The sequence below is a fragment of the Sphingomonas sp. ID0503 genome, from assembly GCF_048565625.1.
GTDB lineage: Bacteria > Pseudomonadota > Alphaproteobacteria > Sphingomonadales > Sphingomonadaceae > JBLZUR01.
Genome location: NZ_JBLZUR010000002.1, coordinates 3,038,882 through 3,093,953 on the forward strand (window position 1 = coordinate 3,038,882; position 55,072 = coordinate 3,093,953).

Sequence of the window (55,072 nt, forward strand, 5' to 3'; positions counted from 1 at the left end):
CTGGATCAGCGTGCCGGGTTCCGGACCCTCATAGAGGATCTTGGCTTTGCCTTCGTAGATCTGGCGGCGGCGGGCCATGCGGCGAGGCTCCGATTCGTCAAAAGAAGAGCGCCCCGGCCTGCATGAAGCCGGCCGAGGCGAATGGCGGGGCCATAATCGAATTCGCTGGCTCGCGCAAATGCGCGGCGCGGGATCAGTGCTGCTGGCCGCCGCTCCCTTGGGTCGTCGCCGCGCCAGATCCGCCGGCACTGGGCGACTGGGCGTCAACCATCGCCGGGCTGGGACCGGAGGTGGCGGTGTCGCCGGTCAGGCTGCCGCCGGACGAGGTCACCGTGTCGTTGCCGCCGGTGTTCCCCATGGACTCGGTGCCCATGCTGCCCATACCATTGTCCATGTCAGTGGCGCCGTTCGGCGTCTCGACGATGTCGGCGGAGGTGTTGTTGGTCATCATCGGATCGTCGCCCTTCTGACCGCAGGCGGTAACGAGCAGCAGGACCGATGTGGCGGCGGCGGTTGCAAGAAGTCTCATCGCGTCTCTCCTTCGTCACGCAGGCTGCGCTGAACAGAAAGGGAGACGCGATGTTCCTTCACCTGCACGTCCGACGGCTCTCCCACGGGCGATCAAACTGGATCCGCTCGAGGACAAGGAACGCGTCGAGCACTTGCCGGCCGAGGGTGCTGAGCGCGGCGGTGATGTGATGGTGTCCGTCCGCCCAGCCGCGGACCTCCTGATGGTCGAGGGTCATGATCTGTCTCCCGTTGGTTGGCATCGCTGCCGAGGGGTGAAATGCCCGGCGGGGCGGAGCGCCACCAACGAAACAGCTAGTGCCCCTGATAAGGACGCCTTATGCTTTGCAGATGCGCCGCCTGCCGCCTCTCTCCGCCGTCCGGGTCTTCGAGGCGGCGGCGCGTCACGAGAACTTCACGGCAGCGGCGAGCGAACTCGGCATGACACAGGCGGCTGTCAGCTATCAGGTTCGCTTGTTGGAGGAGCGGCTGTCTATAGCCCTGTTCCGGCGGGAGAAAGGACGTGTTTTGCTGACCGAGGCAGGGCGACGTGCGATGGCTCCGGTGTCCCAGGCGTTCGATGCGATTGACGGCGCCTTCGCCCAGTTGCGGAGCGAGGATGAGGCGTCACTGTCGCTTTCCACATCGCTGACCTTCGCCAACACGTGGCTCGCCTGGCGGCTGGGCGGGTTCCAGATGGCGCATCCCGAAATGGCGGTGCGCCTGATGGTCAACGATGCGCTGATCGACTTCGCCAGGGACGATGTGGACGTGGCGATCCGCACCGGGCTCGGCTCATGGCCCGGCCTCGATGCCGACCTGCTGCTAAAGATCGACTATACGCCGATGTGCAGCCCGGACTTCCTGGCCCGACAGGGCGGCCGGATCGAGGTGCGCGACCTGCTCCATCTGCCGCTGATCAGCCCGCATGATCCCTGGTGGTCCTGGTGGCTGCGCGAGGCGGGGGTCGATGCCGATGACGAGAAGGTGCGGCCCGGCATCCGCATGGACAGCCAGGCGAATGAGGGCACCGCCGCCGTCGCCGGACAAGGCGTGGCGATGCTCACCCCCTTCTTCTGGCGCAACGATCTCGCCGCCGGTCGTCTTGTCCGCCTTTCGGACCAGGTCTCGACGCGCGGTTACGCCTACTGGTTCGTGGCGCCCGAGCATCGTCGCAACGTGCCCAAGATCAAGCGCTTCCGCGAGTGGCTGATCGCCGAGGTGCGGCGCGACCTCGACGGTTGAAAGCTTTCGCTAGCCATAAGCCGCTATCAGGACGGCATGCGTCACTTCATCATCCTCGCGGGTTGCGCGGCAGCGCTCGCCGTCGCCCCGTCGGCCCGGGCGGGACTGCTCGACGGCCTGACCTGCACCCTCAGCCTCGGATCGACGGGCACGCTGGCCATGTCGCCGACGGGTACGTTCATCGGTTCGGAAGCGCCGGGTGGAGGCGCCGCGACCATTCTGGTGGTCGCATCCCTCGCTTTGCCGCACATGCTGTTCTCCGCCCCGACCGTGACCGGCCCGAGCGGATGGGGCGATACCCCGACGACTTACCTCTCATTGAAGGCGGCTAGCGGAGCGGGCGTGCCCTACACCAGCGGCGCCTCCGCGATACGGCCCGGATTGCTCCTCGACACGATCACGGTGAACGCCCGGGTCGAGAACAGCGCCGGGTTCAAGGAAAGCAGCTACACGGTCACCTCGACCGTAATGTGCCAGCAGTGAGAGTGCCGTCGCGGGCACGCAGGTGGCTGCGCAACGATTGGCAGTGCCCACCGCCCCCGCGATGCTGCTATTGCCATGCGCCTCGGCTGTGCGCTGCGGGAGGATATGAGTGGAGGATGTGAGGCGAGCACCGGTCGGGACGACGATCCTTGCCGGGCTGTTCGTCCTGCTGTTCCTTGGGACCGGGTTCCACTTCGCCGGTGTCCAGCAGATATGGATCGACGAATCCACCCAGCTGTCCGGCAGCCGGGCCCCGATCGGCTTCATCTTCAAATGGCTCGCCGGGGGAGCGCCCGGTGCCTTCGGGGTGCCTGACGATCGGATGCCGCCGATCAGCTACCTAATCGATGCGGCATGCTGGCGCACGGTCTGCGCGACCCCTTATGGTCTGCGCATCCTGCACCTGCTGATCGTGGCGGCGGGGCTCGCGGCGCTTCTGCTTGGCGCTGCCCGGCGGCATGGCGTGATCGCGGTGCTGGCGGCCGGGGTGGTGCTGGCCGGGTCCTCGGCCCTGACCGAGGCCTCGGTCGAGATCCGGGCGTATCCAATCTTCTTCGCGCTGACCTGCCTTCAGATCGTGGCTCTGTTCCGGGCGTTCGACCGGGACCGGCTGGATGCCGGTGCGCTGGTGCCGCTCGTCGTACTGGGGCTGATCGCCGCCTACACCCATTTCTTCGGCCTGGTGTCGTCGATGGCGTTCTTCGCGGGGCTGTTCATCGCCAAAGTGAGGAGCGGCCGGGAGGCGATGGCGGTCATCGCGGCGGCAGCGGCGGTGGTGATCCCGTCGGCGGGGCTGGTGCCGTTCATCACCGGGGCGCAGTCGATCAGCGGGGTCGAAGCTGCCGGGCTGAACATGGCGACGGTCACCGCCTTCGCGCTCCGCCTTGTCGGGCATGCGGTGGCCGGCGTCGTTCCCTGGACGGGCGGGCTGCTGCTCGTCGCGTTCTGCGTTCTGGCTGCGGTCGGCGTTGGCTGTGCTGCGTTGCGGGGCCTCTCCGGGACCCGGCAGTCGCCGCTGGTCGCACTGGTGGTCGCCTTGGCGGCGGGGCTCTTCGTCACCTTTGCCGCTGCCTTTGTGGTCAAGGGGTTCAACCCGCTGAAGCCGAGCTACAATCTGTGGATGCTGCCTGTGCTCGCCATGATCGCGGCGGTCGGGGCGGCTGAGCTGTTCGGGCGGCGAGGTGCGGGTCGCATCGTGGCGATCGGACTGGTGGCGATGCTGACGGTCGGCGCGACGCTGACGCAGGGGTTCTTCCTGGCCCATGCCCGTTGGTTCACGCACGGTCCGTCGAGCCTGATCGCCGCGGCGATCGGCCCGGATCCACGTGGGACGGCGGTCGTGTACCGTGGCGAGTGGGGCTGGGGGTACTATCCGCTCCGCTATCTTTACGCCGGCCATGCGGATCAATGGCTCGTCACCGACGCCGGCACGCTGCAGCGGATCACGGCGGAAGCGGTCGGCCGGGACATGCCGGCGAACGCCCTCGACGGATATAAGCGGGTGCTGCTGGTCGATATCCGCAAGGCCTCTTATCCCAAGTTGCGCGACCCTTCCTCACAGGGCGGTTCGACCGACGCCCCGATGCCTCCCCCGGAGGCTCTGGCGAACTTCAGCACCGTCGGCACCGAGGTAGCGCCCGGATTTTACTGGACCAACATCACCCGGTTCGAGCGGCCCAGGCACTAGTCGATCTCCATGCGTCCGTTGGGCGGGGTCGTGCGTTGGGCGGGCGCAACACCCAAGGAGACGAAAATGGCCGACATCAGCCAGATCAAGGAACATGCGGAAGTCATCGGCGCGGACGGCGTCCATGTCGGCACGGTCGACAAGGTCGAGGGCGACCGCATCAAGCTGACCAAGAAGGACAGCGGCGAGGGCAGCCATGAGGGCCACCACCACTACATCTCGACCGGGCTGGTCGCGACAGTGGAGGACGGCACGGTGCGCCTGTCCGCCAATGCCGATGTCGCCGTGACCTTCGAGGAAGAGGCCTAAGCTATTCCGCCGCCTTCAAGGCGGCGGGGCGGTAGAAGTCCTGGACGATCGTCCAGGCTTCTTCCGCGGTCTCGACGAAGTGGAAGAGGTTGAGGTCGTTGGGCGAGATCACGCCCTCCTCCGCCAAGGCGGGGAAGTCGACCACCCGCTCCCAAAAGTCGCGGCCGAACAGAACGATCGGCAAAGGCGCCATCTTGCCGGTCTGGATCAGGGTCAGCAGCTCGAACAGTTCATCGAACGTGCCGAAGCCGCCGGGGAACACCGCCACCGCCCGCGCACGGATCAGGAAGTGCATCTTCCGAAGCGCGAAATAGTGGAAGTTGAGGCTGAGGCGCGGCGTCACATAGGCGTTGGGTAGCGGCTCATGCTCCAGCACGATGTTGAGGCCGACCGACTCGGCCCCCGCCTCCGCCGCGCCCCGGTTCGCCGCCTCCATGATCGAAGGACCGCCGCCCGAGCAGACCACGAAGTCGCGTGTGCCGTCGCTGTTCACCGGCTCGCCGCTGGCGAGGGCGGCGAGGCGGCGCGCCTCGTCATAGTATTTCGACTTGGCGCGCAGCCGCTCGGCGATGTCGCGCTGCGTCTCGGTCTTCGCGGCCTCTACGATACGGTCGGCATCCTCCGGCGCGGGGATGCGGGCCGAGCCGTAGAAGACGAAGGTCGAATGGACCCGCGCCTCGTCCAGCACGGTCTGCGCCTTGAGCAACTCAAGCTGGAAGCGGACCGGGCGGAGATCCTCCCGCAGGAGGAAGTCGGGATCCTGGAAGGCCAGCCGGTAGGCCGGATGGGTCGTCTGGGGCAGCGGCGCTGTCTGCGCGGCGCTGGCGGCGTCCTTCTCCGCCGGGCGGAATACGCGGCCCGGCACTTTCTTCTTAGACATGGGACCTACATAGGTTTTGGGCGTGAAGGATCAACGACAGTAGCGTGACCCGCTCATGTCGAAGTGCAGATGGTCGCGGTGAAGCGCATTCGCATCGGGACCGAGCACCACGTCGAAGCGGCGGCAGGCCGACTTGTGGACCGCGCGCAGGAAGTTGCGCGCGCCCTCATCCGGGCCGTTCCAGTCGTTGTAAACCGTGATGCGGCGGCCGTTGGAGAGTACGAAGCCCGACACATCGACCGCGTTCGAACGGCCATGTTCCGACAGCTTGTTGCCCGCCTTGTTGTTGATCGGCCGGCAGTTGTAAGTGCCATAGCTTTCGACCTTCACCACCTGCGCATCCAGCCAGGCGCGGGCGGCGGGCTGCAAAGCCTCCCGCGCCCAGACGGTCAGCTTCTGCGCGACCGGGCAGGTCATCGCGCCGAGATTGGTGGTCGGCATACTGATGTCGAGCAGCTGCACCGTGCCGATCGCCGAACAACCGCCGGAGAAGGTGCGGTCGGGCAGCGACCGGAACTTGACCCCCAGCCGGACGAGATCGGCCTTGCACTCCCGGATCACGCGATCGTCAGGGCGCGGGGCTTGCGGCGCGGGCCGGGCGGTGCGGGGCGGCTCCTTCTTCGGAGACCCGACGCAGGCGGCGAGCGCCAGGGGCAGGAGAAGAAACGCGAGGCACCGCACGGGCGGGATGCTGGCGACCGAGGGGGCGATCGTCAATCGAACGCGTCCGCGAAAGGTAACGACTTTCCCGACACGTCATCGCAAGAATGCGACGAACCGAAGATCGAACCGCCGCCGCGCGCCATCACACGCAAGGCAGCGAGGAGGAGGCGGTCGTTGGGCGTGGTCCGCGTGCCGACCTGCAGCCCGCGATAGAAGACCGGCGTCGCCGGCGGTTGGAGGCTGTGCTGCATGACCTCCGTCAGCGCACGGCGCTGCCCTTCATGCAGCGCCTTGTCCCAGGCGGCGGCGAAGCTTTCCGCACCGGGACGGCAGCGCAGGAGATAGGCCGACTTGGGCGACATACCGCAGGCACGGGCGGCGGCCGCGACGACGCCCCAGCGGGCGAGCAGATCGATGAAGGTCCGCTGGCGATCGGCGGACCACCGTCATGGCGTGCCCGTGCCGGTGCGGGGGTGAAGGCGAGCAGGTCGCTGCCGATGTCTTCGGGAATGGGCGAATCGGTCATCCGCCAGTCTGTGACGGAACGGCCGGGGTGTAGGACAGAGAAAAATGGGCCGTATGCGGCGGGCAGAGGGGGTGGCGCCCGCCTGCATACGGCCCCGAGGCGCCGCGCGTTACGCGGCTGCGGCCAGATCGTCGGGCTGCGGCAGGCGGATGAGGTAGTCGAAAGCGGACAGTGCAGCCTTCGACCCCTCGCCCATCGCGATGACGATCTGCTTGTAGGGTACGGTGGTGCAGTCGCCGGCGGCGAAGATGCCGGGCTGCGACGTCTCGCCACGGGCATCGATCTCGATCTCGCCGCGGGGCGAGAGCGCGATCGTGTCCTTCAGCCATTCGGTATTGGGCACGAGGCCGATCTGGACGAAGATACCCTCCAGCGCGATGTCGTGCTCGGTCCCGTGATTGCGATCCTTGTAGCTGAGGCTGGTCACCTTGCTGCCGTCGCCCTCCACCTTGGTGGTGAGCGCCGAGGTGATGATCTTCACGTTCGGCAGGCTGGCGAGCTTCCGCTGCAGCACCGCATCGGCGCGAAGCTGGCTGTCGAACTCGATCAGGGTGACATGGGCGACGATACCGGCGAGGTCGATCGCCGCCTCGACCCCCGAATTGCCGCCGCCGATCACCGCGACACGCTTGCCCTTGAAGAGCGGGCCGTCGCAATGCGGGCAATAGGCCACACCCTTGTTGCGGTACTCGTCCTCACCGGGGACGCCCATCTGCCGCCAGCGTGCGCCGGTGGAGAGGATCAGCGTCTTCGACTTCAGGCTCGCGCCGTTCGCCAGCTTCACCTCATGCAGGCCGCCGACGTTCTTCGCAGGGATCAGCTTTTCCGCCTGCTGCAGGTTCATGATGTCGACGTCGTATTCCTTGACGTGACCCTCCAGGTGGGCGGCGAGCTTCGGCCCTTCGGTGTGATTGACCGAGATGAAGTTCTCGATCGCGAGCGTATCCAGCACCTGACCGCCGAACCGCTCGGCGGCGATGCCGGTGCGGATGCCCTTGCGCGCGGCGTAGATCGCCGCCGCCGAGCCGGCCGGACCACCGCCGACGACGAGCACGTCGAACGCATCCTTGGCGGCGATCTTCTCCGCCGCACGGGCGGTGGCACCGGTGTCGAGCTTGGCCATGATCTGGGCGAGGTCCATGCGGCCCTGGCCGAAGACCTCCCCATTCAGGAAGACCATCGGGACCGCCATGACCTTCCGCGCCTCGACCTCGTCCTGGAACAACGCGCCATCGATCGCGACATGGCTGACGTTCGGGTTGAGCGCGGCCATGATGTTCAGCGCCTGCACGACATCCGGGCAGTTCTGGCAGGAGAGCGAGAAGAAGGTCTCGAAGCGGAACTCGCCCTCCAGCGCGCGGACGCTGTCGAGCAGCTCGGCCTCTTCCTTCGGCGGGTGGCCGCCGACATGGAGCAAAGCGAGGATCAGCGAGGTGAATTCGTGCCCCATCGGCAGGCCGGCGAAGGTGACCTCGGCACGGGGATCGTCGACGGCGCGGATGGCGAAGGAGGGCTTGCGCGCGTCATCGCCATTGGTGCGGGCCGTCACCTTGTCGGAGAGGACGGCGATCTCCTCGACCAGGTTCTGGATCTCGGCCGATTTCGGGCCGTCGCCGAGGCTGGCGACCAGTTCGATGGGCCGGCGGAGGTTGCCGAGATAGGTGCGCAGCGTGTTGGTGGTGGTGGCGTCGAGAACGGGCATGGAGGGTCCTTTCTGGACATGAGCCGTCATCCGCCGAACTTGCGGCGGGCGGCTTTGGTTTCGATGGTCCTGAGCTTGCCGGGAGGCTGAGGAGCCAGCGTCCGGGGAAGCTCAGGAACGGGGTGCGTGAGAGGTCGGCATCGGAGAAGGTGGCCGGGCGACTGTCGCCGCCCGGCCGAGCCCGATCAGATCTTGCCGACGAGGTCGATCGACGGCGCGAGGGTCTCGCCGCCCTCTTCCCACTTGGCCGGGCAGACCTGGCCGGGATGCTCCTGCCAGTACTTGGCGGCCTTGATCTTGCGGACCAGTTCCGCCGCGTTGCGGCCCACGCCTTCGGGCGTGATCTCGACGAGCTGGATCCTGCCCTCCGGATCGGTCACGAAGGTCGCGCGATCGGCGAGGCCGACGCCCTCACGCAGAACGTCGAAGTTCTTGGCCAACGTGTGGTTCTGGTCGCCGAGCATGAAGTAGTTGATCTTGCCGATCGCCGGCGAGGTGTCGTGCCAGGCCTTGTGGCTGAAATGCGTGTCGGTGGAGACCGAATACACCTCGACGCCGAGCTGCTGCAGCTCGGGATAGGCGTCGGCGAGGTCTTCCAGCTCGGTCGGGCAGACGAAGGTGAAATCGGCCGGGTAGAAGAAGAAGACGGCCCACTTGCCCTTCACGGTCTCTTCCGTGATGCCCTCGACGAACTTGCCCTGATGGTAGGCGGTGGCGTTGAACGGCTTTAGCTGGCTGCCGACGATACCCATGCGTTATTCTCCTCAGTGAAGGTGAAGCGTAGATAGGCCGGGATCGTGACGATCGGAAATTGTTAATACCGATGCTTCTGATCGATCCAGTCGATCGATCCGAAGTTTGTCTGCGGGTTTTCGATGATCAGCGAAGCCGTTCGGCGAAGCGGGCGATGGCCAGCAGCTCGGCATCGGCGGCGATGGTGCCGGGGCCGCGCGAGGACATCACGGCGCGTTCGGCGGAGAGGACGCGGTCGAGGGCGCGGGCGATCTCCGGCCCGCGCCAGCGCGCGAGCTGGCGGGTGACGCGATCCTGTTCCTTCCAGAAGATCGCCTTGCCCTGCGCCTTGACCACTACGGCCGGGGCGTTGCCCTGGTCCACCTCCCCGCGCAGGCGGGCGAGGAGGAGGAGCTTGCGTTCCAGCGCGCGGAGGATGGGGATGCCTTCGGTCCCGTTCGCGCCCAATCGCGCGAGTTCGGCCTGGGCGAGATCGGCGCGGCCGTCGAGAACAGCGTCGATCAGCGCGCCCTGATCGCCCTCGTCCCCGCTGGCGAGGAGGGCGTCGAGCGCGTCATGCCCGGCCTCGACCCGTCCGCCGGGCTCGGCATCGACATACAAAGCGAGCTTGGAGATTTCGCTGGCCAGCACGGCGCGGTCGCCGGCTGCGGCATCGACAAGGCGGCGGGCAGCGTCGGGGCGGATCTCCAGCCCTTCGGCGCGGGCGAGGTCCATCGCCAGCTGGTCGGCTTCGCGCCCTTCCAGCGCATAGCTGACGAAGACCATCGTCTCGCGGTGGTCGGCGACGAGCTTGAGGAGCTTGGAGTCCTTGCGGAGCGCGCCGGCGATGAGGACCACGGGGTCGCTGGTGGCGGTGAGGCCGAGGAGCGCGGCGGCGGCCTCGACGGATTCGTCACCGGCGGGATCGACGCGGATGTAGCGCGGGCCGCCGAACATCGAGATCGCCGCAGCCTCGTCGGCCAGCCGCGCCGGATCGCCCTTCAGCACCGCGCCGGACAGGTCGATGCGCTCGGCATCGGGGCCGAGGCCCTTACCGAGCCGGTCAGCGAGGGCGCGCGAACTCGATTCGTCGGGGCCGTAGAGGAGGAAGAGACGGATGCCGGCGGGCCGGTCGAGCGCCCGCTCGATCTCGCCCCGCTTGACGATCATGCGCTGCTGGAGGCGTAGCGGGCGAGGCGCGCGATGATCTGGTCGGCGACGTCCTGCGTCAGGTTTTCGAGCGCGGTGTTCTCCGCCGCGATGACCGAATATTCGGAGCTGACGACATCGATGCCGGCATCCGAGGCGGCGGTGGCGTCCAGCACCACGGCGTTGGTCGCCGCCTCGACCAGCTGATAGCGGGCGCGGAGCGTGCGGCGCTCACGCGTCGTGACATTGTCCTTGCGGACGCCGAAGCCGTCGATGCGGTCGTCCAGCGTCACCTGCAACCGGTAGCGCGGGGTGTCGGGACCGGCGGCGCGGAGACGGTCGGTGAGCGCGTTGCGCATCATCCAGCCGGCCTTGTCGGGGATCGTCGCGACCTCGATCGAGGAGAGCACGGTCGCGACCGCGCCGTGCGTGCCGCCGCCATAGACCGGGCGGAGGCCGCAGGCGGGGAGGGTCAGAAGCCCCAGGGCGATGGCGAGCTTGCGGATCATGCGACGATGTTCACCAAACGATCGGGCACGACAATGACCTTCTTCGGGGTCGCGCCGTCCAACGCGCGCTGCACCTTCTCGGAAGCGAGGGCCAAAGCCTCGACATCGCCGCGCGCGGCACCCTTGGCGACGGCGATGGTATCGCGCAGCTTGCCGGAGACCTGCACCGCGATCGTCACCTGATCGTCGATCAGCAGCGCCGGGTCCGCCACCGGCCAGGGCGCGTCGGCGACCAGGCCGTGGCGGCCGAGCCGCGCCCAGCCTTCCTCCGCGACATGCGGGATCATCGGGGCGGCGAGGCGGACGATCGCCTCCAGCGCCTCGACACGGGTATCGGACGGCTTCGCCTTCTCGATCGCGCTGGTCAGCTCGTAGAGCTTGGCGACGGCCTTGTTGAAGGACAGCGCCTCGATATCCTCGGCGACGCCGGCGATGGTGCGGTGGAGCTTGCGGGCGAGGTCCATGTCCTCGCCGTCGCCCGGCCCCGCCGCATCGACCAGCCGCCAGAGGCGCTGGACGAAGCGCCAAGCGCCCTCGATCCCCGCCTCGCTCCACGGCAGATCGCGCTCGGGCGGGCTGTCGGAGAGCATGAACCAGCGCACCGCGTCCGCGCCGTACTGGTCGACGATGCCGGTCGGATCGACGGTGTTCTTCTTCGACTTCGACATCTTCTCGACGCGGCCGACAGTGATCGGCGCGCCCGTCGAGATCTGGCGGCCGTCGCGCACCTCGTCGGGGGAGAGCCAGTTGCCGCCGACGTCCTTGTACGTCTCGTGCGTCACCATTCCCTGCGTGAAGAGGCCGGTGAACGGCTCGGCGACGCCGATCTTGCCGATGTGCTGGAGCGCGCGGGTCCAGAAACGGGCGTAGAGGAGGTGGAGGATCGCGTGCTCGACGCCGCCGATATACTGGCCGACCGGCAGCCATTGCTCGGCGATCGCGCGGTCGAACGGCTGGTCCTTCGGCTGGCTGGCGAAGCGGATGAAGTACCACGAGGAATCGACGAAGGTGTCGAGCGTGTCGGTCTCCCGCCGCGCCGGGCTGCCGCACTTCGGGCAGTCGACATGCTTCCACGTCGGGTGGCGATCGAGCGGGTTGCCCGGTACGTCGAAGCTGACATCCTCCGGCAGGACGACGGGCAGCTGGTCCTTGGGGACGCCGACGGGGCCGCAAGCCTCGCAATGGATGATCGGGATCGGCGTGCCCCAATAGCGCTGGCGGCTGACGCCCCAGTCGCGCAGGCGCCAGACGGTGGTGCCGGTGCCCCAGCCCTCCGCCTCGGCGCGGGCGATGACCTTCGCCTTGGCGTCCTCGATCGAGAGGCCGTCCAGATCGCGGCTGTTCACGATCAAGCCGGGGCCGGTATACGCCTCGTCGCCGACCGGCTCGGCCGCCTGTTCGGGTGTGGGGGCGACGACGCGATCGACGGGCAGGCCGTATTTGCGCGCGAAATCGAGATCGCGCTGGTCATGCGCCGGGCAGCCGAAGATCGCGCCGGTGCCGTATTCCATCAGCACGAAGTTCGCGACGTAGAGCGGCAGGGTCCAATCGGGATCGAGCGGGTGGATGACCTTGAGGCCGGTGTCGTAGCCCCTCTTCTCCGCCGTTTCGACCTCCGCCGCCGCCGTTCCGGTGGCGCGGCACTCGTCCAGGAAGGCGGCGAGTTCGGCGTTGTCCTTGGCGAGCGCCACGGCGATCGGGTGATCCGCCGCGATCGCTGCGAAAGACGCGCCGTACATGGTGTCCGGGCGGGTGGTGTAGACGTCGAAGGACTTTAGATCCTCCCCAGCTTCGCTGGGGAGGATGGTAAAAGTAAAGCGCAGGCCCTTGGACTTGCCGATCCAGTTCTCCTGCATCAGCTTCACCTTGTCGGGCCATTGGTCGAGGCTTTGCAGCCCGGCCAGCAGATCCTCGGCGAAGTCGGTTATCTTCAGGAACCACTGGCTGAGCTTGCGCCGCTCGACCAGCGCCCCGGAGCGCCAGCCGCGCCCGTCGATCACCTGTTCGTTGGCGAGCACGGTCATGTCGACCGGGTCCCAGTTGACCGCGCTCTCCTTGCGGTAGACGAGGCCGCCTTCGTAGAGGTCGAGGAACAGCGCCTGCTCGTGCCCGTAATAGTCGGGGTGGCAGGTGGCGAGCTCGCGGCTCCAGTCGAGTGCGAAGCCGATCCGCTTCAGCTGCGCCTTCATCGAGTCGATATTGGCGTAGGTCCACTGGCCCGGATGGACGCCGCGCTCCATCGCCGCGTTCTCGGCCGGCATGCCGAAGGCGTCCCAGCCCATCGGGTGCAGCACCTCATGCCCGGTCATCCGCCGATAGCGGGCGAGGACGTCGCCCATCGTGTAGTTGCGGACATGGCCCATGTGGATCTTCCCCGACGGATAGGGGAACATCTCCAGCACATAGCTCTTGGGCTTGGCGCTGTGGTCGTCGGCCTTGAAGGTCTCCGCCTCCGCCCACGCCTTTTGCCAGCGCGCATCCGCGACCTGCGGATTGAAGCGCGACGGTTCACGCGACATGTCGGCGTCCTTACTGGGCGGAGGTGCGGCGGAGGTCGCGCGCCTTGGTGAGGATGATGTCCTCCAGCTTCTGCACGGTCGCCGCCTGCACCGGCGCATCGACCCACTGGCCGTTCTGCTGCACCTGGCGCAAAGCCGCGACGCGGACGGCATCGGCGCGCAGATCCTGGTCGAGGATGGTGACGGTCAGCTTCATGCGGTCGGCCGGGCTGGCCGGATTGGCGTACCAGTCGGTGACGATGACGCCGCCGTTCGAATCGGACTGGACGAGCGGCATGAACGACAGGGTGTCGAGCGCGGCGCGCCAGAGATACGAGTTGACGCCGATCTGCTTGATGGTGCCGGGCGCGATCTGGGCCACCCGCTCCTTGCCGCCGCCGCATGCCGAAAGGCTGATCGCCATCGCCGCGACGAACGTGGTGGTGGCAGCGATGCGGGCGAAAGAGCGCATGAATATGGTCCCGATATGAGGCGCAAGGGCGGTGCGCCGTTATAGAAGTTCACCCGCCGCCCGCAAGCGACGCCGAACCGCTGTGGATATCCTGCAACAATCGGCCGTTTTCGCGGCGAGCAGGGCAACTTGCATGTGCAATGAGTTTTCTGCGTGGTAGACGCCGCCGCAGTGGGAGAGGGTGCCGGTCAATGGGTACGAGTCGGGGCATTGTGACGAAGGGGGGTGCGGTTCTGGCCGCGCTTTCGCTCGTCCTGTCTCCTGCCGTAGCCTCTTCGAAGAACGCGAAAAAGCGCGTCGCCGGTATCGCGCAGGTCGGTGGCATCGGGTCGTTCACGCCCGCCGCCGCCGACCCGCGTACCGCCGCTTTGTTCGCGCATAGCGGCATGGGTGCGGCCGACGAGTTCCGCTTCACGCCATCGGGCGCGACCGGCAGGAACCGGGCGGTCAACGTCGTCGTGCGGGCGCGCAGTGCCAAGCCGGCGCTCGCCCGGCGCAGCTCGCCCGCCGTCGCCGCCCTGGCCGAGAACACCAAGCTCGATCCGATCGCCTACAACCTCGGCGTCGGCGTGGGCTGGAAGCGGTTCGCCGTCACCGGCGAAGTGGCGCGGATCGACACCAGCATCGTCCCCGGCCGGCGCGATGTTGCCGAATTCGGCCTGGCCTATCTCGGCAAGCGCTGGAGCACGCGCCTGGGCGTGAGCAGCGACCGCAGCGTCGGCAACGACACGCCGGTCGATGCGCAGGACAGCTACGCCGTGGACTTCGGCGGCAGCTTCTCGCCCGCCAAGAACCTCGAGTTGACCGGTGGCCTGCGCTACAAGATCCAGCGCGAGCATCTCGATGCCTTCGCCGACGACCGCCGCGACAGCCAGGCGGTCTATGTGGGGACGGCCTTCAAGTTCTGAGTTGATGGTCGGTCTTTCGACCAAGCCGGAACGGGATCGTTATCTTCACCCGTGTTCCTGCGAAAGCGGGAACCTTGGTGCGATGACCTCATCAAGGGATTAGCGCTTAGGCTCCTGCTTTCGCAGGAGCACATTGGGCGTGGTTAGCGGATCAGGCCGTCGATGGCTGCCCAGCCACTTGCGCCCAGAGCGCCCAACCTGCGCGCGTTCCGGGGGGTCATGCCACCGAGCGCGATGACGGGTACGCGCGCCTGCCGGGCCAGTGCCGCGAATCGGGTGCGGCCGAGAACCCGCCCGCCCGGGTGTGAGCGCGTCGGAAAGAGCGGCGACAGGAACAAGATGTCGGCCGCGCGCCTGACCTCGCGAGCGTTATGGGCACTTGCGCTGTGGGGCATCGGGCGGCTTGCCCGCGCCGTCGCGGGTCCATGCCAGCCGTCCGCCCGCCATGCTGCCGCCTGCCGCGCCGAGCCTGCCAGCACCAGCACCAGCCGCCCGCGCGCGGCGCGGCGCACCGCTTCGAACAGAGCGCGACGCTCACGGGGCGGCAGGCTGTAGTGCCGGAAGACGATTCCCGCCCCGCGCGGAAGCCTCTTAACCGCTGGTAACAGGCCCTTACCCTGACGCTCGTCGGTCATCATCCACAGGCGGGGAATGGGTTGGCGCGGGTGCATGGCGGACCCTATAGCCCGCGCCATGCCGGCAGACGAAACCCCGCTCGAACAGATCACCACCCGCATCGCCGCCGCCGCCGCGCTCGCCCGGCGCGAAGCCGAGGAGGTCGAGCTGATCGCCGTTTCCAAGACCCGGACGCCGGAGGAGATCGCGCCGCTGATCGCCGCCGGGCACCGCAGCTTCGGCGAGAACCGGGTGCAGGAAGCGGAGGGGAAATGGCCCGCGCTGATCGCCGCGACACCAGGCATCCGCCTCCATCTGGTCGGACAATTGCAGTCGAACAAGGCGGCGGAGGCGGTCGGGCTGTTCGACGTGATCCATTCGGTCGACCGCCCGTCGCTGGTCGCGGCGCTCGGCAGGGCGATGGACGCGGCGGGCAAGCGGCCGGATTGCTATATTCAGGTCAATATCGGGGAAGAGGCGCAGAAGGGCGGCTGCGCGATCGGCGATCTGCCAGCGTTACTGGGCGAGGCGCGGGCCGCGGACCTGCCGGTGATCGGGCTGATGTGCGTTCCGCCGGCTGGTACCGAGGCCGCGCCGTACTTCGCACTGCTCGCCGAACTGGCGAAGCGAAACGGTCTGGCGGGGCTTAGTATGGGCATGTCGGAGGATTTCGAGACGGCGGTGATGCTGGGGGCGACGTGCGTGCGGGTGGGTACGGCGTTGTTTGGGGCGAGATAAATCCTCCCCATCGCAAATGGGGAGGGGGACCGCGACGCGAAGCGGCGTGGTGGAGGGGCGGTGGCGCAACCGCTGTTTGCAACGGCGGCCCCTCCACCAGCTTCGCTGGTCCCCCTCCCCGCGCTGCGCGCAGGGAGGATTTAGATAATCTCGACCGCGTCCCCTGCCGCGAGGTCCGGCAGGATGGCCAGCAGCTCGGCCTTTGCCACCGCGACGCAACCCTCGGTCGGCTTCCCCTCATTCCAGCAATGCAGGAAGATCGCGCTGCCCCTGGCCGGCACGGGCGGGTCGTCATTGTAGCCGAGCACGACGATCACGTCGTACAACCCGTCATCCCGGACCAAACGCTCGGCGGAGAAGGGGTGCGGGTGTTTGACGGCGGTGTTGTAGGCGGGATCGGCAGCGTCGTCGGACCAGCCGTCGTCCGCTTCGATCCACGCCCACGGCAGGGTCAGACCCTCAGGCGCCGAGGCGCGGTCTGGCCGGAAAAGCACGCGGCGGATCGGCCAGAGCCCGAGCGGGGTCGCGCCGTCGCCCTCCCGCTTCTCGGCCGCAGACACCGCGCTACCCTTGCCGATGCTGCACCGAATGCTGCACAACATACCGTTCGCCTCGACCGTCATCACGCCCGTCAGCGTATCGACGATGATCCGGGTCATATCGCGTGGCCGGTGCGGTCGCGCTTGGTGGCGAGATAGAGGTGGTTATGCGGGTTGTCGCCCATGCGGTGCGGCACGCGTTCGGCGACGGCGATCCCCTGCGCCTCCAACCCCGCGACCTTCGACGGATTGTTGGTCATCAGCCGCACCCGATCCTGGCCGAGCAGCGAGAGCATCCGCGCCGCCACGCCGAAATCGCGCTCGTCGATGCCGAAGCCCAAGCGGAGATTGGCGTCTACCGTGTCGAAGCCCTGATCCTGCAGGGCATAGGCGCGCAGCTTGTTGACCAGGCCGATGCCCCGCCCCTCCTGCCGCAGATAGAGGAGCACGCCCCAGCCGCTCGCCGCAATCGCGTGGAGCGCGGCGTCGAGCTGCGGGCCGCAATCGCATTTCAGGCTGCCGAGCGCGTCGCCGGTCAGGCACTCGCTGTGCAGGCGGACGAGCGGCGGCTGTCCGTCGGGCGCGCCGATCACCAAAGCGACATGCTCGACCGCATCCTCGGCGGAGCGGAAGGCGACGATCTCCGCCTGCTCCGCCGCTGCGACCGGCAGGCGGGCGCGGGATGCGATGGCGAGGTTGAGCGGCTGTTCGAAGGAGAGGATGTCGGCCGCGCCGACGACCACCGCAATGTCGCCCGCGTGTTCCGCCACGAAGAAGGCGGGGAGCAATCCGGCAAGCCGGGCGAGAGTCAGCGCCGCCGCATGGGGCTGATGCGGTTTGGGCGGGATCGCGCGATACGGTCCCTTGAGGGGTGTCGCGAGATCGAGGGCGGGGTCGGCGATCGCCACCGCGCCGGGCAGGTCGATCCAGCTCTGCCGCGCCACCCGCACCGGGCCGGGCGTCGCCGCCTCGATCTGGTTGGCCAGCTTCAGCGTCACCGCGCGCGTCTCGGAGATCAGGATGTCGGCCTGGGCGTGCTGATCGAAGGCGGCGAGCCGCGCATCGTCCGCGCTCTCGATCGGTAGCACCACGATCGCGCCATCCGCGCCGGTGATCCGCACCGGCCAGCCGCGGCGACAGGCATCGATCGCCCGCGCGACATCCCGCCTTCCGCTCACGCGTCCAGGCTCAAAGGTTGAACTCGGTGACGATCGGGACATGGTCGGACGGGCGCAGCCAGCCGCGGCAGGGCTCATGCGCCTTGTGCGCGATGGCGGTCTTGGCGACGTCGGGACTCGCCCACATATGGTCGAGGCGGCGGCCGCGATCGTTCTTGGTCCAGTCGTTCGACCGATAGCTCCACCAGGTGAACAGCCGCTCCGGCGCGGGCACGAACTGGCGGCCGAGATCGACCCAGTCGTGGCTGGCCTGGAACCTGGTCAGCGCCTCGATCTCGACCGGCGTGTGGCTGACGACGTCGAGGAGTTGCTTGTGGCTCCACACGTCGCATTCCAGCGGCGCGATGTTGAAATCGCCGACGATCAGCGTCGGCTGGCGCAAATCCTCGGCCCAGCGGGTCATCCGCTCGACGAAGTCCAGCTTCTGCCCGAACTTGGGATTGACGGTGCGGTCGGGCACGTCGCCGCCGGCGGGGATGTAGACATTTTCGATGCGGAGGCCGAAGTCGAGGAGGACGCCGACATGCCGCGCCTCGCCATTGTCCTGCCAGTCGTTCCGCGTCGCCTCACGCATCGGCAGCTTCGAAAGGATCGCGACGCCGTGGTACATCGGCATGCCGTGAAGGATCTGGTGGCTGTAGCCGAGCGAGCGGAACAGGCCGGCCGGGAAATCCTTGTCGACGACCTTGGTTTCCTGGAGGCAGAGGATGTCCGGCGCCTCATCGGCGACGAACCGCTCGATGCTGTCCATGCGGATGCGGACCGAGTTGATGTTCCAGGATGCGACCTTGAGCGTCGGGGGAGGGCTGTCTGACATTGCGCGCGCGATGTAGCGATTGGGCGCGGGTTTCGCCAGCTTGTGAGACCCCCTGCGGTTCGGCGCAGCCGAACCGGAACTTGAAACAAGAAAGGCCCCCGCTCCGGGGGCTTGGAGCGAGGGCCGACCTGGCGTTCGTCACGCGAGGCGGATCGGGACATGCGGGGCAACAGGGGGAATCCCCGCAACGCGCCCGACCGCTTGAGACCCTCTTTAGTCCGACCTTCCTGTCAGCAGCATGAACGATCAGCCATGCGGTCAACCATTACGCCCGCGCGGACGCGGATCGACCCAGCGGAAGCTGTTCGCCGCGACCGGCACGTTGAAGCGCTGGCCGGAGAGCTGAACGGTGGAGCGGTTGTTCTGCGCGTCGAGGGTGGTCCAGCCGTCGAGGATCAAGCCGCCGGGAGCGGATGGCGACTTGCGGAAGGCGATGGTGATGGTGCCGAACTCGGGATGCTTCGGATCGCGCGCCTGCACGGTCAGCAGCCCGGGCTGGCCGGAGGGAACGACCTTGGCGAACCTGCTCGGGTCCTTGCTGGGATCGATCAGGATCGACAGCGGCGAATCACCGACCGGCCAGCGCGAGACCTGCCGCACCGAATAGTCGATCATGGTCAGCGCCTTGCCGTCGCCGACGATCAGCAACGGCACGCCCTTCTGGTACTGGAAGCGGATCTTGCCCGGCCGCTGCAGGGTGAGCGTGCCGGTCAGCGTTTTACCGCTGCGGTCGGTCTGCGCGAAATCGGCGGTCATGGTGTTCACCGCCCGCAGATGCGCGCTGACCTGCGCGAGCGGCGTGAGCGTCTGCGCGATGGCGGGTGCCGCCACGACGAGGGCGATCGGGGCGAGGGCTTTGAGCATGAGGTTCCGGGTCATGAGGTAGCAGTAGAGGTCGGGCGTTGAATGGCCTCTGAACCCGGAGGTTCCGTGTCCCTGTTGTCATCCCAGCGAAGGCTGGGATCGTTCGACCCGGGGCACTCCGCTCGACACGACCCCAGCTTTCGCTGGGGTGACGGCTTCTGCGTCAGACCGGCCGCCCGTCCGTATCGATCAGCACCTCGCGCCGGCCGACATGGTCGGGGCGGCCGACCAGCCCTTCCTTCTCCATCCGCTCGATCATGCGGGCGGCGGAGTTGTAGCCGATGCGGAGCTGGCGCTGGACGTAGCTGGTCGATGCCTTCTGGCTCTCCGCCACCGTCTGCACGGCCTTGCGGTAGAGCTGCTCGTCCGGCGAATCGTCGCCTTCCGGCGCGCCGTCAAGCGCGAAGCCGCCGTCCTCCGGCTCCTCGGTAACGGCGGAGATGTAGTCGGGCGTGCCCTGCGAGCGCCAGAAGTCGGCGATGGCGCGCACCTCCTCGTCCGAGACGAAGGGGCCGTGGACGCGGGCGATCTGCTTGCCGCCGGGCATGTAGAGCATGTCGCCCTTGCCCAGCAGCTGCTCGGCCCCCTGTTCGCCCAGGATAGTGCGCGAGTCGATCTTGGAAGTGACGGCGAAGCTGATGCGGGTCGGCAGGTTCGCCTTGATGACGCCGGTGATGACATCGACCGACGGGCGCTGCGTGGCCATGATCAGGTGGATGCCCGCCGCGCGCGCCTTCTGCGCCAGCCGCTGGATCAGGAACTCGACCTCCTTGCCGGCCGTCATCATCAGGTCGGCCAGCTCGTCGACGATCACCACGATCTGCGGCAGCACGTCGTAGTCGAGCTTCTCCTCCTCATAGACCGGCTGGCCGCTCTCCTGATCGTAGCCGGTCTGTACGCGGCGGCCGAGCGACTGGCCGCGCGCCTTGGCCGCACGCACCTTCTCGTTGAACGAGGCGAGGCCGCGCACGCCGATCGAGGCCATCATGCGATAGCGGTCCTCCATCTGCTCGACCGCCCATTTGAGAGCGCGGATCGCCTTGGGCGGATCGGTCACCACCGGCGAGAGGAGGTGGGGAATGTCGTCGTAGATGCTGAGTTCCAGCATCTTGGGGTCGATCATGATCATCCGGCACTCGTCCGGCGTCAGCCGGTAGAGCAGCGACAGGATCATGCAGTTGAGGCCGACCGACTTGCCCGAGCCGGTGGTGCCGGCGACCAGCAGGTGCGGCATGGGCGCGAGATCGGCGACTACCGGCTCCCCCGCGATGTTCTTGCCGAGCACCATCGGCAGCTGCGCGCCGAGATCCTGGAAGGCGGACGATCCCACCAGCTGCGACAGCACCACGCCCTCGCGCTTGGCATTGGGCAGTTCGATGCCGATCACGGTGCGGCCGGGAATCACCGCCACACGCGCGGAGAGCGCCGACATGTTGCGCGCGATGTCGTCGGCGAGCGCGATGACGCGGCTGGCCTTGATGCCGGATGCGGGCTCCAGTTCGTACATGGTGACGACAGGGCCGGGGCGGACCTCGACGATGCGGCCTTTGACGTGGAAGTCCTCCAGCACGCTTTCGAGGAGGCGGGCGTTCTTCTCCAGCGCGGCCTTGTCGATCGGCACGGTAGCGGCGGCGGGCGGCTCCTTCAGCAGGTCGAGCGGCGGCAGGCGGAAGCCGTCGCCGAAATCGAGCGCGGGCTGGCGGTCCTTGGCCTTGACCTGCGCGGCCTGAGGACGGGGGTCGGCGATGACCGGGCGCTCGGGGTCGGGCGTGACGGCGCGACGGCCCTTGCGAGTCGGGCGAGGCTCGGGCTCGGGTTCGTCCTCCACGAAGGCGGCCGGCTCCTCGGCGTCGTCCTCATACTCCTCGTCCTCGACCCAGTCCTGCTGCCGGCGGCGGAACAGCCAGGCCCGCTCGGTCTCGTCCAGCGCCAGCCCCCAGAAGAAGAAGCCGGCCGCCGCCGTCGCGAACAGGCCGAAGACGACGTAGCGGGTGATCGCCTGCGCCATCGGATCGGGGATGAAGCCAAGGGCGCGCTCGACACCCCAGCCGCCGGCGATGCCAACGACCCCGCCCCAGCTCGCCGGCAGGCCGGGGACCGAATAGGTCGCGACGCAGCCGATCGCGAGGCCGGTGAAGACGATGGCGGCGAGGGTGCAGAAGCTCGCCCGCTTCCACCCGCGCGCGGGATCGTCGCGTGCGATCCTGACGGCGGTGAGGAGCAGGACGGGAAGGACGAGCGCGGCGGCAGGGCCGGCGAAGGTCAGCATCGCATCCGCCACCCAGGCGCCGATCGGGCCGAGCAGGTTGGCGGTCGCTGTGCCCGCCGCCGTGTTCAGGCTGGCGTCGCTGGCGCGGAAGCTGACGAGCGCGACGGCGATGGCGATGGTCAGCAGCACGAGCATCACCGCGGCGAGGAGCGCACCGCCGCGCGCCGCACCGCGCCTTGCCTTGTCGCGCCATTGCGGCGCGTCGCCGATCGGAATGCTCGCCATCGCGTTCGCCCCTTGTTCCGGCGCGAGAGTCGCTTGGGGCGGGGCGGGCGTCAAGTGTGCCTCTTACATCCTCCCTACGCGCAGCGTGGGGAGGGGGACCGCTCGCGCAGCGAGTGGTGGAGGGGCGGCGGTGCACCGGCTACGCCGGCCCCTCCACCAGCTTCGCTGGTCCCCCTCCCCATCTGCGATGGGGAGGATGGGTGACGGCCATACGAAGCCTCGCTACAACCGCCCCATGCAACAAAGCGACGTCATTATCCTCGGCGGCGGGCTGGTCGGCCTGACGCTGGCCCTTGCCCTCGACGCGCATGGGCTGACCAGCATCGTCGTCGATCCGGCCGATCCGGCCACCCTCCATGCCCCCGGCTTCGACGGGCGTGCGTCGGCGATCGCCTCGGCGAGCTGGCGGATGCTGGAGGCGATCGGGGTGGCGGATCGGCTGGAGGGTCAGGGCTGCCCGATCTGGACGATCGCGGTCAGCGACAGCGGCAAGCCCCGCGACCTCGTCTTCGATGCCGATCGCGAGGACGGGCCGCTCGGCATCATGGTCGAGAACCGGGTGCTGCGCCGGACCCTGCACGAGGCGGCAATGGCGGCGGCGAACGTCACCCTCCGCCAGCCCGCCTCGGCTGTCGAAGTGACGCGTGACCTCGACGGTGTGCGCGCTACCCTCTCGGACGGCACCGAGATCGCGGCCCCGCTGCTTATCGCGGCAGAGGGGCGCAACTCGCCCACCCGCGCCGCCGCTGGCATCAACGTCGCGCGCTGGCAGTACGATCATGTCGCGCAGATCGGGGCGGTCGCGCATGAGCGCCCGCACGACAATGTCGCGCACGAAATCTTCTATTCCGCCGGGCCGTTCGCGATCCTGCCGATGCTGGACGATGCTGAAGGCCGGCATCGCTCGGCGATCGTCTGGACGGTGGATGCGAAGGATGCGCCGGCCTGGACGACCCTCTCCGATCGCGCATGGCTCGCTGAGGCGGAGAAGCGGATGTCCAGGATGCTCGGCAAGCTGGAGGTGGCGGGGCTGCGCTCCAGCTACCCACTCGGCTTCCATCACGCCGCGCGGATCACCGACACGCGGCTCGCGCTGATTGGCGACGCGGCGCACGGCATCCACCCGATTGCGGGACAGGGCCTCAACCTCGGCTTCCGCGATGTCGCGGCTCTCGCCGAGGTGCTGATCGAGGGTGCGCGGCTCGGCCTCGATCTCGGCGATGCGCAGCTCCTCGCGCGGTACGAGCGCTGGCGGGGCCTCGACACCTTCATGGTGGCGATGGCGACAGACAGTTTGACGCGGCTCTTCGGCGTGCCCGGCCGCGCCGCCTCGGCAATCCGCCGCTTCGGAATGCGGGGCGTGCAGCGGCTCGCGCCCGCCCGCAACTTCTTCATGGCCGAGGCGCGGGGCGAAACGGGCAGCTTGCCCCAGCTCCTGCGCGGCCTCACCATCTGAACCGATTCGAAGGAGAGACATATGGCCGATCTGCAGACCATCCCCCTCAACACCATCAAGGGTTCGCCCGCGACGCTCGGCGACTATGCGGGCAAGGTCCTGCTGGTGGTGAACGTCGCCTCCAAATGCGGGCTGACGCCGCAATATGAGGGCCTGGAGAAGCTCTACGAGAAGTATCAGGATCGGGGTTTCGAGGTGCTTGGGTTTCCCGCCAACGACTTCGGCGCGCAGGAGCCGGGGACCGAGGCGGAGATCGAAACCTTCTGCACCACAAATTTCGGTGTGAAGTTCCCGATGTTCGCCAAGATCGAGGTCACCGGCGAGAACCGCCACCCCCTCTATGACGAGCTGATCCGCCAGCAGCCGCACGCCACCTTCAAGGACGACAGCTTCAAGCAGAAGCTGGCGAGCTACGGCATCACGCCGAAGTCCGACACCGATGTGTTCTGGAACTTCGAGAAGTTCTTGATCGGCCGCGACGGCGAGGTGGTCGCCCGCTTCTCCCCCGACACCGCGCCGGATGACGAAAGCGTTGTTCGGGCGATCGAGACCGAGCTGCAGGGCGAGACGGTCTAAGGACCAGTTCCACCCGAACCGTGCTCCTGCGAAAGCAGGAGCCTTTGGAACCACCGTCGCGCTTAGGCTCCTGCCTTCGCAGGAGCACGGCGGCAATGGGTTAGAACACCGTCTTGACCGTCAGCCCCCAGGTTCTCGGCTCCGCCAGCAGCACGCCGTGAAGCTGGGTCGCCACCGCCTGATAGCCCGAGAGCACACCGCGCGCGGTGTTGAAAGCGCCGCCCGGCTGACCCGGCGCGTCGTAGCCGACCTGGATATAGTCGGCGTCGAGCAGGTTCTGTGCCCAGAGTTCGACCGACCAGCCCTGCGCCGGGTGGCTGATGCCGATCCGCGCGTTCACCACCGCAACGCCGCCCTGCACCTTTTCAAGGTCGAGGTCGGAACCGGTGTTGATCCGGCTCTGGTAGCGCACGTCGCCGTAGAAGAGCCCGGTCAGGCCGTGGCCGAGATCCGGCGTCCACCCCGCGCCGCCGGTCAGCACCCAGGCGGGTGCGTTGGAAACGCGGCGACCGGGAAGCTGGAAGAAGCCGGTGCCGAGCGGGCGGCCTTCGGCCCCGGTCAAGTCGTCGGCATAGCGCGTGTCGGCATAGGTGCCGCCGAGGTTCAGCACCACGTCGACGCGCGGGCGGATCGCCATCTCGACCTCGACACCCTTGGAGATCACGCCGGGCTTCGACTTGCCCGCGCATGCACCGTTGCCGGCGATGTTGTCCGAATCGGTGCCCGCCCCGCCGGAGAGATCGCTGCACCCGGCGATGTTCTCGACCGCGAAGCTCGCGCCGGTGAAGGCGTTCAGCTGGAAGTTGCGCACCCGCTGAAGGAAGGCGGCGGCGTTCACGTCGATGAAGGTGCTGGCGAACTTCGCGCCGACCTCGAACGCCTCCACCTTCTCCGGCTTGAAGCGGAGCAAGCGGGCGTCGGGTGCGGCGGCGGAGAGCGGCGCGCGGTCGAGATTGTAGCCGCCCGATTTGTAGCCGCGCGACCAGATCGCATAGGCGGTGAGCGCCTCGGTGAGGCGGTAGCTGAGGGCAGCCGTGCCGGTGAACTGCTCGTCGCTCTGCCGGTCGGCAATGTCGGCGGAGACGATCGGCGTCAGGATGCAGCTGAGGCCGCCGAGGCTCCCCGCGAGACTGCGCGCGGCAGCGGGTGAGGTGGGATCGGCGAGGATCGCGTCACGCGCGGCGAGGTTGCCGAGGCAGGCGGCGGAACCGGTGGCGCTGCCGTTCAGGTCGCCGGCCAGCCGCTTGCGCTCGTGCGTATAGCGGAGACCGCCGGTGAGGCTCAGCCGATCGGTGACACGGAAGACGTTGTGCGTGAACAGCGCCCAATTGCGCGTGTCCTGACGATAGGTATCCACCCCGCCGTCGCCGCCCGGGATCGAGGCGAGCCGGTCGAAAGCGCCGAGCAGCGTCGCGCCCGCCGCCCCGAAGCTGCCCGCCGGGTTCGCGAGATTGGCGCGCGCCGCGTCGCTGAGACACCCGGCATTGCCGATCTGACGGCCGAGCGACGCGGCGAGGTAGCAGGCGTAGAAGCGACCGTAGTCCGCGCCGTACTGGAAATTGTCACGCGTCTTCAGCTTCTCGTTCGAGTAATAGCCGCCGACCAGCCAGTCGAGCTTGCCGCTGAAGAGCGTGCCGTTCGCCCGCAGCTCCTGACTGAAGGTGCGGAAGCGGGAACCCGCGCTGCCGTCGTCAGCGCGGACGAGGATGTCGAGCGGGCCGAAGTCACCGTCCTGCCCGCGCGTGTACTTCCAGTCGCGATAGGCGGTGATCGAGCGGATCGTGACCGCGCCGAGCGTCCAGTCGACGTCTGCCGAGATGCCGGCGTCACGCACGTCCTGGCGGTTGGTCTGGCCGGGGGTTAGTGCGGTGCGGCGGCTGAACGGATCGTCGGCGATGGTTGCGCCGAGATCGCGGTAGAGCGTCTCCAGCGTGGACGGGCCGGTCACGATGCTGCCGTTCGGACCCAGGCTGCGGTTCGCCATCGGCAGGTAGACGCCGGCGCAGCATTCCTCGTCACGCTTGGCGTAATCGGCGATGATGCGAACGCTGAGATCGTCGCTCGGCCGGTAGAGAAGCTGCCCCCGCGCCAGCCAGCGGTCGCGATCGTTGATACGGCGGTCGGCCACCACATCCTTCAGGAATCCGTCGCGCTTGGTCCACACGCCGTCGAGGCGGTAGGCGAGCACGTCGTTCACCGGCCCGGTGAGGCCGAGCTGGAAGCGGCGGTAGTCGTAATTCCCGACGCTCGCCTCGGCCCGGCCCTCTTCGGTGAAGCTCGGCAAGGCGGTGGTGATGGCGATGGCACCCGCCGATGCGTTGCGGCCGAAGAAGGTGCCCTGCGGCCCGCGCAGAACCTCGACCCGCTCGATCGGGCCGAGCTCGGTCAGCGCCACGCCTGCGCGGGGCCGGTAGACGCCGTCGACATAGGTCGCGACCGAACTTTCAAGCCCGACATTGTCGCCCACCGTGCCGATGCCGCGGATGCGCGCGGCAGCACCCGCCGCCTCTGTCGAGGAGGAGGAGACGAGCAGCGACGGCACGAGCTGGTTCAGCTGGCGGATGTCGGTGGCACCCGTCCGCCGCATCGCCTCCGCACCGACCACCGTCACCGCTATCGGCACCTCCTTCGCGGCTTCATCGCGACCCTGCGCGGTGACGATGATCTCGCCAGCGTCGCCCGCCGGCGCATCCGCCGCGACCGCGCCCATCGGCAGCAGCGCCGTCATCGTTCCCGCCAGAAGCAGATGCCTCATCGATGTCCCCCTTCTTTGCCGGAGCGCGCCCTAGGCCGACTTTGCAGAATGATCTACACAATTCTGCAAAGGCGAGGATCGCATCCGAACTGCGGCTGGGGATCGCCGAACACCCGTCGCCTTAAGCGTCGCTTTCGTCGCGCCATCTTACCGGCCGCAGTAATTCGCGGTAAGCGGGCCGGGTTGGGAGCCAACAGGGGAATTCGGATGCTGAAGAAGTTTGTCGCCGCCGCGTCGATCGCGGCGCTGCTCGTCTCGACCGTCGCCGCCGCCGCGCCGGACAAGTCCTCCGGCCGCAAGGCGCAGGAAAAGGGCATGGCCTCGATCCCGGTGTGCACCAAGCGCCTCGGCACCATCGCCATCGTCGAGCCGGACAACAACTGGTGGCAGGCGCTCGGCCTCGGCTCTCCGGAGGCGATCATCAAGGTCATGGTGATGAAGTCCGGCTGCTTCGGCCTCGTCGACCGCAACAAGGGGCTGGCGAGCCGCAACATCGAACGCGCGCTCGCCGATTCGGGTGAGCTTCAGCAGAATTCGAACATCGGCCGCGCCCAGGTGAAGGCGGCCGACTATTTCGTCGTGCCCGACATCGTGTCGAAAAACAGCAACTCCGGCGGTGGCGGCATCGGCGGCCTGGTGGGCGCCTTTGGCGGTGGCCTGCTCGGCGCGGTCGCCGGCGGCATCAGCGTGAAGAAGAAGGAAGCGAACGTCACGCTGACCCTCGTCAACGCCCGCACGACCGAGCAGGAGCGACTGACCGAAGGCTATGCCCGCAAGTCGGACCTGAGCTTCGGCGGCGGTGGCGGCGGCTATTTCGGCGGCGGCGTGTTCGGCGGCGTCGGGGGCGGCGGATATCAGGATACCGAGATCGGCCAGGTCATCGTCCTCGCCTATCTCGACGCGTATACGCAGCTGGTGCAGCAGCTGGGCGGCCTGCCCGAGAATGCCAGCGCCGCCGCCCCCAAGGCGCAGTAACATGGGCGTCACCGGGATCGGCGGCTTCTTCTTCCGGGCCGCCGACCCGGATGCGCTCACCGCCTGGTATCGCGACATGCTGGGCATCGCCGCCGGGCACGATGCCATCTGGAACCAGGAAGCGGGAATGACAGTGTTCTCGCCGTTCAAGGAGGCGAGCGACTATTTCGGCGCGGACAAGCGCTGGATGCTCAACCTCCGCGTCGAGGGGCTCGACACGATGCTCGACAAGCTTCGCGGGGCCGGCGTCGAGATCATCACCAAGCCCGAATGGGACACCGCCGAATACGGCCGCTTCGCGCGCATCCATGACCCGGAGGGGAACCCGATCGAGCTGTGGGAACCGCCGACCACTTAACATTTCTTTCGTTCCCGTTAGGACTGTTCTAACCCGCGCCTGGCATTGGGGGGCATGACCTCCCCAACTTCCGCAGTCCTCTGCACCGTGGTGATGCAGGCCGTAATCGGCGCGGCGGCACTCTGCGTATTCATCGGAGCCGCGCCCGCATCCGGGCGCATGATGCTGGTGCCCTTGTCCGCACAGCCCTTGGCCGACGCGGCGATCGCGGCCGATGCGCGACTGGTCGGGCGAGGCTGGTTGCCCGGCGCCCTGATCGTGGAGGGGGAACGAGATGCGATCGCCCGCCGGATCGGGGATGGCGCCGTGATTGTGGCGGCCATCGGGGGCTGCGTCCAGTGAGCGCCGCGTCCGACATCGCCGAGCTCCGGTTGAAGGACGTCCGCTTCCTGGCGCTGGCGGCCTGCGTCTCCACCGCCCTCCTTTCGCTCTTGGCAGCGGCGACCAGCCTGTCGGGCGAGCTGACGATCATCACCGGACTGGCGATGGTCAACATCATCCCCGCGCTGATGGCCGCCCGCGGGCGTCACGACCTTGCCGCGCGGCTATCCGTAGCGATCGCAGTGTCGATCCAGCCGGCGGGCCTCGTCGCCCTGATGCGCGGCAGCGCGTGGCAGCTGGACATGCACATGTACTTCTTCGTAGCGCTCCCGGCGCTCACGATCCTCTTCGACTGGCGGCCGATCGTGCTGGCGAGCGTCGTCATCGCCGTCCACCACCTGCTGCTTAACTATGTCGCTCCGGGCCTGGTGTTCAGCGGCGCGGGCAACGTCGAACGGGTGCTAGTCCATGCGCTGGCGGTCATCCTTCAGGCGGCGACGCTGATCTACGTCACCCACCGCCTGCGCGCCCTCATCACCGCACAGGCGGAGGCGCGGGAGGAGAGCGTCCGGCTTGCCGCTGCCGCCGAGGACGCCCGGTGCCGTGCGCTCGACCTTCACCGCCACGCCGAGAGCGCGCGTGCCGCCGCCGAAGATGCCGAGCGTCGCGCGGCCGCGGAGGCAGCCACCAGTGCTGCGCTGAAGGAGCGGCAGCGCGCCGCCCGGCAGGCCGAGCTGGTCGAGGTCGCCGATCATGTCGAGCGGTCGATCGCGGGAATCGCCGCCTCGATCGCCGCCGCCGCGACCAAACTCGCCGGCTTCGCCACCGATCTCGACCGCCTGGCGCACGAGACCGGCCGGCAGGCACATGACGCTGCCGACAGCGCCGGCCTGGCGTCGGTGGGCGCGCAATCTGTTGCGGGGGCGATCGGTGACCTCTCGCTCTCCATTGCGGAGATCGCCCGCAATGCCGAGCAGCAGACCGCGCTCAGCGTCGCCGCGCGGGGCAGTTCGGTGGATGGCGATACGGCGGTTCGCGCGCTTGCCCGCCAGACCTCGGACATTAGCGACTTCGTGGACATGATCCATGGCGTTGCCGTGCAGACCAACCTTTTGGCGCTCAACGCCACGATCGAGGCGGCGCGCGCAGGCGATGCCGGCCGCGGCTTCGCGGTCGTCGCGGGCGAGGTGAAGCAGCTATCCGCACAGGCGTCCGGAATCACCAAGCGCATCAATAGCCTGCTCGCCGCGATCCATGACGGTGCGGGAGCGGCCGAGGGTCGTCTCGCCGACATCGCCAGGGCCGTCACCTCGCTGGATGTCGCGGCGGAGGCGATCCGATCGGCGATCGAGGAACAGCGGCGAACCGCGACGCTGATCGAGGAACATGCCCGCGCGACGGCCGGCGGATCGGACGAGATCGCCCGGCGCGTCGCCGCCGTCGCCGTCGCCGCCCGATCGACCGAAAGTCTGTCGAGGCAGGTGCGCGGTGCATCGACCGCGCTGCTGACCTCGGCCAACGCGCTGACGGGTGCGACCAGCGACTTCGTTAAGAGATTGCGGGCGGCCTGATCGCCGCCCAGCACGCTTACTTCGGCGCGAGCACCATCAGCATCTGACGGCCTTCCATGCGCGGGAACTGCTCGACCTTCGCCACTTCGGCGGTGTCGGCCTGCACCCGCTGCAGGACCTGCATGCCCAATTGGCCATGCGCCAGCTCACGACCGCGGAAGCGGAGCGTGCACTTCACCTTGTCGCCCTCGTCCAGGAACTCGAAGACCTTCTTCATCTTGGTCTCATAGTCATGGTCGTCGATGTTCGGACGCATCTTGATCTCCTTGATCTCCTGCGTCTTCTGGTTCTTGCGCTGGGCGTTGGCCTTTTTCTGGGCCTCGTACTTGAACTTGCCGATGTCCAGGAACTTGGCGACGGGCGGATCGGCGTTGGGGCTGATCTCGACCAGGTCGAGCCCGACTTCCGCCGCCTGCTCGATCGCTTCACGCGTATACATCACGCCCAGGTTCTCGCCCGCTTCGTCGATCACCCGAACCTTCTGGCTCTGGATGAACTCGTTATAGCGGGGGCCGTTCAGCGGCATCGGCGGCTGCCCTAGCGGGCGCCTCATCATGGGCGGTCGTATAGGTCGTTCTCCTGTTCCGGCAGGATGCCGTACCACGCGCATATAAGGCTTCGGCGTAAATATTTGAAGTGGCCGCGCGCAGCTAGGCGCAGGCCTCATCCCTCGCCCGCTGCCTACCAAGAATCTTTCTGCGGGTCTCCTTCATCCTGAGAGTTAGCGAATTCCGCCGCTACGTAGCACATGGAAGTTGCCGTGGCTGACTGAAAATGAGCTAAGTGTCTGTATTTCTTCGAGCCGGACAATTGGCACGAGCCATGCAAATTCCTCTGCGTCGGCAGTGAGGCCGGCAGAAATTCAGAGGGAAGGAACTTCACATGATCACGTCCAACACCGTCCGCGTCGCCGCTCTGTCCGCCGCCGCGATCATCACCTTCGGTTTCGTCGGTGCCGCCAGCGCCGCCCCCGCCGAGCCGGCCGCCGAAGCCTCCGCCGCCGGCGTCAGCTACAGCCAGACGCCCACCCAGGCGAATGAAGACCGCAAGTTCTGCCTGAGCAGCACGCATACCGGCTCACGCCTGCCCGTCCGCGAGTGCAAGACCAAGTCCGAATGGGCTGCCGAAGGCCTGACCGTCGACGCAAAGCGCCGCTGATGGCGCCAGATCCGATCCGCAGCACCCGGCGAAGGGGCTGCGGATCGAAAATTGCCAGGAAGCCTGCCGCCCGCTCGCCAAGAGCGGGTTTCTTTTTGCCCGGCGCTCAGTGCAGGTCGGGGGCGCGGCCTTCGGCCTTGAGCGTCGCCACCACCTCGGCCAGCGGCGACACCTGCTGCCGCGCATCGACGCCCAGCGGCCGGACCGCAAGGGTCCGCTCCTCGGCCTCACGCTTGCCGACGACCAGCAGGTACGGGACCTTGGCGAGTGAGTGCTCGCGAACCTTGTAGTTGATCTTCTCGTTGCGCAGATCCGCCTCGGCGCGGATGCCCGCGGCACGCAGCGTCTCCACCACCTCCGCCGCATAGTCGTCGGCGTCCGACACGATCGTCGCGACGACTGCCTGCACCGGGGCGAGCCAGAGCGGGAACTTGCCCGCGTGATGCTCGATCAGGATGCCCAGGAACCGCTCGAACGTGCCGAGGATTGCGCGGTGGAGCATGACCGGGCGGTGCCGCTCGCCATCCTCGCCGACATAGGACGCGTCGAGCCGCTCGGGCAGGACGCGGTCGGACTGCATCGTGCCGACCTGCCAGGTCCGCCCGATCGCGTCGGTCAGGTGAAACTCAAGCTTCGGAGCATAGAACGCGCCCTCGCCCGGCAGCTCCTCGAACCCGTCCTTGATCGACTGGCGGATGTTCGCGCCCATGACGGCGCGGCGCAGCTCGTCCTCCGCCTTGTCCCACATCGCATCGTCGCCGAAGCGCTTGTCGGGGCGCAGCGCCAGCTTCACCGCATAATGATCGAAGCCGAGATCGGCGTAGACGCTGTCGAGCAGCTCGCAGAACGCCTGCACCTCGCCCACCAGCTGATCCTCGCGCACGAAGAGATGCGCGTCGTCCTGGGTGAACTGACGGACGCGCATGATGCCGTGGAGCGCGCCATGGGCCTCGTTGCGGTGGCAGCAGCCGAACTCCGCCATGCGGATCGGCAGGTCGCGGTAGGACTTGATGCCCTGGCGGAAGATCAGGACATGCGCCGGGCAATTCATCGGCTTCAGCGCCATCAGGTCGCCTTCGCCGGTCAGCACGGGGCCCTCGTCCTCGGTGTTCGGCACCTCGTCCGGCACGACGAACATGTTCTCGCGGTACTTGCCCCAGTGACCCGACTGCTCCCATTGGCGCGAGTCCATCAGCTGCGGCGTCTTGACCTCGTCATAGCCCGCCGCATCCAGCCGGCGGCGCATATACGCCTCCAGCTGACGCCAGATCAGATAGCCCTTGGGGTGCCAGAACACCGAACCCTGCGCCTCGGACTGGAGGTGGAACAGGTCCATTTCCTGCCCGATGCGGCGATGGTCGCGCTTCGCCGCTTCCTCCAGCCGGGTGAGATGGGCGTCGAGCTGCTTCTTGTTGAGCCAGCCGGTGCCGTAGACCCGACTGAGCATCGCGTTCTTCTGGTCGCCGCGCCAATACGCGCCCGAGACGCGGGTCAGCTTGAACGCCGCCGGGTCGAGCTTGCCGGTCGAAGCGAGATGCGGGCCGCGGCACATGTCGAAGAACTTGCCCGCGCGGTAGACGGTCAGCTCCTCGCCGCCCGGCAGTTCGGCGGCCCATTCGGCCTTGAACGTTTCGCCCTGCTCGCGCCAGATGCGGATCAGTTCCTCGCGCTGCCAGACCTCGCGCACCAGCGGCTCGTCGGCGGCGATGATGCGGCGCATCTCGGCCTCGATCGCGGGCAGGTCCTCGTCGGTGAAGGGCCGCTCCTTGGGCGCGAAGTCGTAATAGAAGCCGTCGTCGGTCGCCGGGCCGAAGGTGATCTGCGTGCCCGGGAAGAGGTTCTGCACCGCCTCCGCCAGCACATGGGCGAAGTCGTGGCGGGCGAGTTCCAGCGCATCCGCCTCGTCCTTGGCGGTGACCAGCGCCAGCTGCGCATCCGCCTCCAGCGGACGGTTGATGTCGCGCACCTCGCCATCCACCTTCGCCGCCAGCGCCGCCTTGGCGAGGCCCGGCCCGATCGCCGCCGCGATGTCGGCCGGGGTGGTGCCGGCCGGCACCTCACGCACGGAGCCGTCGGGAAGGGTGATCTTCAGGAGCTGGGTCATGGCGGGGACATAGCGATGCGCGGAGCCGGAAGGAAGGCGGGTCTCCCCAAGACGCAGCTTGCACGATACAGCCTGTGTCGTGGACGCTTTGCCGATCTTCGTGAACCTTCGCCGACGCAACGTCATCCTGATCGGCGACAGCGAGGCGGCGGATGCCAAGCGCCGCCTGATCGAGCGGGCAGGCGGAGTGGCCGTCGGTGAGGATGCGCAAGCCGCGCTCGCCGTCGTGGCGCTCGACGCGCCGGAGGAAGCCGCTGCACGCCTCCAGTCGCGCGGGCTGCTGGTCAACGTGCCGGATCGTCCTGAACTCTGCGACTTCACCATGCCGGCGATCATCGATCGCGCGCCGGTGCTGATCGCCGTTTCGACCGCCGGGCGCAGCGCCGGTCTCGCCAAGGCGCTTCGGCAGCGGATCGAGGCGATGCTGCCCGCGCGCCTCGGCGCTCTGGCGGACGCCCTTTATGCAGCGCGGGCCGCCATCAGGGGGCGATGGCCGGATACCGCCGATCGCCGCCGCGCGATCGACGCGGCACTGTCGGAGGGTGGCGCTCTCGACCCGCTGGCAGAGGATGCGGCCGAGCGCGTCGGCGCCTGGACGGAAGGGGAAGCGGCTCCGACAGGTCTGGTCAGGATACGGCTCTCCTCGCCAGATCCCGACGATCTGACCCTCAGGACCGCGCGGCTGCTGGGCCAGGCGGATCGTGTCTACCACCGCGCCGAAGTTCCCGATGCCATTCTCGTCCGCGCGCGCGCCGATGCGGCCCGCATCCCCTGCGACGCACCGCCCGCCGACCTGCCGCCAGGTCTGCACATCGATCTGGATTTCGCCCCATGAACGGATTCGCCTACATCCTGTTCGGCGACACGGTGCGGAGCGTCGAACCGGAAGAGGCGGTTGCCTCGAAGGGGGAACACGTTTTCGTGTGGATTCATCTGGAGGGGAACGAGGATGCCCGCGCCTGGACGCGCGAGCGGCTCACCCTTCCCGAAACGGTCGAGGACGCGCTCTTCGCCATCGAGACCCGCCCGCGTCTGGCGACCGTGGGCGAGGGCGCGCTGGTCAACCTGCGTGGCCGCGCCAAGGACCCGGCTGAGGACCCGCTCGTCTCGGTACGCCTCTGGGCGGAGGCGGGCCGCGTCTTCTCCACCGGCCGGCGGCGGATCGTCACGATCCGCGACCTGCGCCACTGCATGGAGGCGGGCCAGATCCGCGATCCCGGCGACCTCATCGCGCTCCTCGCCAGTGAGATCACGCGCGACCTCGATCCGGAGGTGGCGCGGCTGGGTGACGAGGTGGACGCCTGCGAAGGTGAGTTGGGTGCCGCCGACATCTACCGGATGCGGCGCCAGATCACCGCAGCCCGTGCGCAGGCGATCGAATACCGCCGCTTCCTCGTCCCCCAGCGCGAGGCGATCGAGCGGCTGGCGACGCTCAGCCTGCCATGGATCGAGGAGGCTGACCGCGCTCATCTTCGCGAGGCGGCGGACCGCGCGGCGCGGATGGCGGAGGAGCTGGAGGCGATCCGTGAACGATCGGCCCTCCTCCACGAGCAGCTGACCGATCTCCATGCCGAGGAGATCGACCGGCGTGGCCTGCTGATCTCGATCGTCGCCTTTGTCTTCCTGCCGTTGACCTTCCTGACCGGCCTGCTCGGCATGAACGTGGAGGGCATTCCCTATGCGCACGAACCTTGGGCATTCTGGGGCGTGGTGGGAGTCTGCGTCGCCATCGCTCTGGCGGTGGTGGGATACTTCACGGTGAAGCACTGGTTCCGTGCGTAAGGCCGACACGCAATTGCGTCGATTGCGCTCTATCGTCTAGGGCGGATGTGGGACGAGGGAGATGACATGACGAGGAAGGTTTATACCGATGCGGCCGCCGCGCTGGACGGGCTGCTGTTCGACGGCATGACGATCTGCGCGGGCGGCTTCGGGCTCTGCGGCGTGCCCGAGCGGCTGATCGACGCGATCCAGGCATCGGGCGTGAGAGACCTGACCGTCGCCTCCAACAATGCCGGCATCGACAATGAAGGTCTCGGCAAGCTGCTCCGCACGCGCCAGATCAAGAAGATGATCTCCTCCTATGTCGGTGAGAACAAGGAGTTCGAGCGGCAGTATCTTTCCGGCGAGCTGGAGGTCGAGTTCTGCCCGCAGGGAACCCTTGCCGAGCGGATGCGGGCGGGCGGCGCTGGCATCCCCGGCTTCTACACCAAGACCGGCGTCGGCACGCAGGTGGCGGAGGGCAAGGAGACCAAGGAGTTCGACGGCGAAACCTATGTCCTCGAACGCGGCATCAAGGCCGATCTGTCGATCATCAAGGGCTGGAAGGCGGATGAGGCAGGCAATCTGATCTTCCGCAAGACCGCTCGCAACTTCAACCAGCCGGCTGCCACCGCCAGCTACCACACGGTGGCCGAGGTCGAAGAGATCGTCCCTGTCGGCAGCCTGGACGCAGATGCGATCCACGTGCCCGGCATCTACATCAAGCGCCTGATCCTCGGCGCACCCTATGACAAGAAGATCGAGTTCCGCACCGTGCGCGAGAGGGAGGCCGCCTGATGCCCTGGGATCGTAATCAGATGGCCGCGCGCGCGGCGCGCGAGCTGCAGGACGGGTTCTACGTCAATCTCGGCATCGGCATCCCGACGCTTGTCGCAAACCATATTCCGGCGGGTGTCGAGGTGACGCTGCAGTCGGAGAACGGGATGCTCGGCATCGGCCCGTTCCCCTATGACGACGAGGTCGATCCCGACCTGATCAACGCCGGCAAGCAGACGATCAGCCAGCTGCCCTCCTCCAGCTTCTTCTCCTCCGCCGACAGCTTCGCGATGATTCGCGGCGGGCATATCGACCTGACCGTGCTCGGCGCGATGGAGGTCAGCCAGGACGGCGACATCGCCAACTGGATGATCCCCGGCAAGATGATCAAGGGCATGGGCGGGGCGATGGACCTCGTCGCCGGCGTCAAGAAGATCATCGTGGTCATGGAGCATACGTCGAAGGACGGCAGCCCGAAGTTCATTCCGGCCTGCACCCTCCCGCTGACCGGCAAGAACGTCGTGGACATGATCGTGACCGACCTCGCCGTCTTCCAGCGACCGGATCATTCCAGCCCGTTCAAGCTGGTCGAGGTCGCGCCGGGCATCTCCGCCGACGAGATCCGGGCGAAAACGACGGCCGCTTACGAGGGCTGAGCAAAGGGTTGCTTCGCGCCGCCCCCTCCCGCTAGTCGCGAAAGCGATGGTGCAAGGCGGGGATCGGGTGAGATGGAGCAGTTCGACGTTCTGATCGTGGGCGCGGGTCATGGCGGGGCGCAGGCCGCCGTCGCGCTCCGCCAGCGCAAGTTCACCGGCACGATCGCGGTCATCGGCGAGGAGCCGGAGATCCCCTATGAGCGCCCGCCGCTCTCCAAGGAGTATTTCTCCGGCGAGAAGAGCTTCGAACGCATTCTGATCCGCCCGGCGAGCTTCTGGGAGGAGCGCGAGGTGCGGATGCTGACCGGCCGCAAGGTCGTGTCGGTCGATCCCGAGGCGCGGCAGGTCACCACCGCGGACGGTGCCACGTACGGCTATGGATCACTGATCTGGGCGGCGGGCGGTCATGCGCGCCGCCTGACCTGCGGCGGCGGTGACTTCGTCGGCGTCCACTCGGTGCGCAGCCGCGCGGATGCCGACCGGATGCTGAGCGAGCTTGAGACCACCACCGAGGTGGCGGTGATCGGCGGCGGCTATATCGGGCTCGAATCGGCGGCTGTCCTGGCCAAGTTCGGCAAGAAGGTCACCGTGCTGGAGGCGCAGGAGCGCGTCCTCGCGCGCGTGGCCGGCGTCGCCCTCTCCCGCTTCTACGAGAAGGAGCATCGCGACCACGGCGTCGATGTCCGCCTGGGCGTCACCGTGGAATGCATCGAGGGTACGGACGGCCGCGCCTCCGGCGTGCGACTCGCCTCCGGCGAGATCGTGCCGGCGCAGATGGTGATCGTCGGCATTGGCATCATCCCCGCCGTCGAGCCTCTTCTCGCGGCAGGCGCGGATGGCGGCAACGGCGTCGCGGTGGACGAACATGGCCGCACCACCCTGCCAAACATCTTCGCGATCGGCGATTGCGCCTTCCACGCCAATGCCTTCGCCGACGGGCTACCGATCCGCCTCGAATCGGTGCAGAACGCGAATGACATGGCGACCACCGTCGCCCGCTTTATCACCGGCGATCCGGAGCCGTATAATTCCGTTCCCTGGTTCTGGTCGAACCAGTACGATCTCCGCCTCCAGACCGTCGGCCTCTCCGCCGGGCATGATCAGGAGGTTCTGCGCGGTGATCCCGCCACCCGCAGCTTCTCGATCGTCTACCTCAAAGCCGGTCGGGTCGTCGCGCTCGACTGTGTCAATGCGACCAAGGATTACGTGCAGGGCAAGGCGCTGGTGCTCGCTGGCGCGGCGATCGCACCGGAGCAGTTGGCCGACGCAGATACCCCTCTCAAGGCTCTGCTCGGCACTACGCCTGCCGCTTGAGCGCCCGGTTGGCGGTAAGGGCACTATTGTGCTAGTAAAACGTTGAAAGATCAGGAGTAACTCGGCAGCCGAGCCATTACTTCCTGATCTTCGGCGGTGCAGCATTACCAAGCCGCCGGAATTCGAAGATGACGGAGCGCTAGGAGGAGATAAAATGACGCAGGTGCAGCAAATCGAATCGTCGGAGAAGTCCTCGACGTTCATGGCCGCGCCAGCGGATGCCGACAGTGGCAGCTCGGACAAGGCCCTCATCATCCTGCAAAGCCTGCTTTGCCTTCTGCGTGACAAGAACGTCCTGAGCCGGGCCGATATCGAGGAGCTTCGCGATCTCGTCCAGTCTCGGGCCGCCAGTCGTTCCAAGGACCTTCCTTGCTGCACCGAGAGTGCGAATGCCGCGGCGGTCGAGATGCGCGACCTCGGCGATTATATCGGTCGGCGTTACGGAGGTAAGCACCGTCGTACACAATAGGGTCGGGTAGCGGCTGCTATCGAAGACCCAGACCGTACCAGACCGTACGGTACATTTTTTTGCACTGCACCCTCTTGATCCCGTTCGCCTCCCTTGCCATTGACGATCGCGGGGGCTGTTTTCGTTTCTGGCGAAGGGATTTGAATGCGCAGCCAGCGTCGCCTCGGCCTTAGCGGGCTGGCCTTTTTGAGCCTGCTCGGGGCCTGTGGTCAGGAGGCTCCTCCGCCTCCGCCGCCGCCCAAGGTCGGGGTTATCACTCTCAAGTCGGAGCCGGTCACGCTGACTCGCGAGCTTCCGGGGCGGATCAGCGCTCTGGAAACATCCGAAGTGCGTCCGCAAGTCAGCGGCGTGATCCGCCGCCGCCTCTTCGAGGAGGGCGCCGAGGTCCGGGCCGGACAGGTTCTTTACGAGATCGAGGATGCGCCCTACCGCGCGGCGCTCGGCACGGCGCAAGGGCAGCTTCAGCGCGCCCAGGCGGGCATCAACGCCAGCCAGCGTCAGGCCCAGCGTTACGGCGAACTGGCGGCGATCAACGCTGTGAGTCGGCAGGAAGCCGAAAACGCAACGGCAAGCGCCGGCCAGGCGCGCGCCGATGTTGCGGCGCAGCGCGCGGCCGTGGAGTCGGCCCGGATCAACCTCGGCTTCACACGCGTTCGCGCGCCGATCTCGGGACGAATCGGGCGTTCTCTGGTGACCCCGGGTGCGCTCGTCCAAAACGGTCAGGCCGACCCGCTCGCCACCATCCAGCGCCTCGACAGCGTCTATGTCGACGTCACTCAATCCGCGGCCGAGCTGGTCGATCTGCGACAGTCGATCGCGCGTGGCGCGCTGACCCGTAATGGGCCAGACAGCGCACGGGTCCAGCTTATGCTACCCAACGGCACGACTTACCCGATCGAGGGCCGACTGCAGTTTTCGGAAGTGACGGTCGATCAGACGACCGGCGCCGTCGCCCTGCGCGCGACCTTTCCCAACCCCGACAAGATCCTGCTTCCTGGCATGTACGTCCGCGCGCGCCTTGTTGAGGGCATTCGGACGAACGGCGTGCTGGTTCCACAACAGGGGATCACGCGCAATGAGCGCGGCGAGGCAACCGCCATGGTGGTCGGTGCCGACAACAAGGTTGAACAGCGCACCGTTACGACCGATCGGGCCGTTGGTGGGAAGTGGCTCGTCTCGGCGGGCCTGAAGCCGGGCGACCGCGTGATTGTCGAAGGATTGGTGATGCTTACGCCCGGAACCAAGGTCGATCCGGGCCCGCCAAGCCAGGTCACCGCACCGCAAAAGGGCAAAGCGCCCGCACCCGTGCCCGCGAAGAACTGATCCGCCATGTCGCGCTATTTCATCGATCGACCCATCTTCGCATGGGTGATCGCGATCATCCTGATGCTGGCGGGGGTGCTTGCCCTCCGTACCCTGCCGATCGCCCAGTTTCCGGAGATCGCGCCGCCGGCGGTGGTGATCAACACGATCTATCCCGGTGCGGATGCGCAGACGCTCGAGAACACCACGACGCAGGTGATCGAGCAGCAGATGAAGGGCATCGACAACCTTCGCTACTTCTCGTCGACGAGTGACTCGGCGGGCAACCTTGCGATCACCCTGACCTTCGAGCAGGGCACCGACGCCGACATCGCGCAGGTGCAGGTCCAGAACAAGCTGCAGCAGGCGATGCCGGTCCTGCCGCAGGAGGTTCAGCAACAGGGTCTGCGCGTCACCAAGTCGAACGGCACCATCCTGATGGTCGTCGCGCTCTATTCCGAGACCGGGGAGCATACCCAGGTCGACCTGGGTGACTATGTCGCCAGCCAGCTGCAGGATCCGCTCAGCCGCGTGAGCGGCGTCGGCGACACGCAGGTGCTCGGCTCGCAATATGCCATGCGGATCTGGCTCGATCCGTTCAAGATGGCCAATCTCAACATCAGCGTCGCCGATGTTCGAACGGCGATCCAGGCGCAGAACGCGCAGGTCTCGGCCGGTCAGATCGGCGGGCGTCCAGCCATTGAAGAGCAGGCTCTCAACGCGACGATCACCGCGCAGAGCCGGCTGCAGACCGCGGAACAGTTCGAGCAGATCATTCTCCGCTCGGCGCCCGAAGGTGCCACGGTGCGGCTAGGCGACGTCGCCCGGATCGAGAAGGGCTCCGAGACCTACAACTTCGTGGCGCGCTACAACGGCAAGCAAGCGGCCGGGTTCAGGATCGGCCTAGCGCCGGGTGCGAACGCGCTGGATACCGTGGAGCGCGTGAAGGCTGAAGTCGCGGAACTCTCCAAGCGCTTCCCACCCGATGTGAAATACGCGTACCCGGTCGACAACTCGACGTTCGTTGCGCTGTCCGTCGAGCAGGTCGTTCACACGCTGGTCGAAGCGGTCGTCCTCGTCTTCGTCGTCATGTTCATCTTCCTGCAGAGCTGGCGCGCGACGATCATCCCGACGATCGCGGTGCCGGTCGTGCTCCTCGGCAGCTTCGCGGTGCTGCAGCTCGCCGGATTCAGCATCAACACGCTGACCCTGTTCGGCATGGTGCTGGCGATCGGTCTGCTTGTCGATGACGCCATTGTGGTGGTCGAGAACGTGGAGCGCCTGATCCAGACCGAAGGTCTGTCGCCCCGAGATGCCGCCCGCAAGTCGATGGACGAGATCTCCGGCGCTCTTATCGGCATCGGTCTGGTCCTCTCGGCCGTGTTCCTGCCGATGGCGTTCTTCGGCGGCTCGACAGGCGTCATCTACCGCCAGTTCTCGATCACCATCGTCTCGTCGATGATCCTGTCGGTTCTGGTCGCCTTGATCCTGACGCCGGCCCTCTGCGCCACGATCCTGAAGCCGCACGCACCGGCAGGCGAGCAGCACGAGCATGGGTCCGGCAACTCGCTTTACGACCGGACGGCCGGCCGCTTCTTCCGCTGGTTCAACCGGACTTTCGACAATGGCGTCGAACGCTACGGCAAGACCGTCCACAAGGTGGAGCGGCGCTGGGGACGCACGATGGTCGTCTTTGCGGTCCTGGTCGCCGGCCTCGTGTTCCTCTTCCTGCGGCTCCCGACCGGCTTCTTGCCCGAGGAAGATCAGGGCATCGTTTATACCCAAGTGTCCCTGCCGGCCGGGTCGACCATCGACGAGACCCAGCGTACGCTGGATCAGGTGCGCGAGTACTATCTCGGCACGGAGAGCAAGGTGATCGACCGCGTCTTCACCGTCGCCGGATTCGGCTTCGTCGGTCAGGGACAGAATGTCGGCATAGCCTTCGTCCGCGCCCGTTCCTGGGAGGACCGCGACAGCGCGGATCTTCGCGTGCCCGCTCTCGTGCAACGCGCCAATGCCAATCTGTCCCGGCTTCGCGCGGGGCAGGTCATCACCTTCGCGCCGCCTGCGGTGACCGAGCTCGGCAACGCCAACGGGTTCGTCTTCGAGCTCAAGGACAGCGGCAATCAGGGTCATGCCGCGCTGATGGCGGCGCGCAACAAGCTGCTCGGCATGGCGCGTCAGGACGCGCGCCTGTTCCAGGTTCGTCCGAACGGCCTTGAGGACGTGCCTCAGCTGAAGCTGAACGTCGATCAGGCGCGCGCCGGTGCGCTCGGCCTCAACCAGGCCGATATCAACACCACCATCTCCACCGCCTTCGGTGGCGCCTATATCAACGACTTCATCGATCGCGGTCGCGTGAAGCGCGTCTATGTTCAGGCCGACGCGCCGTATCGGGTGAGCCCGGAGGCGATCAACGACTTCTACGTCCGCGGGTCGAGCGGGACGCTCGCGCCTTTCTCGTCCTTCGCCACGACGGACTGGAGCTTCGGCCCGGCGCGGCTGGAGCGGTATAACGGCGTGTCGGCTGTGCAGATCCAGGGCTCGCCTGCGCCGGGTCAGAGTTCGGGCGATGCCATCCGCGCAATGGAGGAGATCGCTGCCAAAATCCCGGGCTTCGACTACGAATGGACCGGGTTGTCGTACGAGGAGCAGCTTTCGGGCGGGCAGGCACCGGCACTCTATGCGGTCTCTCTCCTGATCGTGTTCCTGTGCTTGGCCGCCCTCTACGAAAGCTGGTCGATCCCGATCGCGGTCATCCTGGTGGTGCCGCTCGGCGTGCTCGGCGCGGTCATCGCGGCGACCTTGGCCGGTCTCAACAACGACATCTACCTGCAGGTCGGCCTCATCACGACCGTCGGTGTGTCGGCGAAGAACGCCATCCTGATCGTCGAATTCGCCGAGGAAAAGATGCGTGAGGGGCTGAGCGCCAGGGATGCTGCGGTGGAAGCGGCCAAGCTGCGCCTGCGACCGATCCTGATGACGTCCTTCGCGTTCGTCTTCGGCGTGTTGCCGCTCGCACTGTCGAAGGGCGCCGGTGCCGGTGGACAGAATGCGATCGGCTGGTCGGTGGTCGGCGGCATGCTGTCCGCCACCGTGCTGGCCATCTTCTTCGTGCCGACCTTCTTCGTGGTCGTGAAGCGGCTGTTCCGCCAGGATCAGCCCGCCAAGCAGGAGAGCGGCCCACGCGAGGACCTCGGCCTTGGACCGGTAGACGACCTCGGCGCGCCGCGGAGAATATGATGAAGAAAGTCGTCCTTGGCGCGCCACTCGTGGCGCTGATCCTGTCCGCCTGCGATCTCGCACCGAAGTATGTGTCGCCGGCGCTCCCGGTGCCGCCATCCGCGCCGCAGGGCCCGGCATATGCCGGTCAGGCCGGCGCTGCCCTCGCTCCGGCGGACACAGCCTGGCAGGATTTCTTTACGGACGCCCGGCTTCGCCAACTGATTGCACTCGCCCTCGACAATAACCGCGACCTGCGTGTCGCTATCGCCAATGTCGACCAGGCTCGTGCGCTTTATCGCGTCCAGCGCGCCGACCTGTTCCCGACCATCGGCGCGAATGGCAGCGCGAATTACCAGAAGACCCCCTTCGGCGGCGTGGGAGCGGTCAACGGCGGGGGCGGCACCGGCGGTGTTGGTGGCGGCACCGGCGGCGTCGGAAATGGCCCCGGCGGTGTGGGCGGTGGCGTCGGCGGGGGCGGCACTGTCACGACCGGCGGCACGCGCATCGACACCTACTCCGCAAGCCTCGGCATCTCGGCCTGGGAACTTGATCTGTTCGGTCGCGTGCGCAACCTGACGCGCTCCGCCCAAGAGCAGTTCTTCGCGGCTGACGAGAACCGTAATGCGGCGCAGGTCACGCTGGTCGCGCAACTGGCGACCACCTGGGTCACGATGGCGGCCGATCAGGGCCGGTTGCGCATCGCACGCGACACCGAACGCGCCTTTGCCCAGACTCTGGAGCTGACCCGCGCCCGCTTCCGCGTCGGCATCGCCTCCGAACTGGAAGTGCGGCAGGCGCAGACCACCTACGACCAAGCGCGGTCAGATATTGCAGAGGCGACCACGCTCGTTGCGCAGGATCAGAACGCGCTGAACCTCTTGGCGGGAACCACCGTGCCGGCCGAGCTGCTGCCCGCGGACCTGGCCGAGCAGCCGGCCACGCTCGACAACCTGCCAGCGGACCTGCCCTCCGCCGCCTTGCTCCGCCGTCCGGACATCGCGGCGGCGGAGCATCAGCTCCGCGCCGCCAATGCTGACATCGGCGCGGCGCGGGCCGCCTTCTTCCCGAACATCTCACTGACCGCAGCCTTCGGCACGCTCAGCCTGGGCCTGTCCAACCTGTTCGGATCCGGCAGCAACTTCTGGTCCGTGAACCCTCAGGCGAGCGTCCCCCTGCTCGACTTCGGCCGCAACAAGGGCAACCTTCGCTACGCTGAGGCGACCTACCGCGCCCAGCTCGCTCAATACGAGCGAGCGGTGCAGGCCGGCTTCCGTGAGGTCGCCGATGCCCTCGCCCGGCGCGGCACCATCGGTCAGCAGCTGGAGGCGGACACCTCCCTCCGCGACTCTGCCCGGGTCGCCTATCGCTTGTCTGAGGCGCGATTCCGCTCTGGCATCGATCCGTTCCTGACGACGCTCGATTCGCAGCGCGCGCTCTACAGCGCCGAACAGACACTGCTTATGACCCGCCTGATCCGCGAGTCGAATGCGATCGAACTCTACCGTGCCTTCGGTGGCGGCATGCGGTCGCAGGATGCGGCGAACGACCGGATCTCGCCGATCCCGCGCTGAACGACGGCTTGGCCTAAATTCCCTCGCCGCTCAGGCGCTGGCAGATCATGTCGAGTTGATCCAACGACGAGTAGGTCAGCGTGACCGTGCCGCCCGGCGCGTCATGAGCGACGGTAACCTTCAGTCCGATCATGTCGGCCAGTTGCCGCTCCAGCGCGCGGATATCCGCGTCGCTTTCCGTCGATGGTTGACGACGCGTCGCCTTGTTGACCGTCCCCTTCCCCTTGCGCGCCAGGGCTTCCGCCTGGCGAACGGATAGGCCCCTGGCGACGATCTCGGCCGCAAGCGCCTCCGCATCGGGATGTGTCGCAATCGCACGAGCGTGCCCCATGCTGAGCTGTCCTTCCGCTACCAGTGCGCGCACGGTGGCGGGAAGATCGAGCAGACGCAGCAGGTTGGCGACATGGCTGCGCGACTTGTGCACCAGCCTGCCTAGGACATCCTGAGTGTGCCCGTATTCTTCGATCAGCCGGCGGTAAGCCTCGGCCTCCTCGATCGCATTCAACTCCTCGCGCTGAATGTTCTCGATAAGGGCAACCTCAAGGGTCTCGGACTCGTCGAAGTCTCGAACGATTACAGGGACTTCGTGAAGTTGCGCACGCTGTGCAGCACGCCAGCGCCGCTCCCCGGCGACGATCTGGTAATCGTCACCGAGGGGACGGACCACGATCGGCTGGATGAGGCCCCGCTGCGAGATCGACTGCGCGAGCTCGCTCAGAGCGTCCTCATCGAAGTGCCGCCGTGGCTGATCGGGATGTGGGCTGAGCCGCGCCACCGCCACAATCGAAACGCCCGGCCGCGTGCCCGCTTCGGCAAGCGGCTGTTCCTGCGCAGCTTCGCCGAGGAGCGCTGTCAGTCCCCGCCCGAGCCCTGAACGCTTCTTCGCCGCCACGCTCATGCCGCTTCCTTTTCGAGTTTCAGCCTGCTCACCGTCTCACGCGCGAGCGCCATGTACGCCGTCGAGCCGGAGCAGCGATGATCGTAAAGGAGCGCGGGCATCCCATGGCTCGGCGCCTCCGATAGGCGCACATTGCGTGGCACCACAGTCGTGAACACAACATCGCCAAGCACCGCCCGAACATCGTCGGCGACCATTTCGGACAGATTGTTGCGACGGTCGTACATTGTCAGCGCCACGCCGAGCATGTTCAGCGACGGGTTGGACGTGCTGCGAACCTGCTCGATGGTCCGCAGCAATTGGCTCAGCCCTTCGAGCGCGAAGAACTCGCACTGCATGGGCACGAACATGTGGTCGGCGGCGACAAGGGCGTTGACGGTGAGCAGGCCAAGAGAAGGCGGGCAATCGATGAGGCAGATGTCCCAGGCGGCGCCTTGATCCTTGAGCGCCGCTTTCAGCCGTCCGGTGCGATTCTCCAGCTGCGACAGCTCCAGCTCCGCACTGGCTAGGTCCATCGTTGCCGGGACGACGGAGAGTTGTGGAACCAGCGTCTCCACAGCCGCGGCGTTCAGGTCGGCATCTCCGGTCAGGAGATCGTAGACGGTGAGATCGCGACGATTACGGTCAATACCAAGCCCCGTCGAGGCATTCCCCTGCGGGTCGAGGTCGAGGAGCAGGACACGCCATCCGGAGGCCGCCAGACCGGTCGCGAGATTGATCGCGGTAGTGGTCTTGCCCACTCCACCCTTCTGATTGGCGATAGCGATACGGATCACCCGCGTCTCCCGGTCACCCCGTCCGCGACGACGATCGCCGCATCGCTGCTGGTTACGCTTGCGACCAGCCTGAACCGACCATGCCAGCTTTGTTCCGCCAACGCCATCTCCTCCGCAGCCGATCGGCCCTTCGGAAGCAGCCAATATGTCTCACGCGTGGAAAGTCGGAGACCCATTTGCAGAAGAGCATCAAGGCTTGCGACGGCGCGAGCGGAGATGACGTCGTATTGGCGATCGGGTAGCCGTTCTGCAAGGCACTGTGCGACCTGAACGTTCTTCAGGTTCAGAGCGTCGACCGCCGCCTGAAGAAACTCGACCCTCCGGCGGCGCGGTTCGCACAGCGTCACCCGCACCTGTGGCCGCGCGATGGCCACGACCATTCCTGGCAGTCCGGGCCCTGAACCGATGTCTAGCCAACTTTGCGCAGCCTCCGGCGCCAGTCCGATCAGCTGCGTGCAATCCTCGATGTGGCGCTGCCAAACCTCTGATTCGGTAGAGCGTGCGATGAGGTTCTGGCGCTGGTTCTCGGCCAAAAGCAGACCGACGAAGGCAGCGAGTTGATCACCTGTTTCACGTGGAACATTAGAACTCCCTTCAAGCGGGTTCTGCATGGCGCTTCATCTGCACGGCCAACGCGGCCAGCGCCGCGGGGGTGATCCCTGGGATACGCTGCGCCTGCCCTAAACTGACGGGACGGGTGGCCATCAGACGCTCCTTCATCTCGTTCGACAATCCTGCAATCGATGCATAGTCCAGCTGTGCAGGGATGATGTGCGCTGCCTGAGCGCGGAGGGCGGAGATTTCGGCTGCCTGGCGTTCGACATACGGGGCGTAGCGTCGGTCCTCCTCAACCTCGGCGAGCAACTCGGTATCTGTCGTAGTTGCGCCGGCCGCGACAGCCTCCTTCGCACTCAGGCGCTCTTCGGTCCCTGTTTGCTGTGTCTCCGTTAGGCACCCTAGCTTCAACGCAAGCGGCCCGAGGCGCGATACAGCGTTGTCCGCGCGAAGCCGCAAGCGGTACTCTGCCCGGGCTGTCAGCATCCGATAAGGCTCGCTCACCCCTTGCGTCGTAAGGTCATCCACGAGAACACCGACATAGCTGTCGTACCGCTCGAAGGTCATCGGGGCTTCCGAAGTGCAGTATCGTGAGGCGCCGACCCCTGCGACGAGTCCCTGCGCGGCCGCCTCTTCGTAGCCCGTGGTCCCATTGATCTGCCCAGCGAGGAACAGGCCCGGTAATTCACGAAGCTGGAGGTCCGAGCCGAGTTGACGGGGATCGACATAGTCGTACTCCACGGCATAGCCCGGCTCGGCAATCTCCGTCGCCTCTAATCCCGGGATTGATCGTACGAATTCATTCTGCACCTCCGCCGGCAATGCCGTCGAGATGCCGTTTGGATAGACCAAGTTATCGTTCAAGCCTTCGGGTTCGAGGAAGATCTGGTGGCCATCACGATCGCCGAAGCGCACGACCTTGTCTTCGATCGATGGGCAGTATCGCGGCCCCCTTCCCTCAATCGACCCGGAGTATACCGGTGATTGGTCGAGGTTGCTTCGGATGATGTCATGCGTCGAGGCGATCGTCCGTGTGATCGCGCAGTGAAGCTGCGGAAGTGCTCGCCCCGCGCTCTGCGGCGACATCAGCCATTCGTCTGCATCACTTTCCTGGCGCTGCAGCCGTGCCCAGTCGATCGTGCGACCGTCGAGGCGCGGCGGCGTCCCGGTCTTCAGGCGACCCAGCCGTAGGCCCAAGTCCGCCAGTTCTTGGCCCAAATGCGTTGCTGCACGCTCACGCGTTCGCCCACCTTCCGTACGGCTCCCGCCCATGTGCATGGTCGCGCGGAGGAATGTCCCTGTGGCCAGGATCACGGCGCGTGCCGAGATCGTCCGGCCATCGCCGAGAGACACACCCGCGATCACGCCATTCTGATGCTGCAACCCAGCCACCTCGCCAGTGATGAGGGTCACGCCGCTGCCCCCGACCAACTCCTGCATCGCGCGTGCGAATGCACGCCGGTCGGCCTGGACACGCGGGCCCCAGACGGCGGCGCCCTTGCTGCGGTTGAGCATACGATAGTGAATAGCGGCCGCGTCAGCCGCTCGACCGATCAAACCTCCCAGTGCATCGACCTCCCTGACGAGATGGCCCTTGCCGATTCCACCGATCGCCGGATTGCAAGACATCATTCCAACGTTGCCGGCCGAGAAGCTGACCAGGGCCACGGTCCGGCCCATCCGCGCTGCAACACAAGCCGCCTCGCAGCCAGCATGGCCCGAGCCAACCACCACGACATCAAAGATATCCATAGCTTGGCCGCTATCCCCGAGACCAGCGCAGGTCAACGTTCCACGTGGAACGTCACTTTCCGATACAAAAGCGGCCGAAGAGGGCGTCGAGCACGTCTTCCACGCCTGCCCGACCACTCAGTGCATCAAGGTTCGACCGCACGACCCGCAAAGCTTCGGCAAGAAGAACCACATCCTCCAATTCGGCCGCCGCCCTAAGAGCGGCTCCACTCGCTTCGATGAACGCCCGCTGCCGAACGTTGATGATCGCCCCGTCCTGAGCGGGAAGCAGCCAACCGGCGCGGCGGAGGATCTCCGCTCGAAGCTCGTCTATACCGAGGCCGGTAACTGCGGACGTTACTAATGACCCCTCCGGAGCCGCCTCGATATCCCCCTTGGCACCCACCCAGATCGTGCGCTCTGCGAAATCCTCCGGCGGAGAGGTGCGGTCCAGCCAAAGCACGATGTCCGCTGTGTTCACGCCCGTTCGCGCCCGCTCGATACCGATCACCTCAATCGGATCATCGGTCGCGTCGCGCAGACCAGCCGTATCAGCAAACACGAACGGCACTCCGCCGATCGCGATCGGCGCCTCAATCAAATCCCGTGTCGTGCCGGCAATCTCGGAAACAATCGCCGCCTCTTTGTCGACAAGGCGGTTGAGGAGCGACGACTTGCCTGCGTTCGGCGGCCCGGCGATGACGACACGAATGCCCTGCTTGATCCGTTCCAACGGCGGCTGCGCGGCAATGTGCGTCATATCCGCGTGCAACTTCCCTATGCCCTGCCGCACGGGTGCAAGGTCCATCTCTCCGACTTCCCCTTCATCGGAGAAGTCGATCGCGGCCTCGACCATCGCGGCCAGGCTGAGCACCTCACTGCGCCACGCCTCCACCTGGCGGGACAGACCGCCGTCGGCCATGCTGATCGCGGCACGACGCTGAAGCTCGGTCTCGGCGCTGAGGAGATCGGCGAGTCCTTCCGCCTCCATAAGATCGATCCGCCCATTGTCGAACGCCCGGCGGGTGAACTCTCCCGCTACGGCTGGCCGCAATCTCAAAGACGCAAGATGATTCAGAACGGCCGCGACCACCGCCCGTCCGCCATGCAGGTGCAGCTCGACGAGGTCTTCTCCGGTGGCCGTATCCGGGGCGGGGAACCAGAGGATCAGCGCGCGATCGAGCACCTCTCCCGCCGCATCCCGCACTGTCCGAAGTGACGCACGGCGAGGCTCGGGCAACGTGCCGGCTAGAGAAGCCGCGAGTGCCTCAGACGCTCTCGAACCGCTGATACGGATGACTGCGATCGCAGCCGGTGGTGCGCCGGAAGACAGCGCGAAGATCGTGTCCGGCATCGAGCGACGAGGCGTCAGCCCTTGGAGAAGGGACCGGCCTTCTCGAAGAGCGTCCGCCAGAACTTCATGCTCATGTCGTTCATCGGCCCCCAGGCCCGCATCATCTGTTCGAGGAGGTCTGGCGTGACGCCCTCGTCAACCATTCGCTTCATCTTGTCGAGGTAGATGTCGTGCAGCGCGGTGACGTCCGGAAGTCCGAGAAAGCGGCGCGCCTCCTCAGGTGAGCATTCGACATCGACCCGAAAGTTCATCCTACACGCTCCGCCGTAGACGTGACGCCGCCCTATAGCAGTAGGCAGCTTCCGTCCACGCCGCGATCAAGCGGCGAGCGCCGAACCCATATTGCGGCGGCGGAGCGCGCCACCGATCAGTCCGAACCCGGCGATCATCATCGCCCAGCTCGCCGGCTCCGGAACCGGTCCCACCGGAACGGGCGTCAGCTTTACCGAATAGTCGACAGGACTGCTCGGCAGGTGGATCTCGTTGGTCTGGGTGATCGACTGGAAGACGAAATTGCCGTCCATGGTGACATTGTCCAACTGCGTAGCATTCGCCTTGGTCGCGAGCACCGACCCAAAGAACTGACGATCGGAGAACGTCAGCGCCGTCGCATCGGTGAAGTTCCACAGCACGTTCTGGCGGTTCACCAGGTTGTTCGTGTCGTTCAAGGTCGCGCTCGCGCCCGAGACGTTGATGACCAGGAACCCGTTCACCGTCCCCTGGATCAGCGAGATCGTACCCAGCTGAGCGGCGGTGACGTTCACCACGTTCAGGCCGTTGCCGAGATTGGAGAAGGTAAGCTTTCCGTTCTGCCCCGGATCGCTGAAGGTCACGCATCCGGCGCTGCAGGTAGCCGCCGTGTTCTTCAGCGTGGTGCTGAGGTCCTTGAGATTGGTGGCCAGCGCTGCCTTCTGACTGGCCAGCTTGGTCACGACATCGGATTGGTTGTTCTTCACCGTGGCCATGTTGTTCTGCACCGCCGGAACGGTGCCGCCGGCCGAGATGACGGTCTTGCTGTCGTTCGAGGTGAAGCTCGACGCGCTGCCCGAGATCAGAACCTCCGGACCCTTCTGGATCAGGACGTTGCCGGTGACGCTGTATCCCTGGGCGTTCTTGCCCGCGACCGTGAGCGTGGGGATGGTTCCGGAGCCGGTCAGCGACGAACCAATCTCGGTATTGCCGCCGGTCGAGTTCAGGACGCCGCCGACATAGGTTCGGCCCTGGACATGGTGCCCGCCATTCAGGTCGCCAAGCGTGATCAGGTTATATGCACCCAGCGCCTGCTTGGCATCGGTGATGTAGTCGGCCGCAGATGCACCCGATGCCAGAAAGACACCCCCGAGCAGCATCGAACAGATTGCCGTGTTCTTCATCATCGGAATGCCCCAATCTTGGATTGTTGCATTAGCGAGATGTACCGCCTCCGTAAAGATCGCCTTAAGCGCGATCTGCTCCGTAACGGGACAGAATCACAATCGTTTACAGTTCGCGACGAATGTCACGCAAAGGCGGCAAGGACGCCGACCTGCGGGTTCACGAAGCCGTCATAGATCATCTTGCCAGCCACATAGACGATGACCGCCAAGCCTACATAGGCGATCCACCGATACCGCTCGATGTACCTGGCAATGAAGTTCGCGGCGAGGCCCATGAGTGCGACGGAGAGCAGCAGGCCGACAACGAGGATGCCGGGATGCTCCCGCGCGGCCCCGGCCACCGCCAGCACGTTGTCGAGGCTCATCGACACATCCGCCACTGCCACCGACCAGGCAGCCGCCGTGAAGCTCTTGGCCGGCCGCAGGCCCGATCGCTCGTCGCCCTCGATCTCGGGCGATCCTGCGGAGTGACCGCCATGATGGCCCAGCTCGCGCCACATCTTCCACGCCACCCACAGCAGCAGGATACCACCGGCCAGGATCAGGCCGACGACCTGCATCAGCTGCGTCACGAGAAGCGCGAAGATGACGCGGAGCACCAGCGCCGCGCCGATGCCGATCAGGATGACCTTCTTGCGCTGATCGACCGGCAGGCCGGCCGCGAGCGCACCGACGACGATCGCATTGTCGCCGGCCAGCACAAGGTCGATCCACAGCACCTGCAGGAACGCCCAGCCCGCCGCCGGCGAGCCGAGGTTGGAGAAGTCCGCCACGATCTGCTGCCAGAGTTCGCTCATCGGACATCTCCCTCACACACCGGTGAACCCGGCAAACCAAGCCGAGGCTGGTAGCAGCGTTGCGCGTGCAGGCGGAAGCCCGCTTGGACCTTACTGGTTCATCGAATCGAAGAAGTCGTCGTTGGTCTTCGAATTCTTCATCTTGTCGAGCAGGAACTCCATCGCGTCGATGGTGCCCATCTGCATGAGGATGCGGCGCAGCACCCACATCTTGGTGAGCTTGCCCTTGTCGACCAGCAGCTCCTCCTTGCGGGTGCCGGACTTGCCGACATCCAGCGCCGGGAAGATGCGCTTGTCCGCCACCTTGCGATCGAGCACGATCTCCGAGTTACCCGTGCCCTTGAACTCTTCGAAGATGACCTCGTCCATGCGGCTGCCGGTGTCGATCAGCGCGGTCGCGATGATCGAGAGCGAACCGCCCTCTTCGATGTTGCGGGCGGCACCGAAGAAACGCTTTGGCCGCTGCAGCGCATTGGCGTCGACACCGCCGGTCAGCACCTTGCCGGACGACGGCACGACGGTGTTGTAGGCGCGGCCAAGGCGGGTGATCGAGTCGAGCAGGATGACCACATCCTTCTTGTGCTCGACCAGGCGCTTGGCTTTTTCGATCACCATCTCGGCGACCTGAACGTGGCGCGTCGCCGGCTCGTCGAAGGTCGAGGAAACGACCTCGCCCTTCACCGAGCGCTGCATGTCGGTGACTTCCTCCGGCCGCTCGTCGATCAGCAGCACGATCAGGAAGACTTCGGGGTGATTGTCGGTGATCGCCTTGGCGATGTTCTGCAGCATCACCGTCTTGCCGACACGCGGCGGCGCGACGATCAGTGTGCGCTGGCCCTTGCCCTGCGGGCTGACGATGTCGATCACCCGTGCCGACTTGTCCTTGACCGTCGGGTCCAGGCTGTCGAGCGTCAGCTTGCTCTCCGGATAAAGCGGCGTCAGATTGTCGAAGTTGACGCGATGGCGCACCGCCGACGGATCATCGAAGTTGACCGAGGTAAGGCGCGTCAACGCGAAGTAACGCTCGCCATCCTTCGGCGCGCGGATCTCGCCCTCGACCGTGTCGCCCGTACGCAGGCCGAATTTCCGTACCTGATTGGGCGAAATGTATATGTCGTCGGGACCCGCCAGATAGTTCGCCTGCGGGCTGCGCAGGAAGCCGAAGCCGTCGGGCAGCACCTCGATCGTGCCCTCGCCCATGATCTCTTCGCCGTTCTCGGCCTGTGCCTTCAGAATGGCGAACATCAGGTCCTGCTTGCGCAGGGTCGATGCGCTCTCGACACCCAGCTCCTCGGCCATGGTGACCAGTTCGGCGGGAGTCTTCTTCTTCAGGTCTTTGAGATGCATCGAGGGGTCGGTCCTGTGGGGAAACGGAATCTGCGCGCCGAGAGGTTGAAAGTGGCGATGGATTCTGGATGGCGCTGCACGAACGGCAGGCGGTCTCTGGCCGGGTAGGCAAGGGGTGCGGCCGAGTCAAGCGGCTCGGCAGGCTCGATCTGAGGATCGCGCCGGGCCGATTCAAGGCCCGTCAGGACGGCGGGGCCGTTAGCGTCCCTCGACCTTCTTCTTGGGGGCTGGCTTCGCGGCGGGCGCAGCGCCCTTGGCAGGCTGCTTTGGCGTAAGGGCGGCCATGCGAGTGCCGAACAGTTGCATGCACTTGGCCCCATGCGCGGCCGCAGCCTTCGAGTCCTCGAGCGACGGCGCCAAGCGCTGCGCTTCCTTGCCCATGTCGATCACCGGCGTCCGCGAGTCGATCCGACCGACGTAATAGAGCAGGCCGGCCTTGACGCTCTCGCTCTGCTCGGCGGTCGGCTGCTTGCTCGAGGCATTCAGGATCATTGCGCACTTCACGTCGAACTCGGCGGTCGTGGTCTCGGCCTGGGCGGCGGACGCCGCGAGCGTACCTGCGATGATCATCGTGGCGGCAATCGGAAGCTTCATGGTCAAACCTCTCGTCTTGATCTCGGCAGGAGAGCCGGCCCGGCCTGTCTGCAAACTGAACGCCGCTTCGTTTAGAACGGGCGCACGATCACCAGTACCACGATCAGCGCCGTCGCGATGCCCGGAACCTCGTTCATGATGCGCAGCGCCTTGCCGCTGACCGGCCGCTCGCCCGCCGCCAGCTTCTTGCCGTACCCGACCATCCATCCGTGATAGCCGGACAGCAGGAACACCAGCAGGAATTTCGCCTGGAACCAGTGCTGTGCCCAGGCTCCCGTGATCCAGACGAGTGCCAGCCCCAGCACCCAGACCATCGTCATCGCGGGCGTGATGATGATCCGGCGGAGCTTCGCCTCCCGGTCGATCCAGCGTTTCTCCTCGGCCGATCCTGGCGCGGATTCCTGATGGTAGACGTAGTAGCGCGGCAGCAGGAACAGCCCAGCGATCCAGAAGATCACGAAGATGACGTGGCCGGCCTTGATCCAGGCATAGGTCAAGCTGAGATAGCCTCCCAGATCGGAAAGAGTCACCGCCGGACCAGCTCCAGCAGCTGTTCGACATGGGCGATCGGTGTGTCCGGCAAGATGCCATGCCCCAGGTTGAAGACGTGCGGTCGTCCTGGGAAACTGGATAGAACGCGCGCCACCGCTCTTTCAAGCGCCTCGCCACCGGTGATGAGGGCGAGCGGGTCGAGATTGCCCTGCACCGGCAGGTTTTCGGGAATGCTGGCATGGGCCCAGGCGGGATCGACCGTCTCGTCCAGCCCGATCGCATCCGGCCGCACCTCGCGCGCATAGGCAGGCAGCTTGCCCCCCGCCCCCTTGGGGAAGCCGATGACCGGAACCTGCGGATGCGCCGCTCTCAGCCGCGCTACCAGCTTGGCGTTGGGGGCGATCACCCAGCTCTCGAACTGCTCAGGCGAAAGACTGCCAGACCAGCTGTCGAACAGCTGCACCGCCTCGACCCCCGCCTCGATCTGGCGGCACAGATATTCGAGGGTGAGATCGGAGATGGCGTCGATGATCGCTTGGAAGGCGATCGGATCGCGATAGGCATAGCGTCGTGCCTCCGCCTGCTCGCGGCTGCCCTGGCCGGCGATCATGTAGGTCGCCACCGTCCAGGGGCTGCCGGCAAAGCCGAGGAACGTCGTCTCAGGCGGCAAGGCGGCCGCGACCAGACGCACTGTCTGGTAGACATCGTCGAGCCGCTCGCGCGCCGGGATCAGCCCGTCCAGCGCGAAATCGACCAGACGCGGAGCCAGACGTGGGCCTTCCCCTGCCTCGAACCAGAGATCCTGGCCGAGCGCATGGGGGATGACGAGAATGTCCGAGAACAGGATCGCGCCGTCGAAGCCGAAGCGGCGGATCGGCTGCAGGGTCACATCGGCCGCAGCCTCGCTGTCGTGCACCAGTTCGAGGAAGCCGCCCTTCTCGGCCCGGAGCGCGCGATACTCGGGAAGATAGCGCCCGGCCTGACGCATCAGCCAGACCGGCGGACGATCCGCGACATGGCCCCGCAAGACGTTCAGCAAGGGCTTGTCCGTTGAAATCGGACGGGCCGGGGCCAGGCTCATATCTATCCTTAAAGTAAGAATCTTGAGGTAGGAGAAGATAGTAGGGCGGGTATGAGTCGGGGTTTATTGGCCCCACGGCGATCTGCCAACAGCTTGACGTGGGCTAAGTCACGCTGGTGTCATGAGTCGCAACATCCCTCCCCATTGTCCACAGGCTGTGGAGAACGCGTGGAGGCTGTGGATGAAGGCCGGGATTGCGATCGTTCG

The 55,072-nt window shown here is 66.6% G+C and carries 56 protein-coding genes (1 of these 56 only partly in view); 23 read left to right on the forward strand and 33 right to left on the reverse strand.

Going from position 1 to position 55,072, the window contains the following annotated elements; genetic code table 11:
• From purC to ACM608_RS15870, 3 genes are all read right to left on the reverse strand, one after another.
• On the reverse strand, positions 1-78 hold the 5' portion of the coding sequence (gene purC, locus ACM608_RS15860; RefSeq protein WP_419684487.1) for a phosphoribosylaminoimidazolesuccinocarboxamide synthase. Its footprint begins 699 nt before the window's first position; only the first 78 of its 777 coding nucleotides appear in the window; the start codon lies at positions 76-78; its stop codon lies beyond the left edge, outside the window.
• A gap of 115 nt (positions 79-193) precedes the next feature.
• Positions 194-529: a lipoprotein gene (locus ACM608_RS15865; RefSeq protein WP_419684489.1), complete on the reverse strand. Its 336-nt coding sequence runs from the start codon at positions 527-529 to the stop codon at positions 194-196.
• Positions 530-587: 58 nt separating this feature from the next.
• The gene (locus ACM608_RS15870) at positions 588-746 is read right to left on the reverse strand and encodes a hypothetical protein (RefSeq protein ID WP_419684491.1); all 159 of its coding nucleotides are present in this window, start codon (positions 744-746) and stop codon (positions 588-590) included.
• 112 nt (positions 747-858) lie between these two features.
• Here ACM608_RS15870 and ACM608_RS15875 point away from each other — a divergent pair, with 112 nt between their 5' ends.
• The 4 genes from ACM608_RS15875 to ACM608_RS15890 all read left to right on the forward strand — a co-directional run bounded on the left by ACM608_RS15875 (position 859) and on the right by ACM608_RS15890 (position 4,231).
• On the forward strand, positions 859-1,752 hold the full coding sequence (locus ACM608_RS15875; protein ID WP_419684493.1) for a LysR substrate-binding domain-containing protein: 894 nt from the start codon (positions 859-861) through the stop codon (positions 1,750-1,752).
• 36 nt (positions 1,753-1,788) lie between these two features.
• A complete protein-coding gene (locus tag ACM608_RS15880) occupies positions 1,789-2,235 on the forward strand; it encodes a hypothetical protein (RefSeq protein ID WP_419684495.1) in 447 nt (148 codons plus the stop codon).
• Positions 2,236-2,353: 118 nt separating this feature from the next.
• Entirely contained in the window at positions 2,354-3,922 is a 1,569-nt protein-coding gene (locus ACM608_RS15885; protein WP_419684496.1) for a hypothetical protein, read from the forward strand.
• 66 nt (positions 3,923-3,988) lie between these two features.
• Entirely contained in the window at positions 3,989-4,231 is a 243-nt protein-coding gene (locus ACM608_RS15890; protein ID WP_419684498.1) for a DUF2171 domain-containing protein, read from the forward strand.
• 1 nt (position 4,232) lies between these two features.
• Here the strand turns inward: ACM608_RS15890 and ACM608_RS15895 are convergent, their stop codons facing one another.
• The 3 genes from ACM608_RS15895 to ACM608_RS15905 are packed head-to-tail and all read right to left on the reverse strand — an operon-like array spanning position 4,233 to position 6,136.
• Positions 4,233-5,111 carry an LOG family protein gene (locus ACM608_RS15895; RefSeq protein WP_419684500.1) on the reverse strand — a complete coding sequence of 293 codons (879 nt, stop codon included), beginning with the start codon at positions 5,109-5,111 and terminating at the stop codon, positions 4,233-4,235.
• A 30-nt stretch (positions 5,112-5,141) separates the two neighbouring features.
• Positions 5,142-5,828, reverse strand: coding sequence for an extensin family protein (locus ACM608_RS15900; protein WP_419684502.1), 687 nt, complete (start codon positions 5,826-5,828; stop codon positions 5,142-5,144).
• The gene (locus tag ACM608_RS15905) at positions 5,825-6,136 is read right to left on the reverse strand and encodes a hypothetical protein (protein ID WP_419684504.1); all 312 of its coding nucleotides are present in this window, start codon (positions 6,134-6,136) and stop codon (positions 5,825-5,827) included. Before ACM608_RS15905 ends, ACM608_RS15900 begins: the two co-directional genes overlap by 4 nt.
• Between ACM608_RS15905 and ACM608_RS15910 the strand changes: the two genes are divergently transcribed.
• Positions 6,126-6,251, forward strand: coding sequence for a hypothetical protein (locus ACM608_RS15910; protein ID WP_419684505.1), 126 nt, complete (start codon positions 6,126-6,128; stop codon positions 6,249-6,251). The two genes, ACM608_RS15905 and ACM608_RS15910, sit on opposite strands and share 11 nt — an antisense overlap.
• Positions 6,252-6,409: 158 nt before the next feature.
• On the opposite strand, the gene ahpF is transcribed toward ACM608_RS15910, so the two are convergent.
• The 6 genes from ahpF to ACM608_RS15940 all read right to left on the reverse strand — a co-directional run bounded on the left by ahpF (position 6,410) and on the right by ACM608_RS15940 (position 13,362).
• A complete protein-coding gene (gene ahpF / locus ACM608_RS15915) occupies positions 6,410-8,002 on the reverse strand; it encodes an alkyl hydroperoxide reductase subunit F (protein WP_419684507.1) in 1,593 nt (530 codons plus the stop codon).
• A 185-nt stretch (positions 8,003-8,187) separates the two neighbouring features.
• Positions 8,188-8,754, reverse strand: a complete 567-nt coding sequence (gene ahpC / locus ACM608_RS15920; protein ID WP_419684509.1) for an alkyl hydroperoxide reductase subunit C — start codon at positions 8,752-8,754, stop codon at positions 8,188-8,190.
• A gap of 127 nt (positions 8,755-8,881) precedes the next feature.
• Positions 8,882-9,904, reverse strand: coding sequence for a DNA polymerase III subunit delta (holA, locus tag ACM608_RS15925; protein ID WP_419684511.1), 1,023 nt, complete (start codon positions 9,902-9,904; stop codon positions 8,882-8,884).
• Positions 9,901-10,392, reverse strand: a complete 492-nt coding sequence (lptE, locus tag ACM608_RS15930; protein ID WP_419684513.1) for an LPS assembly lipoprotein LptE — start codon at positions 10,390-10,392, stop codon at positions 9,901-9,903. Before lptE ends, holA begins: the two co-directional genes overlap by 4 nt.
• On the reverse strand, positions 10,389-12,911 hold the full coding sequence (gene leuS, locus ACM608_RS15935) for a leucine--tRNA ligase (protein WP_419684515.1): 2,523 nt from the start codon (positions 12,909-12,911) through the stop codon (positions 10,389-10,391). Before leuS ends, lptE begins: the two co-directional genes overlap by 4 nt.
• A gap of 10 nt (positions 12,912-12,921) precedes the next feature.
• Entirely contained in the window at positions 12,922-13,362 is a 441-nt protein-coding gene (locus ACM608_RS15940; protein WP_419684517.1) for a DUF3576 domain-containing protein, read from the reverse strand.
• Positions 13,363-13,553: 191 nt separating this feature from the next.
• Here ACM608_RS15940 and ACM608_RS15945 point away from each other — a divergent pair, with 191 nt between their 5' ends.
• Positions 13,554-14,270, forward strand: coding sequence for a hypothetical protein (locus ACM608_RS15945; protein ID WP_419684519.1), 717 nt, complete (start codon positions 13,554-13,556; stop codon positions 14,268-14,270).
• A 143-nt stretch (positions 14,271-14,413) separates the two neighbouring features.
• On the opposite strand, the gene ACM608_RS15950 is transcribed toward ACM608_RS15945, so the two are convergent.
• Positions 14,414-14,941, reverse strand: coding sequence for a thiamine phosphate synthase (locus ACM608_RS15950; RefSeq protein ID WP_419684521.1), 528 nt, complete (start codon positions 14,939-14,941; stop codon positions 14,414-14,416).
• A gap of 22 nt (positions 14,942-14,963) precedes the next feature.
• Between ACM608_RS15950 and ACM608_RS15955 the strand changes: the two genes are divergently transcribed.
• Positions 14,964-15,623: a YggS family pyridoxal phosphate-dependent enzyme gene (locus tag ACM608_RS15955; RefSeq protein ID WP_419684523.1), complete on the forward strand. Its 660-nt coding sequence runs from the start codon at positions 14,964-14,966 to the stop codon at positions 15,621-15,623.
• Between the two features lie 140 nt (positions 15,624-15,763).
• Here ACM608_RS15955 and ACM608_RS15960 read toward each other — a convergent pair whose 3' ends face one another.
• From ACM608_RS15960 to ACM608_RS15980, 5 genes are all read right to left on the reverse strand, one after another.
• Positions 15,764-16,282: a L,D-transpeptidase family protein gene (locus ACM608_RS15960; RefSeq protein WP_419684525.1), complete on the reverse strand. Its 519-nt coding sequence runs from the start codon at positions 16,280-16,282 to the stop codon at positions 15,764-15,766.
• Positions 16,279-17,382 carry a GTP cyclohydrolase II gene (gene ribA / locus ACM608_RS15965; RefSeq protein ID WP_419685249.1) on the reverse strand — a complete coding sequence of 368 codons (1,104 nt, stop codon included), beginning with the start codon at positions 17,380-17,382 and terminating at the stop codon, positions 16,279-16,281. The genes ACM608_RS15960 and ribA overlap by 4 nt, the downstream gene beginning before the upstream one ends.
• Positions 17,351-18,157: an exodeoxyribonuclease III gene (locus ACM608_RS15970; RefSeq protein WP_419684527.1), complete on the reverse strand. Its 807-nt coding sequence runs from the start codon at positions 18,155-18,157 to the stop codon at positions 17,351-17,353. The genes ribA and ACM608_RS15970 overlap by 32 nt, the downstream gene beginning before the upstream one ends.
• A gap of 258 nt (positions 18,158-18,415) precedes the next feature.
• Positions 18,416-19,036 (reverse strand): LolA family protein, encoded by a 621-nt coding sequence (locus tag ACM608_RS15975; RefSeq protein ID WP_419684529.1) that lies wholly within the window; start codon positions 19,034-19,036, stop codon positions 18,416-18,418.
• Positions 19,037-19,184: 148 nt separating this feature from the next.
• Complete coding sequence (locus ACM608_RS15980) at positions 19,185-21,515, reverse strand: DNA translocase FtsK 4TM domain-containing protein (RefSeq protein WP_419684532.1); 2,331 nt, start codon at positions 21,513-21,515, stop codon at positions 19,185-19,187.
• Positions 21,516-21,750: 235 nt separating this feature from the next.
• On the opposite strand from ACM608_RS15980, the gene ACM608_RS15985 reads away from it, so the two are divergent.
• Together ACM608_RS15985 and ACM608_RS15990 are read left to right on the forward strand one after the other, a co-directional pair.
• Positions 21,751-22,971 carry an FAD-dependent monooxygenase gene (locus ACM608_RS15985; protein WP_419684534.1) on the forward strand — a complete coding sequence of 407 codons (1,221 nt, stop codon included), beginning with the start codon at positions 21,751-21,753 and terminating at the stop codon, positions 22,969-22,971.
• Between the two features lie 21 nt (positions 22,972-22,992).
• Positions 22,993-23,547, forward strand: a complete 555-nt coding sequence (locus tag ACM608_RS15990; RefSeq protein ID WP_419684537.1) for a glutathione peroxidase — start codon at positions 22,993-22,995, stop codon at positions 23,545-23,547.
• Between the two features lie 100 nt (positions 23,548-23,647).
• Here the strand turns inward: ACM608_RS15990 and ACM608_RS15995 are convergent, their stop codons facing one another.
• Positions 23,648-26,302, reverse strand: a complete 2,655-nt coding sequence (locus ACM608_RS15995) for a TonB-dependent receptor (protein ID WP_419684539.1) — start codon at positions 26,300-26,302, stop codon at positions 23,648-23,650.
• Positions 26,303-26,509: 207 nt separating this feature from the next.
• Between ACM608_RS15995 and ACM608_RS16000 the strand changes: the two genes are divergently transcribed.
• From ACM608_RS16000 to ACM608_RS16015, 4 genes are all read left to right on the forward strand, one after another.
• Positions 26,510-27,277 carry a CsgG/HfaB family protein gene (locus ACM608_RS16000; RefSeq protein ID WP_419684541.1) on the forward strand — a complete coding sequence of 256 codons (768 nt, stop codon included), beginning with the start codon at positions 26,510-26,512 and terminating at the stop codon, positions 27,275-27,277.
• A gap of 1 nt (position 27,278) precedes the next feature.
• Complete coding sequence (locus tag ACM608_RS16005; protein WP_419684542.1) at positions 27,279-27,635, forward strand: VOC family protein; 357 nt, start codon at positions 27,279-27,281, stop codon at positions 27,633-27,635.
• 93 nt (positions 27,636-27,728) lie between these two features.
• Positions 27,729-27,977, forward strand: coding sequence for a hypothetical protein (locus ACM608_RS16010; protein ID WP_419684544.1), 249 nt, complete (start codon positions 27,729-27,731; stop codon positions 27,975-27,977).
• Positions 27,974-29,527: a methyl-accepting chemotaxis protein gene (locus ACM608_RS16015; protein ID WP_419684546.1), complete on the forward strand. Its 1,554-nt coding sequence runs from the start codon at positions 27,974-27,976 to the stop codon at positions 29,525-29,527. The genes ACM608_RS16010 and ACM608_RS16015 overlap by 4 nt, the downstream gene beginning before the upstream one ends.
• Before the next feature lie 16 nt (positions 29,528-29,543).
• Here the strand turns inward: ACM608_RS16015 and infC are convergent, their stop codons facing one another.
• On the reverse strand, positions 29,544-30,083 hold the full coding sequence (infC, locus tag ACM608_RS16020; protein ID WP_419684548.1) for a translation initiation factor IF-3: 540 nt from the start codon (positions 30,081-30,083) through the stop codon (positions 29,544-29,546).
• 326 nt (positions 30,084-30,409) lie between these two features.
• On the opposite strand from infC, the gene ACM608_RS16025 reads away from it, so the two are divergent.
• On the forward strand, positions 30,410-30,685 hold the full coding sequence (locus ACM608_RS16025) for a hypothetical protein (RefSeq protein WP_419684550.1): 276 nt from the start codon (positions 30,410-30,412) through the stop codon (positions 30,683-30,685).
• Positions 30,686-30,791: 106 nt separating this feature from the next.
• On the opposite strand, the gene thrS is transcribed toward ACM608_RS16025, so the two are convergent.
• Positions 30,792-32,789, reverse strand: a complete 1,998-nt coding sequence (thrS, locus tag ACM608_RS16030; RefSeq protein ID WP_419684552.1) for a threonine--tRNA ligase — start codon at positions 32,787-32,789, stop codon at positions 30,792-30,794.
• A gap of 79 nt (positions 32,790-32,868) precedes the next feature.
• Here thrS and ACM608_RS16035 point away from each other — a divergent pair, with 79 nt between their 5' ends.
• From ACM608_RS16035 to ACM608_RS16075, 9 genes are all read left to right on the forward strand, one after another.
• Positions 32,869-33,624 (forward strand): NAD(P)-dependent oxidoreductase, encoded by a 756-nt coding sequence (locus ACM608_RS16035; RefSeq protein ID WP_419684554.1) that lies wholly within the window; start codon positions 32,869-32,871, stop codon positions 33,622-33,624.
• Complete coding sequence (locus ACM608_RS16040) at positions 33,621-34,571, forward strand: zinc transporter ZntB (protein WP_419684556.1); 951 nt, start codon at positions 33,621-33,623, stop codon at positions 34,569-34,571. Before ACM608_RS16035 ends, ACM608_RS16040 begins: the two co-directional genes overlap by 4 nt.
• A gap of 66 nt (positions 34,572-34,637) precedes the next feature.
• Entirely contained in the window at positions 34,638-35,348 is a 711-nt protein-coding gene (locus ACM608_RS16045; protein WP_419684558.1) for a CoA transferase subunit A, read from the forward strand.
• The gene (locus ACM608_RS16050; protein ID WP_419684559.1) at positions 35,348-35,983 is read left to right on the forward strand and encodes a 3-oxoacid CoA-transferase subunit B; all 636 of its coding nucleotides are present in this window, start codon (positions 35,348-35,350) and stop codon (positions 35,981-35,983) included. Before ACM608_RS16045 ends, ACM608_RS16050 begins: the two co-directional genes overlap by 1 nt.
• Before the next feature lie 72 nt (positions 35,984-36,055).
• Positions 36,056-37,297: an NAD(P)/FAD-dependent oxidoreductase gene (locus tag ACM608_RS16055; RefSeq protein ID WP_419684561.1), complete on the forward strand. Its 1,242-nt coding sequence runs from the start codon at positions 36,056-36,058 to the stop codon at positions 37,295-37,297.
• Between the two features lie 202 nt (positions 37,298-37,499).
• Positions 37,500-37,766 (forward strand): hypothetical protein, encoded by a 267-nt coding sequence (locus ACM608_RS16060; RefSeq protein WP_419685251.1) that lies wholly within the window; start codon positions 37,500-37,502, stop codon positions 37,764-37,766.
• A gap of 144 nt (positions 37,767-37,910) precedes the next feature.
• Positions 37,911-39,089, forward strand: coding sequence for an efflux RND transporter periplasmic adaptor subunit (locus tag ACM608_RS16065; protein WP_419684562.1), 1,179 nt, complete (start codon positions 37,911-37,913; stop codon positions 39,087-39,089).
• 6 nt (positions 39,090-39,095) lie between these two features.
• Positions 39,096-42,311: an efflux RND transporter permease subunit gene (locus ACM608_RS16070; protein WP_419684564.1), complete on the forward strand. Its 3,216-nt coding sequence runs from the start codon at positions 39,096-39,098 to the stop codon at positions 42,309-42,311.
• Positions 42,311-43,864: an efflux transporter outer membrane subunit gene (locus ACM608_RS16075; protein WP_419684566.1), complete on the forward strand. Its 1,554-nt coding sequence runs from the start codon at positions 42,311-42,313 to the stop codon at positions 43,862-43,864. Before ACM608_RS16070 ends, ACM608_RS16075 begins: the two co-directional genes overlap by 1 nt.
• A 13-nt stretch (positions 43,865-43,877) precedes the next feature.
• On the opposite strand, the gene ACM608_RS16080 is transcribed toward ACM608_RS16075, so the two are convergent.
• The 12 genes from ACM608_RS16080 to hemE form a co-directional block, all read right to left on the reverse strand.
• Entirely contained in the window at positions 43,878-44,762 is an 885-nt protein-coding gene (locus ACM608_RS16080) for a ParB/RepB/Spo0J family partition protein (RefSeq protein WP_419684568.1), read from the reverse strand.
• A complete protein-coding gene (locus ACM608_RS16085) occupies positions 44,759-45,538 on the reverse strand; it encodes a ParA family protein (RefSeq protein ID WP_419684570.1) in 780 nt (259 codons plus the stop codon). Before ACM608_RS16085 ends, ACM608_RS16080 begins: the two co-directional genes overlap by 4 nt.
• Positions 45,535-46,149, reverse strand: a complete 615-nt coding sequence (rsmG, locus tag ACM608_RS16090) for a 16S rRNA (guanine(527)-N(7))-methyltransferase RsmG (protein ID WP_419684571.1) — start codon at positions 46,147-46,149, stop codon at positions 45,535-45,537. Before rsmG ends, ACM608_RS16085 begins: the two co-directional genes overlap by 4 nt.
• Positions 46,133-47,845: a tRNA uridine-5-carboxymethylaminomethyl(34) synthesis enzyme MnmG gene (gene mnmG, locus ACM608_RS16095; RefSeq protein WP_419684573.1), complete on the reverse strand. Its 1,713-nt coding sequence runs from the start codon at positions 47,843-47,845 to the stop codon at positions 46,133-46,135. The genes rsmG and mnmG overlap by 17 nt, the downstream gene beginning before the upstream one ends.
• 52 nt (positions 47,846-47,897) lie before the next feature.
• On the reverse strand, positions 47,898-49,178 hold the full coding sequence (gene mnmE / locus ACM608_RS16100; RefSeq protein WP_419684575.1) for a tRNA uridine-5-carboxymethylaminomethyl(34) synthesis GTPase MnmE: 1,281 nt from the start codon (positions 49,176-49,178) through the stop codon (positions 47,898-47,900).
• 14 nt (positions 49,179-49,192) lie between these two features.
• Positions 49,193-49,429 (reverse strand): DUF6489 family protein, encoded by a 237-nt coding sequence (locus ACM608_RS16105; RefSeq protein WP_419684577.1) that lies wholly within the window; start codon positions 49,427-49,429, stop codon positions 49,193-49,195.
• Positions 49,430-49,495: 66 nt separating this feature from the next.
• Positions 49,496-50,551, reverse strand: a complete 1,056-nt coding sequence (locus ACM608_RS16110) for a collagen-binding domain-containing protein (RefSeq protein WP_419684578.1) — start codon at positions 50,549-50,551, stop codon at positions 49,496-49,498.
• Between the two features lie 125 nt (positions 50,552-50,676).
• A complete protein-coding gene (locus ACM608_RS16115; protein WP_419684579.1) occupies positions 50,677-51,351 on the reverse strand; it encodes a TerC family protein in 675 nt (224 codons plus the stop codon).
• A 90-nt stretch (positions 51,352-51,441) separates the two neighbouring features.
• Entirely contained in the window at positions 51,442-52,698 is a 1,257-nt protein-coding gene (rho, locus tag ACM608_RS16120; protein WP_419684580.1) for a transcription termination factor Rho, read from the reverse strand.
• A 198-nt stretch (positions 52,699-52,896) separates the two neighbouring features.
• Positions 52,897-53,292 (reverse strand): hypothetical protein, encoded by a 396-nt coding sequence (locus ACM608_RS16125; RefSeq protein WP_419684581.1) that lies wholly within the window; start codon positions 53,290-53,292, stop codon positions 52,897-52,899.
• Positions 53,293-53,363: 71 nt separating this feature from the next.
• Complete coding sequence (locus ACM608_RS16130; RefSeq protein ID WP_419684582.1) at positions 53,364-53,789, reverse strand: CopD family protein; 426 nt, start codon at positions 53,787-53,789, stop codon at positions 53,364-53,366.
• Between the two features lie 29 nt (positions 53,790-53,818).
• A complete protein-coding gene (gene hemE, locus ACM608_RS16135) occupies positions 53,819-54,865 on the reverse strand; it encodes a uroporphyrinogen decarboxylase (RefSeq protein WP_419684583.1) in 1,047 nt (348 codons plus the stop codon).
• Between the last annotated feature and the right edge of the window lie 207 nt (positions 54,866-55,072).

Bases quoted from the DNA above. Each gene is read 5' to 3' on its own strand.
- ACM608_RS15940 (WP_419684517.1), bottom strand. From the start codon at position 13,362: ATGCGCTCTTTCGCCCGCATCGCTGCCACCACCACGTTCGTCGCGGCG.
- ACM608_RS15905 (WP_419684504.1), bottom strand. From the start codon at position 6,136: ATGTCGCCCAAGTCGGCCTATCTCCTGCGCTGCCGTCCCGGTGCGGAA.
- mnmG (WP_419684573.1), bottom strand. From the start codon at position 47,845: ATGGATATCTTTGATGTCGTGGTGGTTGGCTCGGGCCATGCTGGCTGC.
- ACM608_RS15895 (WP_419684500.1), bottom strand. From the start codon at position 5,111: ATGTCTAAGAAGAAAGTGCCGGGCCGCGTATTCCGCCCGGCGGAGAAG.
- ACM608_RS15865 (WP_419684489.1), bottom strand. From the start codon at position 529: ATGAGACTTCTTGCAACCGCCGCCGCCACATCGGTCCTGCTGCTCGTT.
- ACM608_RS16105 (WP_419684577.1), bottom strand. From the start codon at position 49,429: ATGAACTTTCGGGTCGATGTCGAATGCTCACCTGAGGAGGCGCGCCGC.
- ACM608_RS15960 (WP_419684525.1), bottom strand. From the start codon at position 16,282: ATGACCCGGATCATCGTCGATACGCTGACGGGCGTGATGACGGTCGAG.
- ACM608_RS16065 (WP_419684562.1), top strand. From the start codon at position 37,911: ATGCGCAGCCAGCGTCGCCTCGGCCTTAGCGGGCTGGCCTTTTTGAGC.
- infC (WP_419684548.1), bottom strand. From the start codon at position 30,083: ATGATGAGGCGCCCGCTAGGGCAGCCGCCGATGCCGCTGAACGGCCCC.
- ACM608_RS15985 (WP_419684534.1), top strand. From the start codon at position 21,751: ATGCAACAAAGCGACGTCATTATCCTCGGCGGCGGGCTGGTCGGCCTG.
- ACM608_RS15970 (WP_419684527.1), bottom strand. From the start codon at position 18,157: ATGTCAGACAGCCCTCCCCCGACGCTCAAGGTCGCATCCTGGAACATC.
- ACM608_RS16045 (WP_419684558.1), top strand. From the start codon at position 34,638: ATGACGAGGAAGGTTTATACCGATGCGGCCGCCGCGCTGGACGGGCTG.
- rsmG (WP_419684571.1), bottom strand. From the start codon at position 46,149: ATGCAGAACCCGCTTGAAGGGAGTTCTAATGTTCCACGTGAAACAGGT.
- ACM608_RS16070 (WP_419684564.1), top strand. From the start codon at position 39,096: ATGTCGCGCTATTTCATCGATCGACCCATCTTCGCATGGGTGATCGCG.
- ACM608_RS15990 (WP_419684537.1), top strand. From the start codon at position 22,993: ATGGCCGATCTGCAGACCATCCCCCTCAACACCATCAAGGGTTCGCCC.
- ACM608_RS15955 (WP_419684523.1), top strand. From the start codon at position 14,964: ATGCCGGCAGACGAAACCCCGCTCGAACAGATCACCACCCGCATCGCC.
- rho (WP_419684580.1), bottom strand. From the start codon at position 52,698: ATGCATCTCAAAGACCTGAAGAAGAAGACTCCCGCCGAACTGGTCACC.
- leuS (WP_419684515.1), bottom strand. From the start codon at position 12,911: ATGTCGCGTGAACCGTCGCGCTTCAATCCGCAGGTCGCGGATGCGCGC.
- ACM608_RS15870 (WP_419684491.1), bottom strand. From the start codon at position 746: ATGACCCTCGACCATCAGGAGGTCCGCGGCTGGGCGGACGGACACCAT.
- ACM608_RS16050 (WP_419684559.1), top strand. From the start codon at position 35,348: ATGCCCTGGGATCGTAATCAGATGGCCGCGCGCGCGGCGCGCGAGCTG.
- ACM608_RS16000 (WP_419684541.1), top strand. From the start codon at position 26,510: ATGCTGAAGAAGTTTGTCGCCGCCGCGTCGATCGCGGCGCTGCTCGTC.
- ACM608_RS16010 (WP_419684544.1), top strand. From the start codon at position 27,729: ATGCAGGCCGTAATCGGCGCGGCGGCACTCTGCGTATTCATCGGAGCC.
- ACM608_RS16005 (WP_419684542.1), top strand. From the start codon at position 27,279: ATGGGCGTCACCGGGATCGGCGGCTTCTTCTTCCGGGCCGCCGACCCG.
- ACM608_RS16075 (WP_419684566.1), top strand. From the start codon at position 42,311: ATGAAGAAAGTCGTCCTTGGCGCGCCACTCGTGGCGCTGATCCTGTCC.
- ACM608_RS16110 (WP_419684578.1), bottom strand. From the start codon at position 50,551: ATGAAGAACACGGCAATCTGTTCGATGCTGCTCGGGGGTGTCTTTCTG.
- ACM608_RS16080 (WP_419684568.1), bottom strand. From the start codon at position 44,762: ATGAGCGTGGCGGCGAAGAAGCGTTCAGGGCTCGGGCGGGGACTGACA.
- mnmE (WP_419684575.1), bottom strand. From the start codon at position 49,178: ATGCCGGACACGATCTTCGCGCTGTCTTCCGGCGCACCACCGGCTGCG.
- ribA (WP_419685249.1), bottom strand. From the start codon at position 17,382: ATGTCCCGATCGTCACCGAGTTCAACCTTTGAGCCTGGACGCGTGAGC.
- holA (WP_419684511.1), bottom strand. From the start codon at position 9,904: ATGATCGTCAAGCGGGGCGAGATCGAGCGGGCGCTCGACCGGCCCGCC.
- ACM608_RS16060 (WP_419685251.1), top strand. From the start codon at position 37,500: ATGGCCGCGCCAGCGGATGCCGACAGTGGCAGCTCGGACAAGGCCCTC.
- ACM608_RS16055 (WP_419684561.1), top strand. From the start codon at position 36,056: ATGGAGCAGTTCGACGTTCTGATCGTGGGCGCGGGTCATGGCGGGGCG.
- ahpC (WP_419684509.1), bottom strand. From the start codon at position 8,754: ATGGGTATCGTCGGCAGCCAGCTAAAGCCGTTCAACGCCACCGCCTAC.
- ACM608_RS15875 (WP_419684493.1), top strand. From the start codon at position 859: ATGCGCCGCCTGCCGCCTCTCTCCGCCGTCCGGGTCTTCGAGGCGGCG.
- ACM608_RS15880 (WP_419684495.1), top strand. From the start codon at position 1,789: ATGCGTCACTTCATCATCCTCGCGGGTTGCGCGGCAGCGCTCGCCGTC.
- ahpF (WP_419684507.1), bottom strand. From the start codon at position 8,002: ATGCCCGTTCTCGACGCCACCACCACCAACACGCTGCGCACCTATCTC.
- ACM608_RS16115 (WP_419684579.1), bottom strand. From the start codon at position 51,351: ATGAGCGAACTCTGGCAGCAGATCGTGGCGGACTTCTCCAACCTCGGC.
- ACM608_RS15950 (WP_419684521.1), bottom strand. From the start codon at position 14,941: ATGCACCCGCGCCAACCCATTCCCCGCCTGTGGATGATGACCGACGAG.
- ACM608_RS15980 (WP_419684532.1), bottom strand. From the start codon at position 21,515: ATGGCGAGCATTCCGATCGGCGACGCGCCGCAATGGCGCGACAAGGCA.
- ACM608_RS16025 (WP_419684550.1), top strand. From the start codon at position 30,410: ATGATCACGTCCAACACCGTCCGCGTCGCCGCTCTGTCCGCCGCCGCG.
- ACM608_RS15890 (WP_419684498.1), top strand. From the start codon at position 3,989: ATGGCCGACATCAGCCAGATCAAGGAACATGCGGAAGTCATCGGCGCG.
- thrS (WP_419684552.1), bottom strand. From the start codon at position 32,789: ATGACCCAGCTCCTGAAGATCACCCTTCCCGACGGCTCCGTGCGTGAG.
- hemE (WP_419684583.1), bottom strand. From the start codon at position 54,865: ATGAGCCTGGCCCCGGCCCGTCCGATTTCAACGGACAAGCCCTTGCTG.
- ACM608_RS16040 (WP_419684556.1), top strand. From the start codon at position 33,621: ATGAACGGATTCGCCTACATCCTGTTCGGCGACACGGTGCGGAGCGTC.
- ACM608_RS15995 (WP_419684539.1), bottom strand. From the start codon at position 26,302: ATGAGGCATCTGCTTCTGGCGGGAACGATGACGGCGCTGCTGCCGATG.
- ACM608_RS15945 (WP_419684519.1), top strand. From the start codon at position 13,554: ATGGGTACGAGTCGGGGCATTGTGACGAAGGGGGGTGCGGTTCTGGCC.
- ACM608_RS16125 (WP_419684581.1), bottom strand. From the start codon at position 53,292: ATGAAGCTTCCGATTGCCGCCACGATGATCATCGCAGGTACGCTCGCG.
- ACM608_RS15975 (WP_419684529.1), bottom strand. From the start codon at position 19,036: ATGACCCGGAACCTCATGCTCAAAGCCCTCGCCCCGATCGCCCTCGTC.
- lptE (WP_419684513.1), bottom strand. From the start codon at position 10,392: ATGATCCGCAAGCTCGCCATCGCCCTGGGGCTTCTGACCCTCCCCGCC.